General features: G+C 65.1%; 57 protein-coding genes (1 of these 57 cut by a window edge). 27 read left to right on the plus strand and 30 right to left on the minus strand.

The genetic code is table 11. The features are described from left to right. Nucleotides 1-9: 9 nt before the first annotated feature. Complete coding sequence (locus QCE83_RS32575; RefSeq protein ID WP_309820701.1) at nt 10-1,851, plus strand: VWA domain-containing protein; 1,842 nt, start codon at nt 10-12, stop codon at nt 1,849-1,851. A 4-nt stretch (nt 1,852-1,855) separates the two neighbouring features. On the opposite strand, the gene QCE83_RS32580 is transcribed toward QCE83_RS32575, so the two are convergent. Next, a complete protein-coding gene (locus QCE83_RS32580) occupies nt 1,856-2,299 on the minus strand; it encodes a low affinity iron permease family protein (RefSeq protein ID WP_309820703.1) in 444 nt (147 codons plus the stop codon). A 59-nt stretch (nt 2,300-2,358) separates the two neighbouring features. On the opposite strand from QCE83_RS32580, the gene QCE83_RS32585 reads away from it, so the two are divergent. Continuing rightward, on the plus strand, nt 2,359-2,931 hold the full coding sequence (locus QCE83_RS32585; RefSeq protein ID WP_309820705.1) for a DNA-3-methyladenine glycosylase: 573 nt from the start codon (nt 2,359-2,361) through the stop codon (nt 2,929-2,931). 4 nt (nt 2,932-2,935) lie between these two features. Here the strand turns inward: QCE83_RS32585 and QCE83_RS32590 are convergent, their stop codons facing one another. Genes QCE83_RS32590 through QCE83_RS32605 form a run of 4 tightly spaced genes read right to left on the minus strand, consistent with a single transcriptional unit; the run spans nt 2,936 to nt 7,542 of the window. Then, on the minus strand, nt 2,936-4,147 hold the full coding sequence (locus tag QCE83_RS32590; RefSeq protein WP_309820707.1) for an ABC transporter substrate-binding protein: 1,212 nt from the start codon (nt 4,145-4,147) through the stop codon (nt 2,936-2,938). 43 nt (nt 4,148-4,190) lie between these two features. Then, complete coding sequence (locus tag QCE83_RS32595; protein WP_309821204.1) at nt 4,191-4,904, minus strand: ABC transporter ATP-binding protein; 714 nt, start codon at nt 4,902-4,904, stop codon at nt 4,191-4,193. Beyond that, a complete protein-coding gene (locus tag QCE83_RS32600; protein WP_309820709.1) occupies nt 4,895-5,665 on the minus strand; it encodes an ABC transporter ATP-binding protein in 771 nt (256 codons plus the stop codon). The genes QCE83_RS32595 and QCE83_RS32600 overlap by 10 nt, the downstream gene beginning before the upstream one ends. Beyond that, nucleotides 5,662-7,542: an ABC transporter permease gene (locus QCE83_RS32605; protein WP_309820711.1), complete on the minus strand. Its 1,881-nt coding sequence runs from the start codon at nt 7,540-7,542 to the stop codon at nt 5,662-5,664. Before QCE83_RS32605 ends, QCE83_RS32600 begins: the two co-directional genes overlap by 4 nt. 8 nt (nt 7,543-7,550) lie before the next feature. Between QCE83_RS32605 and QCE83_RS32610 the strand changes: the two genes are divergently transcribed. The 4 genes from QCE83_RS32610 to QCE83_RS32625 all read left to right on the plus strand — a co-directional run bounded on the left by QCE83_RS32610 (nt 7,551) and on the right by QCE83_RS32625 (nt 10,825). After that, a complete protein-coding gene (locus QCE83_RS32610) occupies nt 7,551-7,748 on the plus strand; it encodes a hypothetical protein (protein ID WP_309820713.1) in 198 nt (65 codons plus the stop codon). 8 nt (nt 7,749-7,756) lie between these two features. Beyond that, on the plus strand, nt 7,757-7,951 hold the full coding sequence (locus QCE83_RS32615; protein WP_309820716.1) for a hypothetical protein: 195 nt from the start codon (nt 7,757-7,759) through the stop codon (nt 7,949-7,951). A 148-nt stretch (nt 7,952-8,099) separates the two neighbouring features. Then, entirely contained in the window at nt 8,100-9,431 is a 1,332-nt protein-coding gene (locus QCE83_RS32620; protein ID WP_309820717.1) for a glutamine synthetase family protein, read from the plus strand. A gap of 17 nt (nt 9,432-9,448) precedes the next feature. Beyond that, a complete protein-coding gene (locus tag QCE83_RS32625) occupies nt 9,449-10,825 on the plus strand; it encodes an aspartate aminotransferase family protein (RefSeq protein ID WP_309820720.1) in 1,377 nt (458 codons plus the stop codon). Here QCE83_RS32625 and QCE83_RS32630 read toward each other — a convergent pair. Together QCE83_RS32630 and QCE83_RS32635 are read right to left on the minus strand one after the other, a co-directional pair. Continuing rightward, nucleotides 10,809-11,705 carry a LysR substrate-binding domain-containing protein gene (locus QCE83_RS32630; protein ID WP_309820722.1) on the minus strand — a complete coding sequence of 299 codons (897 nt, stop codon included), beginning with the start codon at nt 11,703-11,705 and terminating at the stop codon, nt 10,809-10,811. The genes QCE83_RS32625 and QCE83_RS32630 overlap by 17 nt on opposite strands. Before the next feature lie 65 nt (nt 11,706-11,770). Then, on the minus strand, nt 11,771-12,724 hold the full coding sequence (locus QCE83_RS32635) for a 2-hydroxyacid dehydrogenase (protein WP_309820725.1): 954 nt from the start codon (nt 12,722-12,724) through the stop codon (nt 11,771-11,773). A 318-nt stretch (nt 12,725-13,042) separates the two neighbouring features. On the opposite strand from QCE83_RS32635, the gene QCE83_RS32640 reads away from it, so the two are divergent. Further along, on the plus strand, nt 13,043-14,425 hold the full coding sequence (locus QCE83_RS32640; RefSeq protein ID WP_309820727.1) for an MFS transporter: 1,383 nt from the start codon (nt 13,043-13,045) through the stop codon (nt 14,423-14,425). A gap of 25 nt (nt 14,426-14,450) precedes the next feature. Here QCE83_RS32640 and QCE83_RS32645 read toward each other — a convergent pair whose 3' ends face one another. Further along, complete coding sequence (locus QCE83_RS32645) at nt 14,451-15,086, minus strand: TetR/AcrR family transcriptional regulator (protein WP_309820728.1); 636 nt, start codon at nt 15,084-15,086, stop codon at nt 14,451-14,453. Between the two features lie 137 nt (nt 15,087-15,223). On the opposite strand from QCE83_RS32645, the gene QCE83_RS32650 reads away from it, so the two are divergent. The 4 genes from QCE83_RS32650 to folE all read left to right on the plus strand — a co-directional run bounded on the left by QCE83_RS32650 (nt 15,224) and on the right by folE (nt 17,137). Then, nucleotides 15,224-15,655 (plus strand): nuclear transport factor 2 family protein, encoded by a 432-nt coding sequence (locus QCE83_RS32650; RefSeq protein ID WP_309820730.1) that lies wholly within the window; start codon nt 15,224-15,226, stop codon nt 15,653-15,655. Between the two features lie 14 nt (nt 15,656-15,669). Further along, entirely contained in the window at nt 15,670-16,122 is a 453-nt protein-coding gene (locus QCE83_RS32655) for a VOC family protein (protein ID WP_309820732.1), read from the plus strand. Between the two features lie 62 nt (nt 16,123-16,184). Further along, nucleotides 16,185-16,388 carry a hypothetical protein gene (locus tag QCE83_RS32660; protein WP_309820734.1) on the plus strand — a complete coding sequence of 68 codons (204 nt, stop codon included), beginning with the start codon at nt 16,185-16,187 and terminating at the stop codon, nt 16,386-16,388. A gap of 95 nt (nt 16,389-16,483) precedes the next feature. Further along, entirely contained in the window at nt 16,484-17,137 is a 654-nt protein-coding gene (folE, locus tag QCE83_RS32665) for a GTP cyclohydrolase I FolE (RefSeq protein ID WP_309820737.1), read from the plus strand. A 73-nt stretch (nt 17,138-17,210) separates the two neighbouring features. Here the strand turns inward: folE and epsC are convergent, their stop codons facing one another. Together epsC and QCE83_RS32675 are read right to left on the minus strand one after the other, a co-directional pair. Further along, a complete protein-coding gene (gene epsC, locus QCE83_RS32670; protein ID WP_404986041.1) occupies nt 17,211-18,203 on the minus strand; it encodes a serine O-acetyltransferase EpsC in 993 nt (330 codons plus the stop codon). A 154-nt stretch (nt 18,204-18,357) separates the two neighbouring features. Then, nucleotides 18,358-18,591, minus strand: a complete 234-nt coding sequence (locus QCE83_RS32675; RefSeq protein ID WP_309820740.1) for a hypothetical protein — start codon at nt 18,589-18,591, stop codon at nt 18,358-18,360. A 281-nt stretch (nt 18,592-18,872) separates the two neighbouring features. Between QCE83_RS32675 and QCE83_RS32680 the strand changes: the two genes are divergently transcribed. After that, nucleotides 18,873-19,493: a DUF3005 domain-containing protein gene (locus QCE83_RS32680; protein WP_309820742.1), complete on the plus strand. Its 621-nt coding sequence runs from the start codon at nt 18,873-18,875 to the stop codon at nt 19,491-19,493. 87 nt (nt 19,494-19,580) lie between these two features. Here the strand turns inward: QCE83_RS32680 and QCE83_RS32685 are convergent, their stop codons facing one another. Then, nucleotides 19,581-19,730 (minus strand): hypothetical protein, encoded by a 150-nt coding sequence (locus QCE83_RS32685; RefSeq protein ID WP_309820744.1) that lies wholly within the window; start codon nt 19,728-19,730, stop codon nt 19,581-19,583. 165 nt (nt 19,731-19,895) lie between these two features. Between QCE83_RS32685 and QCE83_RS32690 the strand changes: the two genes are divergently transcribed. From QCE83_RS32690 to QCE83_RS32700, 3 genes are all read left to right on the plus strand, one after another. Continuing rightward, the gene (locus QCE83_RS32690) at nt 19,896-20,360 is read left to right on the plus strand and encodes a hypothetical protein (RefSeq protein WP_309820746.1); all 465 of its coding nucleotides are present in this window, start codon (nt 19,896-19,898) and stop codon (nt 20,358-20,360) included. A 128-nt stretch (nt 20,361-20,488) separates the two neighbouring features. Next, nucleotides 20,489-21,091, plus strand: a complete 603-nt coding sequence (locus QCE83_RS32695; protein WP_309821206.1) for a short chain dehydrogenase — start codon at nt 20,489-20,491, stop codon at nt 21,089-21,091. Between the two features lie 102 nt (nt 21,092-21,193). Further along, nucleotides 21,194-21,619 (plus strand): GNAT family N-acetyltransferase, encoded by a 426-nt coding sequence (locus tag QCE83_RS32700; protein ID WP_309820748.1) that lies wholly within the window; start codon nt 21,194-21,196, stop codon nt 21,617-21,619. A 6-nt stretch (nt 21,620-21,625) separates the two neighbouring features. Here the strand turns inward: QCE83_RS32700 and QCE83_RS32705 are convergent, their stop codons facing one another. The 5 genes from QCE83_RS32705 to QCE83_RS32725 form a co-directional block, all read right to left on the minus strand. Next, nucleotides 21,626-22,564: an SMP-30/gluconolactonase/LRE family protein gene (locus QCE83_RS32705; protein ID WP_309820750.1), complete on the minus strand. Its 939-nt coding sequence runs from the start codon at nt 22,562-22,564 to the stop codon at nt 21,626-21,628. Between the two features lie 38 nt (nt 22,565-22,602). After that, nucleotides 22,603-23,943 (minus strand): type II toxin-antitoxin system HipA family toxin, encoded by a 1,341-nt coding sequence (locus QCE83_RS32710; protein WP_309820752.1) that lies wholly within the window; start codon nt 23,941-23,943, stop codon nt 22,603-22,605. Then, nucleotides 23,943-24,206, minus strand: coding sequence for a helix-turn-helix transcriptional regulator (locus QCE83_RS32715; protein WP_309820755.1), 264 nt, complete (start codon nt 24,204-24,206; stop codon nt 23,943-23,945). The genes QCE83_RS32710 and QCE83_RS32715 overlap by 1 nt, the downstream gene beginning before the upstream one ends. Nucleotides 24,207-24,334: 128 nt before the next feature. Beyond that, nucleotides 24,335-25,909: an aldehyde dehydrogenase (NADP(+)) gene (locus tag QCE83_RS32720; RefSeq protein WP_309820757.1), complete on the minus strand. Its 1,575-nt coding sequence runs from the start codon at nt 25,907-25,909 to the stop codon at nt 24,335-24,337. A gap of 205 nt (nt 25,910-26,114) precedes the next feature. Further along, nucleotides 26,115-27,635, minus strand: a complete 1,521-nt coding sequence (locus QCE83_RS32725) for an MFS transporter (RefSeq protein WP_309821207.1) — start codon at nt 27,633-27,635, stop codon at nt 26,115-26,117. 285 nt (nt 27,636-27,920) lie between these two features. Between QCE83_RS32725 and QCE83_RS32730 the strand changes: the two genes are divergently transcribed. The 3 genes from QCE83_RS32730 (at nt 27,921) to QCE83_RS32740 (ending at nt 30,653) form a co-directional block, all read left to right on the plus strand. Beyond that, nucleotides 27,921-28,406 carry a universal stress protein gene (locus QCE83_RS32730; protein ID WP_309820758.1) on the plus strand — a complete coding sequence of 162 codons (486 nt, stop codon included), beginning with the start codon at nt 27,921-27,923 and terminating at the stop codon, nt 28,404-28,406. Nucleotides 28,407-28,508: 102 nt separating this feature from the next. Beyond that, nucleotides 28,509-29,228: a helix-turn-helix domain-containing protein gene (locus QCE83_RS32735; RefSeq protein WP_309820759.1), complete on the plus strand. Its 720-nt coding sequence runs from the start codon at nt 28,509-28,511 to the stop codon at nt 29,226-29,228. A 138-nt stretch (nt 29,229-29,366) separates the two neighbouring features. Continuing rightward, nucleotides 29,367-30,653: an SUMF1/EgtB/PvdO family nonheme iron enzyme gene (locus tag QCE83_RS32740; RefSeq protein ID WP_309820760.1), complete on the plus strand. Its 1,287-nt coding sequence runs from the start codon at nt 29,367-29,369 to the stop codon at nt 30,651-30,653. A 12-nt stretch (nt 30,654-30,665) separates the two neighbouring features. Here QCE83_RS32740 and QCE83_RS32745 read toward each other — a convergent pair whose 3' ends face one another. Together QCE83_RS32745 and QCE83_RS32750 are read right to left on the minus strand one after the other, a co-directional pair. Further along, the gene (locus tag QCE83_RS32745; protein WP_309820761.1) at nt 30,666-31,349 is read right to left on the minus strand and encodes a response regulator; all 684 of its coding nucleotides are present in this window, start codon (nt 31,347-31,349) and stop codon (nt 30,666-30,668) included. Next, nucleotides 31,346-32,785 carry an ATP-binding protein gene (locus QCE83_RS32750; protein WP_309820762.1) on the minus strand — a complete coding sequence of 480 codons (1,440 nt, stop codon included), beginning with the start codon at nt 32,783-32,785 and terminating at the stop codon, nt 31,346-31,348. The genes QCE83_RS32745 and QCE83_RS32750 overlap by 4 nt, the downstream gene beginning before the upstream one ends. 129 nt (nt 32,786-32,914) lie before the next feature. Here QCE83_RS32750 and QCE83_RS32755 point away from each other — a divergent pair, with 129 nt between their 5' ends. The 3 genes from QCE83_RS32755 to QCE83_RS32765 are packed head-to-tail and all read left to right on the plus strand — an operon-like array spanning nt 32,915 to nt 38,733. Further along, nucleotides 32,915-34,102 (plus strand): efflux RND transporter periplasmic adaptor subunit, encoded by a 1,188-nt coding sequence (locus QCE83_RS32755; RefSeq protein WP_309820763.1) that lies wholly within the window; start codon nt 32,915-32,917, stop codon nt 34,100-34,102. 18 nt (nt 34,103-34,120) lie between these two features. Further along, nucleotides 34,121-37,276 carry an efflux RND transporter permease subunit gene (locus QCE83_RS32760; RefSeq protein WP_404986173.1) on the plus strand — a complete coding sequence of 1,052 codons (3,156 nt, stop codon included), beginning with the start codon at nt 34,121-34,123 and terminating at the stop codon, nt 37,274-37,276. Next, a complete protein-coding gene (locus QCE83_RS32765; RefSeq protein WP_309820765.1) occupies nt 37,273-38,733 on the plus strand; it encodes an efflux transporter outer membrane subunit in 1,461 nt (486 codons plus the stop codon). The genes QCE83_RS32760 and QCE83_RS32765 overlap by 4 nt, the downstream gene beginning before the upstream one ends. 6 nt (nt 38,734-38,739) lie before the next feature. Here the strand turns inward: QCE83_RS32765 and QCE83_RS32770 are convergent, their stop codons facing one another. The 3 genes from QCE83_RS32770 to QCE83_RS32780 all read right to left on the minus strand — a co-directional run bounded on the left by QCE83_RS32770 (nt 38,740) and on the right by QCE83_RS32780 (nt 42,138). After that, nucleotides 38,740-39,684 (minus strand): helix-turn-helix domain-containing protein, encoded by a 945-nt coding sequence (locus tag QCE83_RS32770; RefSeq protein WP_309820766.1) that lies wholly within the window; start codon nt 39,682-39,684, stop codon nt 38,740-38,742. Nucleotides 39,685-39,863: 179 nt separating this feature from the next. Then, complete coding sequence (locus QCE83_RS32775; RefSeq protein WP_309820767.1) at nt 39,864-40,850, minus strand: protocatechuate 3,4-dioxygenase; 987 nt, start codon at nt 40,848-40,850, stop codon at nt 39,864-39,866. Nucleotides 40,851-40,887: 37 nt separating this feature from the next. Continuing rightward, complete coding sequence (locus QCE83_RS32780; protein WP_309820769.1) at nt 40,888-42,138, minus strand: MFS transporter; 1,251 nt, start codon at nt 42,136-42,138, stop codon at nt 40,888-40,890. A gap of 525 nt (nt 42,139-42,663) precedes the next feature. On the opposite strand from QCE83_RS32780, the gene QCE83_RS32785 reads away from it, so the two are divergent. Continuing rightward, nucleotides 42,664-44,100, plus strand: a complete 1,437-nt coding sequence (locus tag QCE83_RS32785) for a methylenetetrahydrofolate reductase C-terminal domain-containing protein (RefSeq protein WP_309820771.1) — start codon at nt 42,664-42,666, stop codon at nt 44,098-44,100. A 3-nt stretch (nt 44,101-44,103) separates the two neighbouring features. Beyond that, nucleotides 44,104-44,514 carry a cupin domain-containing protein gene (locus tag QCE83_RS32790; RefSeq protein WP_309820773.1) on the plus strand — a complete coding sequence of 137 codons (411 nt, stop codon included), beginning with the start codon at nt 44,104-44,106 and terminating at the stop codon, nt 44,512-44,514. 31 nt (nt 44,515-44,545) lie between these two features. Here QCE83_RS32790 and QCE83_RS32795 read toward each other — a convergent pair whose 3' ends face one another. From QCE83_RS32795 to QCE83_RS32820, 6 genes are all read right to left on the minus strand, one after another. After that, the gene (locus QCE83_RS32795) at nt 44,546-45,418 is read right to left on the minus strand and encodes a LysR family transcriptional regulator (protein ID WP_309820775.1); all 873 of its coding nucleotides are present in this window, start codon (nt 45,416-45,418) and stop codon (nt 44,546-44,548) included. A 138-nt stretch (nt 45,419-45,556) separates the two neighbouring features. Continuing rightward, nucleotides 45,557-45,961: a dihydroneopterin aldolase gene (locus QCE83_RS32800; RefSeq protein ID WP_309820777.1), complete on the minus strand. Its 405-nt coding sequence runs from the start codon at nt 45,959-45,961 to the stop codon at nt 45,557-45,559. After that, entirely contained in the window at nt 45,954-46,817 is an 864-nt protein-coding gene (locus QCE83_RS32805; RefSeq protein WP_309820779.1) for a bifunctional methylenetetrahydrofolate dehydrogenase/methenyltetrahydrofolate cyclohydrolase FolD, read from the minus strand. Before QCE83_RS32805 ends, QCE83_RS32800 begins: the two co-directional genes overlap by 8 nt. Nucleotides 46,818-46,824: 7 nt before the next feature. After that, a complete protein-coding gene (gene purU / locus QCE83_RS32810) occupies nt 46,825-47,682 on the minus strand; it encodes a formyltetrahydrofolate deformylase (protein ID WP_309820781.1) in 858 nt (285 codons plus the stop codon). Between the two features lie 78 nt (nt 47,683-47,760). Then, nucleotides 47,761-49,128, minus strand: coding sequence for a hypothetical protein (locus QCE83_RS32815; protein WP_309820783.1), 1,368 nt, complete (start codon nt 49,126-49,128; stop codon nt 47,761-47,763). 209 nt (nt 49,129-49,337) lie between these two features. Continuing rightward, a complete protein-coding gene (locus QCE83_RS32820) occupies nt 49,338-49,610 on the minus strand; it encodes a hypothetical protein (RefSeq protein ID WP_309820785.1) in 273 nt (90 codons plus the stop codon). Nucleotides 49,611-49,905: 295 nt separating this feature from the next. On the opposite strand from QCE83_RS32820, the gene QCE83_RS32825 reads away from it, so the two are divergent. Continuing rightward, a complete protein-coding gene (locus QCE83_RS32825; RefSeq protein ID WP_309820787.1) occupies nt 49,906-50,931 on the plus strand; it encodes a porin in 1,026 nt (341 codons plus the stop codon). Nucleotides 50,932-50,970: 39 nt separating this feature from the next. Here QCE83_RS32825 and QCE83_RS32830 read toward each other — a convergent pair whose 3' ends face one another. Next, nucleotides 50,971-51,825 (minus strand): NAD(P)-dependent oxidoreductase, encoded by an 855-nt coding sequence (locus QCE83_RS32830; protein ID WP_309820790.1) that lies wholly within the window; start codon nt 51,823-51,825, stop codon nt 50,971-50,973. 86 nt (nt 51,826-51,911) lie between these two features. On the opposite strand from QCE83_RS32830, the gene QCE83_RS32835 reads away from it, so the two are divergent. Then, nucleotides 51,912-52,511, plus strand: a complete 600-nt coding sequence (locus QCE83_RS32835; RefSeq protein WP_309820792.1) for a TetR/AcrR family transcriptional regulator — start codon at nt 51,912-51,914, stop codon at nt 52,509-52,511. Nucleotides 52,512-52,528: 17 nt separating this feature from the next. Here the strand turns inward: QCE83_RS32835 and QCE83_RS32840 are convergent, their stop codons facing one another. After that, the gene (locus tag QCE83_RS32840; protein ID WP_309820794.1) at nt 52,529-53,317 is read right to left on the minus strand and encodes an alpha/beta hydrolase; all 789 of its coding nucleotides are present in this window, start codon (nt 53,315-53,317) and stop codon (nt 52,529-52,531) included. A 112-nt stretch (nt 53,318-53,429) separates the two neighbouring features. On the opposite strand from QCE83_RS32840, the gene QCE83_RS32845 reads away from it, so the two are divergent. Then, entirely contained in the window at nt 53,430-54,326 is an 897-nt protein-coding gene (locus tag QCE83_RS32845) for a LysR family transcriptional regulator (RefSeq protein ID WP_309820795.1), read from the plus strand. Between the two features lie 3 nt (nt 54,327-54,329). Here the strand turns inward: QCE83_RS32845 and QCE83_RS32850 are convergent, their stop codons facing one another. After that, nucleotides 54,330-55,238, minus strand: coding sequence for a LysR family transcriptional regulator (locus QCE83_RS32850; RefSeq protein ID WP_309820797.1), 909 nt, complete (start codon nt 55,236-55,238; stop codon nt 54,330-54,332). Between the two features lie 121 nt (nt 55,239-55,359). Here QCE83_RS32850 and QCE83_RS32855 point away from each other — a divergent pair, with 121 nt between their 5' ends. Next, nucleotides 55,360-55,857, plus strand: the 5' end (the start) of a protein-coding gene (locus QCE83_RS32855; protein ID WP_309820800.1) for a M20 family metallopeptidase. It continues 930 nt past the right edge of the window; the window shows 498 of its 1,428 coding nt (coding positions 1-498); it begins with the start codon at nt 55,360-55,362; its stop codon lies beyond the right edge, outside the window.

The raw sequence follows: 55,857 nt of genomic DNA on the forward strand, positions 1-55,857 counted from the left end.
GGTACGCACATGACAAGCCAGCAGCGCACATTCAGCACACGCTCAGTCGCGGCGCGCATCCGCGCGTGGCGGGCACGGCTCCAGGCGGGCGATGCCGGCGCCGTCGCCATGCTCTTCGCAATGTGCGGGAGCATGATGATCGGCTCCATGTGCATGGCGCTCGATGCCATCGACTACGCGATGACGCAGGGCCGCATGCAGATGGCGCTCGACGCGGCCACGCTCTCCTCGGGCGCGAACCTGCAACGCTACGGCTCGCCCACTGGCACGAACCTGCAATCGTGGCAGAAGGATGCGCGCGCGTACTACGACGCCAACAATCCCGCCGGCATGATGGGCTTCAGCATGCCGGATGCGAGCTTCAGCGCGACCCTGACCGGCGCGCCCGCCACGGGACAGACCATTGCGCTGTCCGCGTCCGGATCGCTGCCGCTGCTCGCGCCGAAGTTTCTCAGCACGAAGGCCAATAACTCGACCGGCGGCAGCGGCGGCGGCGGCACGACCACGCCGGACACGTCCACCGTCTCGGCCAGCAATACGGCGCTGCGCATGCCGCAGAGCACCCTCGAACTCGTGATGGTGCTGGACAACACCGGCTCGATGAAGGACCCGGCCAACGGCGTCAGCGGCGCCACCAAGATGAGCGGCCTCCAGACCGCGGCGAACTCGCTGATCGGCGATCTGTTGCCGTCCGGCACGAGCAGCTCGACCAACAAGAACTACATCGGACTGGTGCCGTTCGCGAGCACGGTCAACACGACCGGCGCGCTGCCCGCGACCGGCAGCTGGCTGAGCACGACGCTGCCCACGTACAACACGTCGAACATCTCGACGAGCACGTGGAACGGCTGCGTCATCGAGCCGCGCACCAACAACTACCTCTCGCCCGAAGCCTACTCGCCGACCGACACGCGCAAGTTCCAGCGCTATTACTACAACGTCCCGAGCAGCAAGCTGAAGATGATCACCTACAGTCCGAGCAGCCGCTACCGGACCTGTAACACGAACGGTTCGACCACCACGACCAGTTCGTCCGTGCCGGTAACGCTCGGCTCATCGGGGGCGGCCAATCAATGCTCCTATCCGTCGACGGGACAGGGCACCGGCATCGGCTATCAGTTCGACCAGACCAACAGCAGCGGCCAGACGCTCACCCAGAACTCGGGCTGCCTCGGCACGTCGATGACCTTCCTGACGCAGAGTTCGAGCACGCTGACCGCCGCCGTCAAGAAGATGACGCCTTCCGGCTCGACCATCATTCCGGTGGGCCTGCTGTGGGGCTGGCGCATGCTGGAACCGTCGTGGTCGCAGAACGTGGCCGGCACCAAGAACGGCTGGACTTCCACCGACCCGAGCCTGCCCAAGCCCACCGACGGCACCGTCCAGAACCTCCAGCGCGTGATGATCGTGCTGACGGACGGCCAGAACCAGATCGGCGCGGCGGGGTCGATTCCGAACACGCTGTACTTCAATGGTCTCTCGGGCGTAGGCACCAACAGCCTGGCCGCGCCCACGGTGCTGCGGGCCGACAACACAAAGATGACCAATGCGCTCACTGATTCGTCCGAACTGCACGGCGGTGACCCGGTCGACGACTCCAGCGGCAACGGCGCGGGCTATCCCGACGACGCCAACTCGTACCAGCAGGCCATCTGCACGGCGATCAAGGCGCAAGGCATCACGATCTACGCCATCACCTTCGGCGCGTCGGCGTCGAGTTCGAGCGCGCGGGTCAACATGCAGACGTGCGCGAGTCCGGGCAACTACTATCACGCCCCCGACAACACGACGCTCGACAACATCTTCCAGCAGATCGCCGGCAATCTGGGCGTGCTGCGCCTGACCCAGTGACGCTCTACCGCTCCGGTTCGCCGGAGCGTTTCCGGCCGCGCTCGAACGCCGGCATCTCGATATCACTGCCCGCCGAACGCAGATCCTCCCGCGCTTCCTGCGCAAGCTTCTCGTAACGCTTGCGGAACACCGCGAGTTCCTTCTCGTCGAGTTCCTCCAGATCCAGCAGCGCGTTGTGCGCGCGGTCCATCGCGCGGATCAGCTCGTCGAGCTTGATCTGCATGGCGGCGGTATCGCGGTTCTGCGTGTTCTGGATCAGGAACACCATCAGGAACGTGACGATGGTCGTCGACGTATTGATGACGAGCTGCCAGGTATCGCTGAAATGGAACATCGGGCCCGAGATGGCCCAGACGATCACCAGCACGACCGCAATGACAAAGGTCGATGCGTGGCCCGCCACCTGCGCGAGCGCATTCGAGAATCGCAGAAACCATGAGGTCTTCATTCGGCGTCTCCTGAGTCGTTGGCGGACGCGGTGTCCACGCACGACTTAGAATAGCGCTCGTGAACACCCAGCCCACTCCCATCGATTTCTACGCGCCTTCCGAGATCGTCGCGCAACGCCTGATCGGCGCGATCGTGACGGTGGACGGCGTCGGCGGCCGCATCGTCGAGACGGAAGCCTACGACCGCGAAGATCCCGCGTCACATACCTTCTCCGGCCCGACGCCGCGCAATGCAGCAATGTTCGGGCCGCCCGCGCATGTGTATGTCTATCGCTCGTACGGGATCCACTGGTGCATGAACTTCGTGTGCCGCGAACCGGGCCACGGCGCGGGCGTGCTGATCCGCGCCATCGAACCGCTGACCGGCCTCCATGCCATGCGCCAGCGGCGCGGGCTCGAACCCGTGAAGCTGCTCTGCTCGGGACCGGGACGCCTCGCGCAGGCGCTCGCCATCACGCACCGGAACAACGGCATGTCGCTGTTCGAGCCGCCGTTTCATATCGAGCCGCCCGAGGAAGACTTTCCCATCGTGAGCGGCCCGCGCATCGGCCTGACCAAGGCCGTCGACGTGCCCTGGCGCTTCGGGCTCGCCGGGTCGAAATTCGTCAGCAAGCCCTTTCCGAAGTCCTGACGCGTTACTCCGCCGGACGCAGCTTCTTCACCTCGGCGTCCGAGGGCTGGACGCTCGCGCCATCCACATAGCGGAACGAGGTCATCACGCCCTTGCCGTCCTTCTGCCCCGTCACGCCCACATACGCGCCCATGGTCGACTGGTTGTCCTGCGGACGATACGTGATGGGCCCGAACGGCGTGTTCACCGGCAGGCCCTTGAAGGCAGCGGCGAGCTTGTCGGCATCGGGCGAACCGGCTCTTCTCAGGCCGTTGGCAATCGACATCATCGCCGTGTAGCCGACCACCGAGCCGAGCCGCGGATAGTCGTGATATTTCGCCTCATAGGCCGCGACGAACTTCTTGTTCTCGGGCGTATCGATCGAATACCACGGATAACCCGTCACGATCCAGCCGACCGGCGCTTCCTTGCCCAGCGGATCGAGATAGTCGGGCTCGCCCGTCAGCAGCGACACCACCGCCCGGTCCTTGAACAGACCGCGCGTATTGCCCTCGCGCACGAACTTGCCCAGGTCCGCGCTGAACAGCACGTTGAAGATGGCGTCGGGCTTCGCGTCGGCGAGCGCCTGCGTCACCGCGCCGGCGTCCACGTTGCCGAGCGGCGTCGCCTGTTCCGTGACGAACTCGACGTCCGGCTGCGCGGCCTTCAGCAGCCGCTTGAAGGTCGCCACCGCGGACTGCCCGTACTCGTAGTTCGGGTACACCAGCGCCCAGCGCTTCTTGTGGAGCTTCGCCGCTTCGGGCACCAGCATCGCGACCTGCATGTAGGTGGACGGCCGCAGGCGATACGTGTACTTGTTGCCGTCCTGCCAGACGATCTTGTCCGTCAGCGGTTCCGCCGCCAGGAAGAAGATGCGCCGCTGCTTCGCGTAGTCGGCGAGCGCGAGGCCCGTGTTCGACAGATAGCCGCCGAACAACAGCTTCACTTGCTCGCGCGTAACGAGTTCCTGCGCGACGCGCACCGTGTCGCCCGGGTTGCCGTTGTCGTCGCGCGAAACGACTTCCAGCTTGTTGCCGTTGACGCCGCCCGTCGCGTTGATCTCGTCCAGCGCGAGATTCCAGCCGTTCCTGTAGGGCATGAGAAACGCTGGCTGAGCCTTGTAGCTGTTGATCTCGCCGATCTTGATGGTATCGGCGCGCGCGGCGCCGATACTCGCGGCAAGCACCGCCGTCGCGGCAAGCGTCAGGCGCAGCGGGATGCCCGCACGAATCGTCATGGATGCCTCTCCTCTTTTGAATAAGCGGTTCGGGCGGATGGGGTCATACGCCCAGGAATTCACGGCGCGCGGCGTCGTCGCGCGCGAATGCGTTCATCGCGCCGGTATGGCGCACCTGGCCTCGTTCGAGCACATAGACGCGGTCGCTGACCAGCTCCGCGAAGTGCAGGTTCTGCTCGGACAACAGAATGGCGAGGCCTTCTCGCTTCAACGTCAGGATCATGTCGGCCATCTGTTCGACGATCACCGGCGCCACGCCTTCCGATGGTTCGTCGAGCAGCACCAGACGCGGATTGCCCATCAGCGTGCGCGACACCGTAAGCATCTGCTGTTCGCCGCCGCTCATGCGGCTCGCGCGGCGCTCGCGCATTTCGCCGAGATTCGGAAACACGTGGAACAGCTTCTCAGGTGTCCAGCGCGGGGCGCCTTCGCGCGGCGGCTGACGTCCGGTATCGAGATTCTCCATCACGGTCAGATCGCCGAACACGCGGCGGTCTTCCGGCACGTAGCCCAGCCCTTTGCGCGCGATCCGGTGCGGCGCCATGCCGGCGATGTCCTCGCCCATGAACGAGACCGCCCCCGACACACGCGGCAACAAGCCCATCACGGCCTTCATCGTGGTGGACTTGCCCGCGCCGTTGCGGCCCATCAGCGCGACGACCTCGCCACGCGCCACTTCGAAGCCGACGTCGAAAAGAATCTGCGCGCGGCCGTAGAACGCATTCAGTCCGGCAACTTTCAGCAGACTCATGCCGATTCCCCGCGCGGCGAGAACGATGCCCCTGTGCCGAGATACACTTCGCGCACGCGGGCATCGTTACGGATGGTGGCGGCGTCGCCCTGCGCGATCAGACGGCCGCGCGCCAGCACGATCAGCCGGTCGGCATGCGCAAAGACCACGTCCATGCTGTGCTCCGTGAACAGCACGCCGATCATGCGCTCCTTCGCGAGCCGGGCGGTCAGCGCCATCAGCGCGTTGCGTTCCTGCGGCGCCATGCCGGCGGTGGGCTCGTCCATCAGCAGCAGCTTCGGACCGTGCGCCAGCGCAATCGCCAGTTCCACGCGCTTCACATCGCCATACGCCAGCACCGCGCAGCTGCGCCGCGCATGCCCGGCCATGCCGACGAGATCGAGCAGGTCCAGCGCGTCCTGCTCGCGCCACGACGCCACCCGGCCGAACGGACTGAACAGGCGGCGCTCGTGCGACAGCAGCGCCATCTGCACGTTCTCGAGCACGGTCATCGAGTTGAAGGTCGCGGCGATCTGGAACGTGCGACCCACGCCGCGCCGCCAGATCTCGCGTGGCCGCAGGCCGGCGATGTCGTGGCCGTTGAAACGGATCGCGCCCGAGGTCGGTTTCAGCTGGCCGTTGATCATGTTGAAGCAGGTGGACTTGCCCGCGCCGTTCGGGCCGATCAGCGCAAGAAGCTGGCCTGCTTCAAGGTCGAAGGAGACGTCGTCCACGGCCTTGACGCCGTCGAAGGATTTCGAAAGATGCGCGACGCTCAAGAGGGTCATGATGCATCCCTCGCGAAGCGCTCGCGCACGAAGCCCGCGATGCCCTGCGGAAACGCGATCACCAGCAGCAGGATGGCCGCGCCGAGCAGCGCCTGCCAGTAGTCGGTCTGGCGCGCGACCGTGTCCTGCAGCCACGTGAACACGCTCGCGCCGACGAGCGGTCCGGCGAGCGTCTGGATGCCGCCCAGCAGGACCATCACGAGGCCGTCCACCGAGCGCCCGACGCTGATGACCTCGGGCGAGATATTGCCCTTCGAGAATGCATACAGCGATCCCGCGAAGCCGCACACGAGCGCGGCAGCGACGAACGCCGCCCATTGCACGCGCGCCACGTTCACGCCGATGGCTTCGGCGCGCAACGGCGAATCGCGGCCCGCGCGCATCGCGAAGCCGAGCGGCGCGAACAGCATGCGGCGCAACAGCCACACGCCGAGCACCGCGAAACCGAGCGTCAGGTAATAGAACGCCACCGGCGACGACAGCCACGGCGCCGGCCAGATGCCGAGGATGCCGTTGCTGCCGCCCGTCACCGCATCCCACTGGAACACCACGGACCAGACGATCTGCGCGAACGCGAGCGTGAGCATCGCGAGATAGACGCCCGACAGCCGCACGCAAAACCAGCCGAAGACCAGCGCGCCGATGACCGCGAGCAACGGGCCGAGCACGAGCGCGAGTTCCATCGGCAGCGCGAACAGCTTGAGGACGAGCGCCGCGCCATATGCACCGAGTCCGAAGTACGCCGCGTGCCCGAACGAATGCATGCCGCCCGGGCCCATGATGAAGTGCAGGCTCGCGGCGAACAGCACGGCGATCATGATCTCGACGAAGAGCACCGGCATGTAGGGGAAAGCATCGGCGGCGAGCGGCGCGGCGGCCAGCGCGAGCACCACGGCAGCGGCGGCCAGCTTCATCGCTCGCGTGGCGGGCACGAGCGGCCGCTCGGCGGGCGCGGCCGACCGCGCGACGCTTGAAGGACGTCCGAACAGCCCCCACGGACGCAGCACCAGCACCACCGCCATCACGACGAACTCCGCCACCAGCGTGAACTTCGACAGCGAGAAGTCGATGCCCGCAATCGACACATGGCCGATACCGATGCACAGCGCCTTGATCTCGGCGATCAGCAGCGCCGCGACGAACGCGCCCGGAATCGAACCCATGCCGCCGACCACGACGACCACGAACGCATTGCCGATGGTGTCGAGGTCCAGCGACAGGTTCGCCGACATGCGCGGCGCCTGCAACGCGCCGCCGAGGCCGGCGAGCATCGCGCCGACACAGAACACGCCGGTGAAGAGCCACGCCTGGTTGACGCCGAGCGCGCCGAGCATTTCCCGGTCCGCGCTCGCCGCGCGCACGAGCGTGCCCCAGCGCGTGCGCGTGAGCGCATACCAGAGCGCGAGCAGCACCAGCGGACCGATCACGATCAACGCGAGGTCATAAGTAGGCAGCGCGTGACCCAGCCATTGCACGGCGCCTTCGAGATGCGGCGCACGCGGGCCGAACAGGTCTTCCGGGCCCCAGAGCCACAGTGCGGCGTCGCGGATGATGAGCACCAGCGCGAACGTGGCGAGCAGGTGGAACAGTTCGGGCGCGCGGTAGATGCGCCTCAGCACCGTCACCTCGATCGCCGCGCCCAGCAAGCCGACCGCCAGCGCCGCGCCGGCGAGCGAGGCCCAGAATCCCGCGACGCTCGCGCCGAAGCGGCTCGTGAGGCTGTACGCGAGATACACGCCGAGCATGTACAGCGAGCCATGCGCGAAGTTGACGATGCGTGTGACGCCGAAGATCAGCGAGAGACCCGAGGCGACGAGAAACAGCGCGCAGGCGTCGGCGAGGCCATTGACGAGTTGGACGAGCAGGTTCGAGAGCATCAGGCTCGATGACGAAGGGCGAAGGGCCGATGACGGACAAAAGAGCCGACATTATCGATGAATTGTGCAACGACGCCCGCGCGAAGCAAAAATCCGTCGCCATGGACGAATGGAAAACCGGGGTTGACGGCATGCATGGCTCGTATATGCTCGCTGTAGGGTCATCGTCAGCCTGGCGACGGCGCCTGACTCAACTCGCTCAATGAGTGTCATCGTGAAAGTCCAAAGCCCTCTGGCACGCCGGCCCTCGCGCCGCGCCTGCACCGATCGCTGCGGCATGCTTCCCGACTGCCGCTTCCTGTCGGATCTCACCGCCCTGTCCCGCCGCGGCGTGCGGCGGCGCAATGCCATTGCCGCGCGCGCGTTCATCGCCGTGCATTGCGTCGGCGCGGCCTCGCTGCTGCCGTAGCGCCTCTCTCCTTCCCCTTCTGACTGACCTTGGCTGACTTTAGCTGACCGCACCGCACGCGGAACCCGCGCGCGTCGTTGCCTTGCGCGCTCGCGATGCTTCGCGAGCGCCGGGGACGCGTGCGCCCTGAATCTACGAGAGCACACTCATGGACCGCATCGACGAATTCCTGCGACACCATCACATCACCGAAGTAGAGGCAATCATTCCCGACATGGCGGGCACCGCGCGCGGCAAGATCATTCCGCGCAGCAAGTTCGAGTCGGGCGAGCCGATGCGCCTGCCGCAAGCCGTGATGCTGCAGACCGTGACGGGCGATTACCCCGAGACCGGCATCACCGGCGTCACCGATCCCGACATGATCTGCGTACCCGATCCCGACACGATCCGCCTGATTCCCTGGGCCGCCGATCCGACTGCGCAGGTGATCCACGATTGCGTGCATTTCGACGGCACGCCGGTCGCCATTTCGCCGCGGCGCGTGCTGCGCCAGGTGCTGCAGCAGTTCGCGGCAAAGGGCTGGCGTCCGGTGGTCGCGCCCGAACTGGAGTTCTTTCTCGTCGACATGAACCGCGACCCGGACCTGCCGCTCAAGCCACCGGTCGGCCGGACCGGGCGCGCGGAAACCGGACGCCAGGCGTATTCCATCGATGCCGTCAACGAATTCGATCCGCTCTTCGAGGACATCTACGAGTATTGCGAAGTGCAGGAACTGGAGGTGGACACGCTGATCCACGAAGTCGGCGCGGCGCAGATGGAAATCAACTTCATGCATGGCGACGCATTGAATCTCGCGGACCGCGTGTTCCTCTTCAAGCGCACGGTGCGCGAGGCGGCGCTGCGTCATCAGATGTACGCCACCTTCATGGCCAAGCCGATGGAAAACGAACCCGGCTCGGCCATGCACGTGCATCAGAGCATCGTCGACGCGGACACCGGCCGCAATCTCTTCTCCGGCCGCGACGGCGAACCCACCGGCCTGTTCTATAGCTATATCGCCGGCTTGCAGAAGTACACGCCCGCGCTGATGCCCATTTTTGCGCCCTACATCAATTCGTATCGGCGGCTGTCGCGCTTCATGGCCGCACCGATCAACGTGCAATGGGGCTACGACAACCGCACCGTGGGCTTTCGCGTGCCGCATGCCGCACCGCAGGCGCGGCGCGTCGAGAACCGCATTCCCGGCGTGGACTGCAATCCTTATCTGGCGATGGCCGCCACGCTCGCGGCGGGTTATCTCGGCATGACGCAGCATCTGGAGCCCACCGCGCCGCTCGCGAGCGACGGCTATCGCCAGCCGTATCAGCTGCCGCGCAATCTCGACGAAGGCCTCGCGCTGATGGGCGCATGCCAGCCGCTGGCGGAACTGCTCGGCGAAACCTTCGTGCGCGCGTATCTCGCGCTGAAAGAAACCGAGAACGAAGCGTTTTTCCGTGTCATCAGTTCATGGGAACGCAAGCATCTGTTGCTGCACGTCTGACTCAGGGAGACAACGACATGAACGATCGTATCGACTGGACCGCTCACTATCAGGCGCTCGACGCCGCGCATCACCTGCATCCGTTTTCCGACATGGGCGCGCTCAATCGCACAGGCAGCCGCGTGATCGTGCACGGCGAAGGCGTGTATCTGCGGGATTCGGAAGGCGTGCGCATCATCGACGGCATGGCGGGGCTGTGGTGCGTGAACCTCGGCTATGGACGGCAGGAACTCATCGATGCCGCCTGCCGGCAGATGCACGAACTGCCCTACTACAACACCTTCTTCAAGACGACGCATCCGCCGGTGGCGGAACTGTCGGCGTTGCTCGCGGAACTGCTGCCCACGCGCTTCAATCGCTTCCTGTACTGCAACAGCGGCTCCGAAGCGAACGACACCGCATTGCGTGCCGTGCATCGCTACTGGGCCGTGCAGGGCAAGCCGGAGAAGCGGCATGTGATCGCGCGCCACAACGCGTATCACGGCTCGACCATCGCGGCCGCGACGCTCGGCGGCATGACCGGCATGCACGAGCAGATGCTGTCGAAGCTCGAACATGTTGCGCACATCGGCCAGCCTTACTGGTTCGGCGAAGGCGGCACGATGGACCCGCACGACTTCGGCCTCGAATGCGCGCGCCAGCTCGAAGCGAAGATTCTCGAACTCGGCGCGGACAAGGTCGCGGCGTTCATCGGCGAACCGTTCCAGGGCGCGGGCGGCGTGATCTTTCCGCCCGCGAGCTACTGGCCGGAAATCCAGCGCATCTGCCGCGAACATGACGTGCTGCTGATCGCCGATGAAGTGATCGGCGGCTTCGGGCGCACCGGCGAATGGTTTGCGCATGAGCACTTCGGCTTCGAGCCGGATGTCATCACGATGGCCAAGGGCATCACGAGCGGCTACGTGCCGATGGGCGCCGTCGCGCTCTCCGATGCCATCGCGGACGCGATCATCGAGGGCGGCGAGTTCAATCACGGCTTCACGTATTCTGGCCATCCGCTCGCGGCCGCGGTGGCCGTGACGAATCTGAACCTGTTGCGCGACGAGGGCATCGTGACGCGCGTCAGGCACGATACCGGGCCCTATTTCCAGCGGTGCCTGAGAGAGGCGCTCGCGCATCATCCGATCGTCGGCGAGATTGCGGGAACGGGACTCGTCGCGGGCATTCAGCTCGCGGAAGATCCGGCCACGCGCAAGCGTTTCGACATTACCGATGCCATCGGCACGCTATGCCGCGACTTCTCCTTCGAAGGCAATCTCGTCATGCGCGCGAGCGACGACCGCATGTTGCTCTCGCCGCCGCTGGTGGTCACGCATGCAGAGATCGACGAGATCGTGCAGAAGGCGCGCGCTGCCATCGACGCGACTGCACAAGCCATCAGGCGCGCCGCTTGACGAAGTAGTCCGCCGCCATGTGCCGGAAGGCCGTGACGGCGGGATTGTCCTGATCCGTGCGCCACGCCATGCTCATTTCCGCGTGAACGGTATGGCCCGCGATTTCCCTGAACGCCACGTTGTCGTAGTGAAAGCGCTGCGACGATGCCGGCAGGATCGACACGCCCAGACCCGCGCGCACGAGCGAGAGTATGGTCGGCGTCTGGTCGATGTATTGCGTGAATTGCGGCGCCACGTCCTCGGCCGCGAGGAGGCCCATGATGCGGTCGTGGAAGTATTTGCCATGCGCGGGCGAGTGCATGATGAACGCCTGCTCGTGCAGTTGCCTGAGTTCAAGCTGTGCGAAGGCGCACAGTGCGTGTCCGGCGGGCAACGCGACGATCATCGGCTCGCGCTCGACCAGCATGAACTCCACTTTCTGCCGCGACGGCAGCGGCCGCAGAAAACCCAGGTCGATGGCATTGGCCTCGAAGCCCTCGATCTGCGCCACCGAGATCATCTCCAGCAACACGACATCGATATCCGGCAAGTGCTGCTTCGCCGCGACGAGCAGTCCCGGAATCAGCTCGTAACCCGCTGCGCCGGTGAACGCGATGCGCACCCGCCCCGTCTTGCCGGTGCTGGCGCGCCGCACGGTGCTCTCGGCCTGTTCGGAGAGATTCAGCAGACGCGTGGCGTCGGCGAGGAACACGCGGCCTTCCGTGGTCAGCCTGACTGTGCGGCCGATGCGTTCGAACAGCTGCACGCCCAGGTTCTCTTCGAGCAGATGAATCTGCCGGGAAAGCGGCGGCTGCGTCATGTTGAGCAACGCAGCGGCGCGCCTGAAGTTCAGTTCGGTCGCCGCAGCGACGAAGCAACGTACTTGTCCGAGATCGAGCATTCGTCATCGACGTTGATGGAGGTGCCGATCATTATAGGTTCGTCGCGGCGCAGCTCATGCGCGCATCAGGTCGTCAGGCTGCCTTCCGGGCGCTGGCCCGCCAGTGCCTGCGCGAGACTCGCAAGCACCATCTCGCCCATCGCCGTGCGCGATTCCACCGTTGCACTCGCGCGATGCGCCTGCAATACGACGCGCTCGCTCGCCAGCAAGGCGGCCGGCACGTTGGGCTCGTCGACGAACACATCGAGGCCCGCGCCTGCAATCGCGCCGCTTGCCAGCGCGTCGCACAGGTCGCTCTCCACCACGAGCTTGCCGCGCGCGATGTTGATCAGATAACCGTCCTTGCCCAGCGCATCGAGCACGGCGGCGTTCACGATGCCCTGCGCCTTGTCCGCAGCCGCGGCGAGCACCAGGATGTCGCTGGTCCGCGCCAGCGACAGCAAGTCCGGCACATAGGCATACGCGACGTCGTTCATCTCTCGCACGTCGGTATAGGCAATCGGACAGCCGAAGGCTTCGGCGCGTTGCGCGATCGCGCGGCCGACCTTGCCGAGGCCCACGATGCCCACGCGCTTGCCGCTGAAACGGCGCGACAGCGGAATCGCCGCGGGGCTCGGATTGGCGGGCCACTTGCCGGTCTTGACGAAGTCGTGGCCGGAGCAGATCTCGCGCAGCACCGTGAGGATCAGTCCGATGGCGAGATCGGCGACGTCTTCGGTCAGCGCGCCGAAGGTGCCCGTCACCGGCAGGCCGCGCGAACGCGCGAAGGCGAGATCGACGGCATCGGTGCCGACACCGTTCACCGCGATCACCTGCAAACCCGGCAGGCGTTCGATCATGTCGTTCGAAATGCCCGTATGACCGCCGGTAATCACGCCGCGAATCGCTGCGCCGTGCTCACGGATATAGGCTTCCTTGTCGTCCTGCTCGTAGAGCCGGTGCATGACGTAGAGCGCATCGAGCTTCTGGTTGATCGCGGGAACGAGGATGGGATTGAGTTGCAGAATATGCGGCTTCATGTGATGCGCTTCCTCTCATTCGATGACCGATGTGGAGCGCATCATGCGTGCTTTGCGCGCACGCGTCCAATCCCAAAACGCTATCAGTTGATCCACTCCTGGATGCAGCGCCCATCGATTCAATCCGGGAATCAGGTAATAGCAATAAAAGATTGGACGCTCTTGCGGGGCGTCTCCACAATTTGAAGCATCGGAAGGCATATCAATAAAAAAGCCTCCATAACGATCCGGAGACAACAGCGTGAGCCTGCGCCCTGACTGCCCTTCATTTCCCCCGTTCCTGAATGTCGCTGCGCCGTCCGGCAAGGAGGCAGCACGATGAGCAACGCCGACGGCATCGTCGCTTCGTCGCATGCGGACGCCACCAGCGAGAAGCGCACGAAACATCGCTGGGTCGTGATGGGCCTGATCTTCTGCATCTGGGCCATCGCCTGCGCGGATCGCGCGAACTTCGGCATCGCCTTGCCGTATCTGAAGAAGGAATATCACATCAGCAACACCGAGGCCGGCCTGATCGTCAGCCTGTTTTCGTTCGCCTACGGCTTCGTACAGCTTCCGGTCGGCCTGCTCTACAAGCGGCTCAGCGAACGCACCGCCGGGCTGCTGTTCTCGGTCTTCATGATCCTGACGTCGGTGTTCACGGGACTGATGGGCACGACCTCGTCAGTGTTGTTGCTGATGACCTACCGCGTGGGGCTGGGCCTCTCGGAAGGACCGCTCGGCATCGGCTGCACCAACGTCATCAACCGCTGGTTTCCCAAACGCGAGAAAGGCACGGCCGCCGGCCTGTGGATCGCCGCGTCCAAGCTCGGTCCGTTGATCGTGCCTTCGGTCTGCATCATCGTGATCAATCTGTGGGGCTGGCGTGAGATCTTCTACGTCTTCGCCATTCCGGGCATCGTGCTGGCGCTCGTGTGGCTCGTGCTGGTGACCAACTCGCCCGATGAGAACCGCTTCTGCTCGCCCGCCGAGCGCCGCTATATCGCCGACGAATCGAACGACGGCCAGCACGGTGGACGCGCGCCCATCCGCACGCAAATGACGCCGATGCCCCGGCTCGACGCTATCAACCGCACCAAGCGCGTGCCGCAACTCGAGACGATCCGCCAGGTGTTCGGTTCATGGAACATCTTCGGCATTGCGCTGGGCTATGGCTGCATGATCGGCATCAGCAACATCTTCATCTCGTGGATCCCGACCTATCTGGTCACGGTAAAGGGCTTCGCCTCGGTGAAGATGGGCTTTCTCGCGTCGGCGCCGTTCATCGGCGCGGTCACGGGCAACGTGCTCGGCGGCATCATCTCCGACCGCCTGCTCGGCGGCCGCCGCAAGCCGATGATGATGCTCGGCGCGCTCGGCACGATGATCATGACCTTCCTGCTGATCGACGCACCCGACAGCGTCGCGTATCTCGGCGGTGCGCTGATGCTCGCGGGCCTCATGCTGGGCATCGGCTTCGCAGGCTATTCCGCCTATCCGATGGGGCTCGCGACCAAGGCCACCTACCCCACCGCGTTCGGCATCGTGAATTCGCTCGGACAGATTGGCGGCGCGTGCGCACCGCTCGCTGTCGGCCTGCTGCTCGACCGCTACAGCTGGACCGCCGTGTTCCTGTACATGGTCGGCACTGCGCTGCTGTGCCTGCTGTTGCTCATCAGCGTGGTCGAGCCGGTGGCGGGCGAGGAATCGTCAGCGAAGTAGAGTCGTGCAGCGGGTCGTCTGCGTTTCAAAGACCGTGCTCGACCATCGCGAGCAGGCGCTCCGCCAGCGGCCCGATCTGCGCGTCGTCCATCCCCTTCAGCGGGCCTTCGATCAGCAGCAGCGCGAAGCCATGCACCGCGCTCCACGCCAGGTATTCCGCGCCGTCGCGCCTCGTTGCATCGAGGGCGCCGGTCGTCACCATGTCGTCGAGCGCGCGGCTCAGCAACTGGAAGGGATCGAGTCCGCCCGGCCCGGCGCCGTACGCTTCCGCATGCTCGCCCCATTCCGTGCGCGACGCCGCAAAGGCCGTGCGGAACAGTCCCGTTTCTGACTGCGCGAAGCGCAGATATCCGGCGCCGACCGCCCGCAATCCGGCGCGCGCCGCATCCGCGCGGCTGCGCTTCCTGGGCCGCGCCGCCAGCTCCTCCTCCATCGCCTGCGCGACGTACGACAACGCCGCCGAGCGCACCGCCGACAACAACTCCTGACGGCTGTCGAAGTGCCGATACGCCGCGTTCGGCGCGACGCCTGCGCGGCGCGTGGCCTCGCGCAGGACGATGGCATCCGGCCCGCCTTCGCGAGCGAGTTCGATACCCGCATCGATCAGCGCACGTCGCAAGTCGCCGTGGCGATACGTGCTGCGCTGCATTCCGTTCGTCATGGGCGGCATGTTATTTCAGATTATTCAGGTGTTTGCCGATGTGGACACTGTCCATTATCTCTGCTACTTTTTGTGGACGGTGTACACAAGCAAAAATAAATCCGCGTCGCAGGCAAACGCAACGGAAGGAGACGCTCATGAACCCGTCGAACGATCGTGCGCAGGAAACGGAAGATGTCCGGCGCATTCGTGCGTTGATCGAAGCATGGCGGCAGGCGGTGCTCGCCAAGGATGTCGACGCGCTCGTGCGTCATTACGCAGCGGATGTCTTCGTGTTCGACGTCGTGCCGCCTGCATCGGTGAGAGGCGTCGAGCCGTATCGCGAGCACTGGCAGCGCTGGTTCGACAGCATGAAAGCTCCGCTTGCATTCGAGATGCGGGACGTGGAGGTCGCGGCAAGCGGTGACCTGGCCTTCGCGCACACCGTCAACCGCGTCGCCGTGGGCGAGCAGGAAGACATCGTGCGCGCCACCGTATGTTTCAGGAAGATCGGCGGCGAATGGCGTGTCGTGCACGAACACGCCTCCGTGCCGCTGATGATGGATATGGACCCGGACGAGAAGTCATAACCCAAGGAGCGGACATGCAAGTGCAACCCTATCTGTTTTTCGAAGGCCGCTGTGAAGAAGCGATCACGTTCTATCGCGAGAAGCTCGGCGCGCAGGTCGTCATGATGATGCGCTACAGCGAGAATCCCGAAGCCGGAAAAGATCAGGGCAGCGACGGCGGCTGCAACATGCCGCCCGGATCGGAGAACAAGATCATGCACGCGGCACTGACCATCGGCGACTCCGTCGTCATGGCGTCCGACGGCTGGTGCAACGGCAAGCCGGAATTCAAGGGCATCTCGCTCTCGCTGACCGCCAACGACGAACAGCAGGCCGAGCAGTATTTCAACGCGCTGTCCGATGGCGGCCAGGTGCAGATGGCCATGGCGTCCACCTTCTTCGCCAAGCGCTTCGGCATCGTCGCGGACAAGTTCGGCGTGTCGTGGATGGTGCTCGGCGGTCTCGAACATCCGTCCGCTCAACGCTAGCCGCACACGGCGGGAACACGGCTTGCGCGCTTTTCATCGCCTAAACCGAAAGGAGAAGCGACATGAGCAACTACGCCGGACGTTCGCAGGAAGACCGCATCGCGCAACGCAAGGGCAAGCAGCAAACGTCGCAGGAGCAGACAGGCGGCCCCATGGCGCAGCCCGGAACCGAGCCCGACCGCGACCGCAGTTGCGGCGAACTGACCGAGGAAGGCAAGCAGGTATGGCGCACGGGCTCGGGCATCGACGGAGGCGGAAAGACCTGACCCGCATAGCGGCCATCGAAAACGTGGAACAATGGCGGCGTGCCGGTCTCCTTCCATGACCGGCGCGTCTCGCATTCGACCGACAGGAGTTTTCGATGAGCGCCCCGCGCAAGAACCATCTTTCAGGCTCGGACATCCCCGCTGACAAAGCCGGTGATCGTCCAAGCCGCGAGGAAGCCGAAGCCGCCGTGCGTGTGCTGTTGCGCTGGGCCGGCGACGACCCCGCTCGGGAGGGCCTGCTCGACACCCCGGGCCGTGTCGTACGCGCCTACGAAGAATTCTTCGCGGGCTATACGCAGAATCCGCATGAGATCCTGGCGCGCACGTTTTCCGAAGTGCAGGGCTATGACGAGATGATCGTCCTGAAGGACATTCGTTTCGAAAGCTACTGCGAACATCATATGGTGCCGATCATCGGCCGCGCGCACGTGGCGTATCTGCCGAACGAACGCGTCGTCGGCATTTCGAAGCTGGCGCGGCTCGTCGATGCCTTCGCCAAGCGTCTGCAGATTCAGGAGAAAATGACCGCACAGATCGCCGACACGCTGAACGAAGTCTTGCAGCCGCTCGGCGTCGGCGTGATTCTCGAGGCCGCGCATCAGTGCATGTCCACGCGCGGCGTGCACAAGGCCGGCGTTTCGATGGTCACCTCGCGCATGCTTGGCTCGTTCCGCGACGACCCGTCCACGCGGCGCGAATTTTTGTCCATCGTCGGCAATCAGAACGCGTTCAGCGTCTCCAACACCTGATCGGCCGATCCTGCATGTAAAAGGGCCTCGCTCGCTGCGAGGCCCTTTTCGTTTCATCGCGCACGCGACGGGTTCATGCGCCGTAGCCGTTGCCCGGCGCATCGGCGCCCGACCCTTCGCGCACCTTGCCTTGCGATACGTTGCTTCCCGGCGGCACGCTATGCGTGAGCCACACATTGCCGCCGATGACCGAACCCCGGCCGATCGTCACGCGGCCCAGAATGGTCGCGCCGGCATAGATCACCACATCGTCTTCCACGATTGGATGCCGCGCATTGCCCTTGACGAGCGAGCCGTCGCTGCTCGACGGGAAGCTCTTCGCGCCGAGCGTCACGGCCTGGTACACGCGCACGTGCTGGCCGATGATCGCCGTCTCGCCGATCACGACGCCCGTCCCGTGGTCGATGAAGAAACTCGGCCCGATGGTCGCGCCCGGATGGATGTCGATGCCCGTCAGCGAATGCGCGATCTCGTTGATAAAGCGCGCCAGCAAGGGCACGCCGAGCTTGTGCAGCGCGTGGGCCAGACGATGATGCGTCATGGCCCAGATGCCCGGATAACACAACAGGATTTCGGTGATGTGCTGTGCCGCCGGGTCGCCGCTGAAAGCCGCCTGAATGTCGCTGACGAGCAGCGCGCGGATGGCCGGCAACTGTTCGCCGAACTCGCGTGCGATCGCGAAGGCGCGCGCGCTGACTTCGGCGTCGGCAGAGTCGCGATGCTCGGGCAGAAACCGCAGCGCGCGGCGAATCTGCTCGTGCAGCAGACGCAAGGTGCTCTCCAGCGTCTGGCCGACGTAATAGTCGACGCTTTCGTCGGTCAGATCGGGCGCGCCGTAATGCGTGGGGAAAAGCGCGGAGCGCAGGCCGTTGACGATCCTGACGATCGCCTCGCGCGACGGCAGTTCGCGTATGCCCAGCGGATGACGCGTGCGATGCAGTTCCTCGCGCGACTGGCGCAGGTCAGCGACGATTCGCGCGAGGCCCCATTCCTGTGCGGCGTCGCGGGAGATCTCGTGAGAAGGTTCGAGCGGCGATACGGCGCCGAACTTGGGCGTGTTCTGCATGGGCGGGCATGGATCGAGGGAAAACCGCCGCCGTGACACGCGATACGTAACGCGCACGGCGGATGAAAGATCAAGCGTAACCGGTTTTGCCCCGCCTTGCCGCACGGCGCCTGATGTGTCGCGTGCCGTGTACCGCGGCGTTACGTGAACACCGTCACACCGTTACGTTACTGGCGTCGATCCAGCGCACGGCCCAGTCGCGCGCGTGCGCGATGGCCTCGTGTTCGTCGCGGAAGCGCAGGTCGGTGGGAAAGAAGCGGTTCGCGACGAGTTCACCGTCACTCGATCGCGAGATCACCACGTAGGGCTGGTAGCTGCCATCTCCGGCCCGGGCGGGCGCGCAGTTTAGAAGGTAGCCTCGATGTGAAAAGGCTGCATCGTGTTGCATGAGTCACCTGTGTGAAAGTGCCCTGCTCGTTCGAATGGCAATGCGCTTCGTAGACGGCGTGTGGGATGCGTCCTCCTGATTGCCCGCATCCCGTCTTGCAGTTTGCCGCCGACAGGTTCCAAATGATACTTGCTGGAAATCGGCTTGGGGTTGAAAAAAAATCCCGAAAATTTTCGTTTGCCTGCAAGGCGCGCTATGACAGGGGCCGCGGCTCCGTCGCCAGAAAGCCGGAACGAACCTTGCGAGCCAACCGGATGGTTCAGATCCAACGGAGCAATGCGATGAACAACGCTGAAGCAAACGAGCCGCAGGACAAGCAGACGAAGCGCGCCGCCGATAGTCCGATCAAGACGCCCGGCTCCGAAACCGCGCATGTGCGGATGGAAGATGCGCAGAAGGCCGCCGCGGGCGGCGAGGCGCATGCGGGCGCGGGTGCCCGGAGCGGCGTGCGCGCGGAGACGACGCGCGATGGCATGCACGTCGGACCGCAAGGCACCTATGAAAGACCGCCGCGCGGCGTTGATATTGCCAACGACGAGGGCCCTGACGACACCGTCGATGCCGACGGCAAGAATCGCGAGGCAAAGCGCGACATGGAAATGCGCGCGCATGAGCCGGACGCGGTGATCAATTCGAACGCGACGCCGGTGAATCATGTGCCCGAAGCCGGCGACGGCCTCGGCGGCTTCGACAGCCGTCCGGCGCGCAACGGCCTGCTGCTCGCACTGGAGCGGGGTTATCGGATGATCGATCGCGGCATGGTCGCGCCGACGGTTCCGGAAGTGGAAGATCGCGTGCGCTTCGAAGGGCGCGACGCCCACGGCCATACCTTGCGCGGGCGCAAGCACTACGCGCTCAATCACTTGCGCCCGTCCCGGCTGTTCGAGATCGATCGCGGCTGAGGTGGGTTTCGGCTCGCGAGAAGAGTAAAGCCGCATCTATGATGCGGCTTTATTCATTCGATAGCAGTATCGGCCGAAGCCGAAGCCTCACTTCTTTTCCTTCGGCTCGTCATCGGACTCGATGCGGGTCACGCCGCCCGTCGCGGGAGGATCGCTCGCCGGGAAAGTATCCTCGACGGCCTTGTCGAGATCCTCTTCGTCACGTTCGGAATGCGGGTGTTGTTCCTTGGTGGTCATTGCTGGCTCCTTAAGTTGTGGTGGACGCACGGATACCTGCAACGCGCGTGCCTCGGCTTTAAATTGAACTAATGCAGCAGGCACGATGGTTGCGCATGCTTAATCGCGACCATGCGCCGCACAAAAACAACGCGACTGACCGTAGATCGATAAAGGGGAAGGCCAATGACCACGATCCATGCGTACGACGGCTATCAGAACAACACGGACGACACGGAAGACCTGCAGGCACTTCCCGCAACGCAGCAGCCGCTGACCGCACCGGAACAACGCTTCACCTCCGCGATGGCGTGTCTCGGCGCCGCTTACGCGCTCTCATGGGCCGAATTCGCGCTGGCGCTCGCTATCGGCCTGCCGGGCGATGCGTCGAGCCATCCGGTGGCGGCGTCGATCGTTTCGCGCGTGCTGATCGGCATGCTGTATGTGTGCGTCGCGTCGCGGCTGCAATGGGCGCGCTGGCTCACGGTCGCCATCGGCGTTATTTCGGTGGCGCTGGTGGCGCCGACCATCGGCATGCAATGGCATGCGTTCCCTGCCGCCGCACTGGTCTGCGGCGCCGGTCTGGTCTGCAAGCTGGCAGCGTCGCTGTATCTCGTCTCGCCGATGCCGCCGCGCATTGCAAAGCGCTGAAACGGTGGCGCATTCGAAACCCCACGTTTGTAATCCATGAAGCGGGCGCGGCTGTTTCGCGCGTCCGCCGGCTCGCACAATGCAAGGCGGTTTATCGTTATTACTCACGCCCTAGCTTGCGAGCCCACATCATGAAAATTGCCGTCATTGGCGCGACCGGCACGGTTGGCCAGGCTGTCGCTACCGAACTCAAAGCCCGCCACGAAATCATCGAGATCGGCGCGACGCGCGGCGCGCATCGCGTCGACTTGATGGACCTGAACAGCATCAAGCGCCTCTTCGAATCCATCGGCCGGGTCGATGCCATCGTCGCCGCCGCCGGTCATGTGCACTTCGGCGAACTCGTGAAGATGACGCCCGAGCAATTCCGCCTCGGCCTCGACGACAAGCTGATGGGTCAGGTCAATCTCGTCCTCACCGCGCGCGATCATCTCAACGACGGCGGCTCATTCACGCTGACGAGCGGCATCGTCGGCGCGGAACCGATCCTGCAAGGCGCGAGCGCGGCCGCCGTCAATGGCGCAATTGAAGGCTTCGTGCGCGGCGCCGCGATCGAACTGCCGCGCGGCCTGCGCATCAACGCCGTCAGCCCGACGATGCTCGAAGAAGCACGCGAAAGCTTCGGCCCTTACTTCCGCGGCTTCGAGGCCGCCAGCGGCGCGCGCGTGGCGCTGGCCTACAGCCGCAGCGTCGAGGGCGCCGAAACGGGCCGCGTGTATTGCGTGCATTGAGCTGCGTGCATTGAGTGACGCCGCTGTTCGCTGCGAAGTGTGCATGGAGCATGACAAGACGATCGTCTAAGCTCGGCGCTTCATGACGAATGGAGCGGCGCCATGCAGTGGACCCGGGACGACTATCGCGTGAGCACGGACATCGAGTCCTTCGACTTCGACGTCATTCATCGCTACCTGAGCGAAGAGGCTTACTGGTCGCCCGGCATTGCGCGCGAGAAGGTGGAGCGCGCGGCGCGCCATTCGCTTGCGTTCGGACTGTTCCTGCGCGACGAGCAGATCGGTTACGCGCGCATGGTCACCGATACCGCCACCTTCGCCTATCTCGCCGACGTCTTCGTGCTGTCCGCGCATCGCGGCGCGGGCCTGGGCGTGTGGCTGATCGACTGCGTGATGGCGCATCCCGACCTGCAAGGGCTGCGCCGCATGATGCTGGTCACCTCCGATGCCCACCGTCTCTACGCGCGCCACGGCTTCGTGGCCAGCGCGCATCCGGAGCGCATCATGGAGAAGGTCGGCCGCCCGTGAGCGCTTTCAGCCGCCCTGCACACCTTGAGTGTTGACGTAGAGCGCATAGAGGCCATGGCTCGCCGCCATGAACAGACGGTTGCGATGCCGTCCGCCGAAACACACGTTCGCGCAGCGCTCGGGCAAGTCGATATGGCCCAGCGCTTCGCCTTCCGGCGAGAACACGCGCACGCCGTCGAGTTCCGCGTCGCCCATGCCCCAGCCGCACCACAGGTTGCCGTGGATATCGACACGAAAGCCATCCGGCGTGCCCGGTCCCGCATCGATGACCAAGCGCGGTTTGCCGAGCCGGCGGCCGCCGTCGAGCACGTCGAACGCGAAGATCTTGCGCGGCGCCGAACGCGATTCGACCACATACAGCACGGATTCATCCGGCGAGAACGCCAGGCCGTTCGGTCCGATGAAGTCGTCGATCATCATCGTGATCTCGCCGCTCTGGCCATCCACGCGATAGACGCATGGCTTCAGCTCCGCCGCGGCCTTCTCGCCTTCATAGAAGCCGTCGATGCCGAATGCGGGATCGGTGAACCAGATCGAACCGTCCGACTTCACGACGACATCGTTCGGCGAGTTCAGCGGCTTGCCCGCGTAACGGTCCGCGAGCACGGTGATGGAGCCGTCGTATTCCGTGCGCGTCACGCGCCGCGTCAGATGCTCGCAGGTCACGAGGCGTCCGGCGCGGTCGCGCGTGTTGCCGTTGGCGTTGTTCGACGGCTTGCGGAACACGCTCACCTGGCCGCTCTCTTCGTCCCAGCGCAGGATGCGGTTGTTCGGAATGTCGCTCCACAGCAGCGCGCGCGCGTCGCCGAACCAGACCGGTCCCTCGGACCAGCGCGTTCCCTGATAAAGACATTCGACCGATGCCGCCGCCACGCGCAACGCGTTGAAGCGCGGATCCAGCACACGGATGGCGGGGTCGGGATAGCGGCGCGAATCACTTGACATGGTTGTTCGTCTCCTTGAATGCGGTTATGAACGCGGCATCATGCGGGCGGCATGGCGTCGAGCGCGGCCACGGACCGGCGCAGTCCGTCGAAGATGCGCTGCGCGACCCGCGCCGGGAAGTCGCCGGGCAACTGCGCCGTGACTTCCTCGATGACCGCCGGCGTGCGCTCGATGATCCTCTGGATGACCGGCTCGGCGTTCTCGCCGAAACCGCACTTGAGCGCCAGCGCATTGAAATGCCGGCGCCGGATGTCGCGAAAGGCGTAATGCCGGCTCTTGCCCGGCAGCGCCATTGCGAGCCTGGCCTTGTGCCACGACCACTGGTTCGCGCCATCGCCTTCCACCGGCCAGATCGACATGACGTCGTACAGCGGCGTGAGCCGATACAGCCCGCCGCGCAGCAGATGCAGGCTGAAGTTCTTCGCGTGTCCGTCCGGCGCGGCGAGCAGCCAGAAGAGCAGTTGCGTGGTCAGCAAGGTTTCGAGGTCGCGCCGCGCCGCACTCGACTGTTGCAGCACGCGCGCCAGATCCAGCACGCCGGGACCGCCGTCGTGCTCGTACTTGAGGTGCGGCGGCAGGCCGGTTGCCTGGCAGAAATCCTCCTGCGGCAGGCGCAGGATCCAGGTGCCGTCGGGATGCGTGCGGCGGTCGAAACGCTCCACCACCAGCACGCGCCGCGCGCCGAAGGTCGCAATCTCCACGTGCGCCGCCGGCAAACCGAACGCGCGCAGCAGGCGCATGCAAAGCCATTCGTTTTCGACCGACGTGGTCAGGTCCGCGCGCCGATTGCCCACCAGGCCGAGCGGCAGTTTCAGGATGTGCGTGGTCGGCGTCGCGCCGTGCGGCCTGAGCCAGCGCCCGTCGTGACGCAGCAGCGCGGTCTTTTCCTGCGCGCCGGCGAGCGAGATGCGGAAGTCGTCTTCATCGTCGACGCCGAACGACAGGCCGCCCGCCACCTGGTTCAGCAGCCGCTCGATGTCGTCCTCGCCGAGCGTCTCGCCCTCGATGCGCTCGACGCCCTCGGGCACCTCGTCTTCACCGAGCAACTGCACCGCGCCCACGCAATCGCGGCCGATGGCCTGCAGGAGATCGAAGGCATCGAGACTGCCGGTCTGGAAGCGCTGGGCAATGCGCCGGCGGATCGCTTCGCTGTCGGGCAGCAGGTTGTCGAAGTAATTCAGCACGGCCTCGCCGCGCAACGGTGCGCCGTCCAGCGGCACCGGCAGCGAGAGCGACAGCGCGCGCGCCTCGTCGGAGCGCAGCCACGCATCGTCGTACAGCAGTTCGGCCGGGCCGCGCGCGGGCAGACGCCAGGTCGCCACGCGCAGACCGTTGGCCCAGACGGACAAGGCCCGGGAATGAGGCCGCCGTCCGGCCATTACCAGTTCGCTCCGTCCGGCTCGCGCAACTCGAGCAAGCCCGTTTCGGGCCGGTCCTGAACCAGCAATTGCAGGCCGTAGACGCCGAACATGGCCAGCATCTGATCCAGCGTCAGCGCGCGAGCGTCCCGTTCGAGCGTCGATACGCGGCTCTGGCTGATGCCCAGGCGCGCCGCCGCCTGCGCCTGCGTCAGGCCGGCGCGCCTGCGGCCGGCAGCGAGCACATGGCCCATGTGTCCCACGGTTGCGATGACTTGATGCATGGCGGGCATATCTGCGAGAAGAATAAACGCATTTTATGCGTCACGCAGATATGCGTCAAACCATGCGGCTTATCTGTGTCGCACATAAACGCCTTTTATTCTTGACACAGATAATTGCCTGCCTCGCTTCAGTTCGGTCCCAGTTCGCCGTCCCTGAGTCGCCACAAAGCCAACGGATTGTCATCCGCGAGCGCGGCCGGCAGCAGCGCGGCCGGCAGATCCTGATAGCACACCGGACGCAGGAAACGCTCGATCGCCATCGCGCCGACCGACGTCGAACGGCTGTCCGAGGTCGCCGGAAATGGGCCGCCGTGCACCATCGCGTACGACACCTCGACGCCGGTCGGGAAGCCGTTCGCCAGGATGCGCCCGGCCTTGCGTTCGAGTACCGGCAACAACCGCCGCGCGACGTCGATGTCCTCCTTGTCCATCAGCAGCGTCACGGTCAGCTGGCCTTCGAGATGGCGCGCAACGGCGCTCATCTCCGCTTCGTCGCGGCACACGACGATCACCGAAGTCGGCCCGAAGATCTCCTCGGCCAGTTGCGGCCGCGCGAGAAACTCGTCGGCGCTCACGCGATACAGCGCCGGAAGCGCGCCGCTGTGCGCCTCGTTCTCCGTGCCCGTGGCAATGCGCGTGGCGCTTTCGTCGCGCTTGCCGACGCCGTCCGCATAAGCCGCCGCAATGCCCGCGGTGAGCATGGTCTGCGTGCCCTTCTTCTCCAGCGCGGCCGAGGCGCTGTCGATGAAGTCGTCGAGACCGGGGCTATCGAGGCCGATCACGAGGCCCGGATTGGTGCAGAACTGGCCGACGCCGAGCGTGACCGAATCGATGAAGGCAGCCGCCAGCGTGGTGCCGCGCGCGTCGAGCGCGGCGGGCAGCGCGAACAGCGGATTGACGCTGCTCATCTCGGCGAAGACGGGGATGGGCACGGGACGCTTCGCCGCGATGTCGACTAGCGCAAGCCCGCCGCGCCGCGAACCGGTGAAGCCGACCGCCTGAATGGCCGGATGCGCGACGAGCGCCTCGCCGATCGCATTGCCTTCGCCGACCACCAGCGAAAACACGCCTTCGGGCAGGCCGCTGTCGGCGACGGCCTTCTGCACCGCGCGCCCGACGAGTTCGGCGGTGCCCAGATGCGCCGGATGCGACTTCACGACGACGGGACAGCCCGCCGCGAACGCCGATGCGGTGTCGCCGCCCGCCACCGAGAACGCCAGCGGAAAATTGCTGGCGCCGAACACGGCAACCGGTCCGACGGGAATCTTTTGCAAACGCAGGTCGGAACGGGGCAAGGGCTTGCGATCGGGCTGCGAGGAATCGAGCGTCGCGCAGAGCCAGCGGCCCTCGCGCACGAGCGATGCAAACAGGCGTAACTGCCCGACCGTGCGGGCCCGTTCGCCTTCGAGACGCGCCTTCGGCAGCGCGGATTCGGCCATGGCGCGCTCGATCAGCGGATCGCCGAGCGCGATGATGTTGTCCGCGATCGCCTCCAGGAACTGCGCACGCGTTTCGAACGGGGCGTTGCGGTAGGCGTCGAAGGCGGCGTCCGCGAGTTCGCAGGCGCGCGCGACTTCGGCCGCGCCGCCGCCGCCGAAGGTCGGCTCCAGGTCTACGTTGCGCGCGGGGTCGAACGCGCGGAGCGTGGCGTCGGTGCCCCGCACGGCCGATGCGCCGATCAGCATCTCTCCGGTGATCTTCATGTCAGCTCCTCATGGTGATGGCAGGGGAGCGGCCAGCCTGCGCTCGCGCCGCCCGCTAATGCGAAGACTCGCGGCCTGCACAAGCGTTCCATGCAATCCGCGATGGAAAGGCGTGAAGCAAATGCGATGCACGGTCGCGGCGGGCAGGCGTGCACTTGCACCAGACAGAAGCTACAGGCCCTGAGAACGGCGCGTCAAATCAGACTCAGGACTTCGTCGCGGGCTTGCGGAACGTGATGTGCGCGATGCGCCGCACCAGCAGCACCGCGACCAGCGCGGCGACGGCCGTCAGCATCACGCCGATGTGAATCGACTGCACGAGGGCATCGCGGGCGGCGTCGAACAGCGCGGGCGCGTCCAGGCCGGCCGCGTTGAGTTCGCCGAGCAGATGCTCGCGCAGCGCTTCGTCGACGAGAATGCGCGGATCCGCCATGCGCGGCAGCCACTGCGCCGAGACCTGCGGACCGAGCACGCTGACCGTGCGCTCGACGACGCTCGCGTAATGATGCGCGACGATCGTCCCGACAATGCTCGTGCCCATCATGCCGCCGACCATGCGGGTCGATTGCAGCAGCGCCGTGGTGATGCCGAAGCGCTCGCGGCCCGCGATCTCCTGCCCGAAGATGTTCATGTTGTTGAGGATGAAGCCCAGGCCGATGCCGATGGCGGCCATCGGCAGTTCGATCCAGACATGCGGCGTCGCGATGCGCGCGAACGCCAGCGCCACGGACGCGACCAGCAGCAGCGTAAAGCCGATCGACAGAATGTTTACCGGCTTCTTCATGTGAATCACGATGCGCGTGTTGATGAAGCTGCCGAGCGCGATACATGCAGCGATGGGCGTCGCGAGCAGGCCCGCCTGCTGCGGCGACAGGCCGAAACCGCCCTGCAGCAGCAACGGCGCGAAGAAGATCAGCGAGAACATCACGAAGCCCGCCAGGAACGACAGCGTGAACAAGGTGTTGAGCTGGCTGTCGCGGAAGATGTCGAGCGGGATGATCGGATGCGTTGCGCGCCGTTCGCAGATCAGCAGCGCCACCGCACAGACCGCCACGCCCACGCCCAGCGCGATGTTGCCGGTCGTGAAGCCGTCTTTCGGCAGCGCCTCGATCAGCGCCTGGAAGCCGCCGAGCACGAGTCCGACGAGCGCCGCGCCGGTCCAGTCGATCTTCACGCCGCCCGCGCGCGGCCGGTGCAGGTTCGGCAGGTGCGACCAGATGAAGTACAGCGCCGCGATGCCGACCGGCAGATTGACGAGGAAGGTCGAGCGCCAGCCCCAGTGCTCGCTCATCCAGCCGCCCAGCGAAGGCCCGGCCGCCGTGCCGATGCCGTACGCCGCCGCGAGCACCACCTGCCAGCGCACGCGGGTGCGCGGATCGGGGAACAAGTCGGGAATCGAGGCGAACGCGGTGCCCACCATCATCCCGCCGCCCACGCCCTGCAGGCCGCGCGCGAGCACGAGGAACAGCATGTTCGGCGCGAGTCCGCACAAGACCGAGGCCAGCGTGAACACGATCACCGCCGCCACCACGAAGCGCTTGCGCCCGAAGTAGTCGCCGAGCCGCCCGAACACCGGCACCGTCACCACCGACGCCAGCAGATAGGCGCTCGCGATCCACGCATAGAACTCGAAGCCGTGCAGCTCGGCCACGATCGACGGCAAGGCCGTGCTGACCACGGTCTGGTCGAGCGCGACCAGCATGTTGACGAGACCGATGCCGAGCATCGCGTAGAGGGCGGTTCTGAAAGCGAGGGCGGGTGCGGCGGGCGGCGTCTGGGTCACGGTGAGTCGGGCAGGCAGGCTGAAGAAATGCTACAAGGAGATCGCGGCCACCGAATTAAGCGGCCGCTGATGCCGAGAAGGACGAATTGTACGGCCTGCCTTGCGCGGGATCGACCTTTCGCCAAAAAGCCGCACGGCACGGCAAGACGCGCGCCTTATCATCCGGGGCACGGCGGGACACGCACCGCTCGCCGTTCGCCACTCGATCGTCTTCAGGGGGAAATCGTCATGTTCCAACGCATTCTCGTCGCCATCGACGGCAGCCGCACCTCGAAACACGCGTTCGACGCCGCGCTCGATCTCGCCGCCACGCATCACGCGGTCATGCAGCCGTATTACGTCGTCGAGACGGGCCCGATGTACATGGACGTGCCCGGCTACGATCCGACCTCGCTGCAAAAGAGCCTGATGGAACAAAGCGCGGAACTGGCGCGCGACACCACCGCCGCCATGCAGGCGCGCGGGATTGCCGGCGATGTGGTGACCGTCGAGGCCACCGCGAGCGACGACGTCGCGACGCTCATCATCCAGGCAGCTGCGGCCTTCAACGCCGACCTGCTGATCATGGGCACGCACGGCCGCAAGGGCTTTCGGCGTCTGATCCTCGGCAGCGTGGCCGAACGCTGCCTGCGCCAGGCGACGCTGCCGGTCTTGCTGATTCCATCCGCCGCGGGAGCCGACGAGAAAGCCGACGAAGAAGCCGCGGACGCCTGATGTAAAAAATGCTGTACGGGTTTCAGCCTGCGTCAATTTTCCACGCTGGGGGCGCAAAACAGCGTGGGAAAATCGTTTGTCTTTCATCAACAAACGAAGCCCATGAGCGCACTGTCCGACACCCACCGCGCGCGGCGCAACGCAGCGAATTGCTCCACCTGCGCCATGCGTCATCTCTGCATGCCCGAAGGACTCTGCGCCAGCGACGTCGCCAAGCTGGAAAACATCATCTCCGTCACGCGCAAGGTCAAACGGGGCGAAGCGCTGTTTCGCACCGGCGACCGTTTCGACGCCCTGTTCGCGCTGCGCGCCGGTTCGCTCAAGAAGGTCGTCACGCAGGACGGCGGCCGCGAACAGGTCACCGGCCTGCTGCTGGCCGGTGACGCGCTCGGCTTCGAGAGCATCGAGGAAGGCGTGCATACCTGCGACGCCGTCGCGCTGGAGGACAGCACCGTGTGCGTGGTGCCCTACACGCTGTTCGAGCGCATGTGCCGCGAGACCGACGCCTTGCAGAAGCGCCTCCACCGCATGATGAGTCACGCGCTGAACCGGGAAGTGAATCACGTCGTCAGGCTCGGCATGCTGCGCGCCGACGAACGCGTCGCGCGCCTGCTGCTCGACATTTCCTCGCGGCTCTCGCGGCGCGGTTATGCGGCGTCCGAGTTCACGCTGCGCATGACGCGCGACGACATGGGCAGCTATCTCGGCATGACGCTCGAAACCGTGAGCCGCACGCTGTCGCGCTTCGACCGCTCCGGGCTGATCGAAACGCAGGGCAAATTCATCCGCATCCGCGACTTCGACGGTCTGCGCGCCGTCTGAGCTCCGCCCCGCCCGGCGCGGACCTGCAGCCGATTATTTCCCGAGTGAGAATAATCGGCGCTCATTTTTCAGTTGGCACGCTGCTCGCTACGCATTAGGCTCTTTAGCCTAGCTGGCCTGCCAAGGAGAATGAGCGAGATGAATCGCGAACCTTCACTGCGTCACCCTCTGCTCGAACGCCTCGCCGAGGCCCGACGCGTCACCGACGAACTCTTCGGCGTCGTCAAGCCTGAACATCTGTACGACAGGCCGATTGCCGAGCGGCACCGGATTGTGTTCTACATCGGGCATCTGGAAGCCTTCGACCGCAATCTGTTCGACCAGCGCCTGTTCGACCTGCCGAGCCCGAATCCCGCTTACGACCAGCTGTTCGCGTTCGGCATCGATCCGGTGGACGGCGGCCTGCCCAGCGACCAGCCCGCCGACTGGCCCACGCTCGACGAAGTGCGCGCCTATCGCGACACGCTACGCGCGGCGATCGATGCGTGTTTCGATCCGGTCGAACTCGCGACGGCCCCGCTTTCTCCCGACGATTCGCCCGCGCAACTGCTCGAAGTCGCCATCGAGCATCGTCTGATGCATGCGGAAACGCTCGCGTACATGCTGCATCAATTGCCGGTCGATAGAAAAATTGCCCCGTCCGATGCCTTGTCCGACCGCCGCTCGGAGCGTCCGCTCGCGCATGAAACCGTGCGCGTGCCGGCCGGTTCGGTGACGCTGGGTCTGGCGCGCGACAGCGGCCTGTTCGGCTGGGACAACGAATTCGGTGAACAGCGCGTCGACGTGCCCGCGTTCGAGATCGACCGCCACATGGTCACGAACGGCGACTGGCTGCGTTTCATGGAGGCCGGCGGTTATGCGAACCGCGCCGTCTGGGACGACGCCGACTGGACATGGAAGGAGGAACAGCGCATTGCGCATCCGGCCTTCTGGATTCCGTCGGGCGGCGCGTGGACCCTTCGCACGATGTTCGACGAGATCGCGCTGCCGCTCGACTGGCCGGTCTTCGTGAGTCATGCGGAAGCAAAGGCGTACGCCCGCTGGGCCGGCAAGAAGCTGCCGAGCGAGGCGCAATGGCAGCGCGCGGCCCTGGGTGCGCCGCATGTCGCGGAAGGCAACTTCGATTTCCGCCGCTGGGATCCGTCGCCGGTACAGGCGCATCCGGACAATCGCAGCGAGTTCGGCGTGGAAGGCCAGTTCGGCAACGGGTGGGAATGGACCTCGACGGAGTTCGCGCCGCTGGACGGCTTCGAGCCGTTCCCGTTCTACCTGGGCTATTCGGCCAACTTCTTCGACGGCAAGCACTTCGTCATCAAGGGCGGTTCGCCGCGCACGGCTGCCTGCATGCTGCGGCCGAGCTTCCGCAACTGGTTCCAGGGGCATTACCAGTACGTGTATGCCGGGTTCAGGTGCGTCAGCGCGTGATCAGTGGCTCGTCTACAGGACGAGCTTGAACCCCGCCCCGTACACCGACTGCACCACGTCCTCCTCCGGCGCAATCGCTTCGAGCTTGCGCCGGAGCTTGCGCACGTGGCTGTCGATCGTGCGGTCTTCCACGATGCGCCCGTCCGTATACAGCCGGTCCATCAGCTTGTTGCGCGAGAAGACCTGCGCCGGCCGGCTCGCGAGCGTGGCGAGCAGGCGGAATTCGATCGGCGTCAGGTCGAGCGGCGCGCCGCGATACGTGGCCTGCAAACGCGCCTCGTCGAGTTGCAGCGGGCTCGTTTCCGGATGCGCATGAATGCGCGCGCGCCGCAGGATGGCCTTGACGCGCGCCACCAGTTCCAGCGGGCTGAAGGGCTTGCAGACGTAGTCGTCGGCGCCGAGTTCCAGTCCCAGCAGACGATCCACCTCCTCCGCCTGCGCCGTGACCATGATGATCGGCACGTCGCTGACGCTGCGCAGGTCGCGGCAGATATCGCGGCCGTCCCGGCCCGGCAACATCAGATCGAGAATGATCAGGTGCGGCATGTGCCCGGCCACGGCCGCGGCAACCTGCGATCCGTTCGCGACCCAGCGCGGCGCATACCCGGCGGCGCGAATGAAATCGACCATGACGGACGCCAGCTTGGGTTCGTCCTCGACGATCAGCACGTCGATATCAACACTTGTGTCGCTCACGAATCCTCGCTCTGGCGTGGAAGAACAATGGCGATCCACAGACCGCCCTGCGGCGCCTTCGAGGCCGAGATGCGGCCGTCGTGCGCCTGGATGATGCTGCGGCAGATCGGCAGGCCGAGACCCGCGCCGCCGGTCGCGCGGCTGCGCGAACTCTCGACGCGATAGAAGCGCTCGAACAGCGCGGCCAGCGATGCCTCCGGCACGCCCGGCCCGCTGTCCTGAAAGTCGATGTGCACCCTGCCGCCCTCCGCCCGCACGCCGACGCTCACCGTCGCGCCCGCGGGCACGTAGCGCACGACGTTCTGCAGGATGTTGGAGAACACCTGTTGCAGACGGCGTTCGTCGCCGTACACGAGCGGCGCGGCGTCGGGCAGCCGCGTCTCCAGCGTGATGCCCGCGTCCGCGAGGCGTCGGCCGAACAGGCGCAGGATTTCGTCGAGCGCGTCGCTCACATCGACATCGCCGAAGTGATACTGCAAGGCGCCGACATCCGACAGCGAGAGGTGATACAGATCGTCCGTGAGCCGGCTGAGCCGCTCCAGTTCCAGCGACAGCGACCGCATCGCCTCGACGTTCATCTCGCGCACGCCCACTTCCAGCGCCTCGACTTCCGCGCGCATCACGGCAAGCGGCGTGCGCAGTTCGTGCGAGACATCGGCAACCAGCGCGGCGCGCATCTGTTCATTGCGCTCGAGTGTTTCAGCAAGATTGTTGAAGTCCGCTTCGAGTTGTCCCAGTTCTCCGCCCGAGACCACGGGCACGCGCTCATTGAACTCGCCGCGCGCCAGCACATGCGTCGCGCGTGCGATGCGCTGCAAGGGCAGGCCCAGGCTGCGCGCGATCCATAGCGAGATCAGCACGGCGATCAGCGTGGCCGCCACGGCCAGCACCCAGCTCGCCTCGCGCTGCGTTTCCTGAAGGCGCAGATCGCCCGGCTCCATGACGTCCTGCACCGGCGCGATGAGCAGCCAGCCTACCGTCTTGCCCTCGACGACGACCGGCCTGCGTGGCGCGCCGTCGAACATGCGGCGATTGCCGGCCAGATAGACGTTGTTTGCATCGACCAGCGTGAAGCGCAGGTTCGCGCCGATCAGGTCCGCGAGCGGCGGCACCGGAAACGGCGCGTTGTCCGGCGACGGCGTGAAGGACCGGCCGCTCGGCAGCATCAGCATGTGCCACAGATGCCGGTCCTGGCGAATGAAGTCCCAGTTACCGTGTTGTTGATAGGCGTTGGCGAGCGGCGCCACGCTGTCGTCGAGGCGCTTCTGGTCCTGCTGCGTCAGATAGCCGAGAAAGCCGCGCTGGAAGCTGATGCGCGCACCAATCGACATGGCCCCGATCAGCACGATGTTCACCGCCAGCATGGCAACGAACAGCTTGGCCGTGAGGCCAAACGTCTTCTTTGCCGCCTTCGTGTGCGTGGTGGGGGTCGTCATGCAGCGGATTCTACTGCCTGGGTTGGCGTCGCCAACATGCCGGACCGAACTTCCTAATTTCTTGCGAAATTGCTTTGGATAATCGGCTCATCTGGCAAATGCCGCGCTTGTCGCATCGAGGTCGACCCCATGAGAGTTCCGCGTTCCGTGCTGTACGGCATGGCTGTGCTGTCGTTCACAGGTTCATTGACGGCCTGCTCGCCCGCTTCGAAGCAAGAGCCAAAGAAGGTGCAGAGCGTCAACGTGATGACGGTCCACACGACGCGTTACGCGCAGTCGGTTTCGCTGCCGGGACGCACGACCGCTTTCCTGACCTCGCAGGTTACGCCGCAGGTCAGCGGCATCATCCAGAAGCGGCTGTTCGAGGAAGGCGGCGAGGTCCGCGCGGGTCAGGTGCTGTATCAGATCGATCCCGCGCCCTATCAGGCCACCTACGACGCCGACAAGGCCGACCTGGAGAAGGCGCAGGCGGCCTTGCTGTCGGCGCGGCCGATTGCCGAGCGCGACAAGTCGCTCGCCGCCATCGATGCGATCAGCAAGGAAACGCTCGAACAAGCCGAGGCCACGCTCAAGCAGGATGAAGCGACCATCGACGCCGACCGCGCCGCGCTCGAAAGCGCGCGCATCAACCTGGGCTATACGCGCCTGACCGCGCCCATCAGCGGAACGATCAGCGCGTCGACGTACACGCCGGGCGCGCTGGTGACGGCCGATCAGAGCACCGCGCTCGCCACCATCTACGCCTACGATCCGATGTATCTCGACGTGACGCAGTCGAGCACGGCGGTTCTCGCGTTGCGCAAGAAACTGGCGGACGGCAGCCTGAAAACCGATGCAGCCGGCAACGCGAAAGTGAGGATCACGCTGGAAGACGGCACGACCTACAAGCACGAGGGCACGCTCAAGTTCGCAGGCGTGGGCGTCGATCAGACCACCGGCACGATCACGCTGCGCATCGTGGTGCCGAATCCGGAGAAGATGCTGCTGCCCGGCGAATATCTGCATGCGGTGGTGGATCAGGGCATCGACGAGAACGCGATCCTGGTGCCGCAGCAAGCGGTCACGCACGACCAGCGCGGCGACGCGAGCGCACTGGTGGTCGGCGCGAAGAACAAGATCGAACAGCGCACGCTGACGCTGTCCGGCACCGCCGACGGCAATCAATGGGTCGTGACGGGCGGGCTCGCGGCAGGCGACCGCATCGTCGTGGAAGGCTCGCAGTATGTCGATGCCGGCGACACCGTGAAAGCGGTCGAGATGCCGGCATCGGCCGTGGCGGCAACGCAGCCGCCGACTTCCACCGCCTCGGCTGACTGAAGGAGCCGACGCATGCGCATTGCTCACTTTTTCATCGACCGTCCTGTCTTCGCCTGGGTGCTGGCGATCATCGTCACGCTGACCGGCGCGTTCACCATCACGCAGTTGCCGCTGGACCAGTATCCCGACATCGCGCCGCCGACCATCCAGATCGCCGCTACCTACGACGGCGCTTCGGCGCAGACCAATCAGGACGCGGTGGTGCAGGTGATCGAGCAGCAGATGGTCGGGCTCGACAACCTGATGTACATGTCGTCGAGCGCGAACTCGCAGGGCAGCATCTCGATCAAGCTTACCTTCGCGGCGGGCACCAATCCGGATACGGCGCAGGTCCAGGTACAGGACCAGTTGCAGTCCGCGAACGCGCTGCTGCCCACGGAAGTGCAGCAAAGCGGCGTGACCGTGAGGAAGGCCTCGCCAGATACGTTCCTGGTCTTCAACCTCGTGTCCGAAGACGGCAAGATGAGCAAGTCGGCCATCGCCGATTATCTCTACAGCAAGCTCGAAGAACCGATCGAACGTCTTCCGGGCGTCGGCCAGGCGCAGCAGTTCGGCTACCAGTACGCGATGCACATCTGGCTCGATCCGAACAAGCTGCAGAAGTATGCGCTGATGCCGGCGGATATCGTCAGCGCGATCAATACGCAGAACGTCGATATCGCCGCGGGCGAAGTCGGCAAGACGCCGTCGGTCAAGGGCCAGGAACTCGACGCCACGATCACCGCGCGCAGCCGCCTCACCACGGCCGAGCAGTTCCGCAACATCGTGCTCAAGACGCAGACCAACGGTTCGCAGGTGCTGTTGAGCGACGTCGCGCGCGTGGCGCTCGGGCCGCAGGAATACACGGTCGAATCGAACTTCAACAACAAGCCTGCCGCGGGGCTCGGGCTGCAACTCGCGATCGGCGCCAACGAAGTGCAGGTGGACAAGGAAGTGCACGACTTCCTCGAAAAACGCGCCTCCACCTTCCCTGCCGGTCTGAAGGTGGAATATCCGTACGAGATGGTGCCCTTCATCAAGACGTCCATCGAGGAAGTGGTCAAGACGCTGCTCGAAGCGATCGTGCTCGTGGTCGCGATCATGTTCCTGTTCCTGCAAAACTGGCGAACCACGCTGATCCCGGCCATTGCGGTGCCGGTGGTGCTGCTCGGCACGTTCGGCATCCTCGACCTGTTCGGCTACTCCATCAACATGATGACGATGTTCGGGCTCGTGCTCGCCATCGGCCTGCTGGTGGACGATGCAATCGTCGTGGTCGAGAACGTCGAGCGGCTGATGTCGGAGGAACATCTGTCGCCGCGCGAAGCCACGCGCAAATCGATGACCGAGATCAGCAGCGCGCTCGTGGCGATCGCCATGGTGCTGTCCGCCGTGCTGTTGCCGATGGCCTTCTTCGGTGGCTCCACCGGCATCATCTATCGGCAGTTCTCGGTGTCGGTGGTGTCGGCGATGGCCTTGTCCGTGCTCGTGGCGCTGACCTTCACGCCCGCGTTGTGTGCCACCTTGCTCAAGGAAGGCCACGTCAAGCCGAAGGGCGGGTTCTTCACGCGCTTCAACCGCGGCTTCGACAAGACCGACAACGCCTACCGCCGCGCGGTGGACAAGCTGCTGCATCATCGCAAGCCCGCGATCATCGTGTATGCGCTGCTGGTGATCGGCGGGGGCCTGCTGTTCATGCATCTGCCCACCTCGTTCCTGCCGCTCGAGGACCAGGGCAGACTGATGGTCACCGTCAAGGCGCCGGTGGGCGCGACGCGCGAACGCACCGAAGCGATCATGCAGAAGGTGGAAGACTATCTTCTGAAGCAGCCGGACATCACCGAAGTGTTCAACGTGGCCGGTTATGCCACCGGCAGCAACGGCCAGAACGTCGGCATGATGTGGGTGAAGCTCAAGGACTGGGACCAGCGCAGCAGCGCGGCCGACTCGGCGGAAAGCCTCGTCACGAAAGCATCGCGCGACCTGTCGCGGACCATTCGCGATGCCAAGGTCTTCATCTTCCAGCCGCCGACGGTGCGCGGCATGGGCGTCAGCTCCGGCTTCGACATGGAGCTCGTGGATCAGGACAATGTCGGGCACGCGGCGCTCGCGGCCGCGCGCGACAAGCTGATCGCGCAGGCAAACCAGAGCGGTCTCGTGCGTCAGGTGCGCTTCAACGGCCTGAGCGACACGCCGCAACTGTCGCTCGCCATCGACGACCGCAAGGCCAGCGCGATGGGCCTGAACATCAGCGACGTCAACGCGACCATCGAGGATGCGCTCGGCAGCCAGTACGTGGACGAGTTCCTCGACCAGGAGCGCATCAAGAAGGTCTACGTGCAGGGCGATGCGCCGTTTCGCATGACGCCCGAATCACTGCTGCAATGGTATGTGCGCAACGCCTCGGGAACGATGGTGCCGTTCTCCGCGTTCGCCACGTCGCACTGGACCTACGGCCCGCCTGAACTCGACCGCTATAACGCGCAGTCGTCGTTCGAGATCGTCGGCGATCCGGCGACGGGCGTCAGTTCCGGACAGGCGATGCAGACGATGCAACAACTCGTCGCCCAGCTGCCGAAGGGCATTACCTCCGCGTGGACCGGGCTGTCGTATCAGGAACAGCTCTCGGGCGGACAGGCGCCGTATCTCTATGCCGTGTCGGTGCTGTTCGTGTTCCTGTGTCTCGCCGCGCTCTACGAGAGCTGGTCGGTGCCGTTGTCGGTGCTGCTGATCGTGCCGCTGGGCGTGCTCGGCGCGTCGCTTGCCACGAGCTTGCGGGCGCTCTCCAACGACGTGTACTTCCAGGTCGGCCTGCTCGTCACCGTCGGGCTAGCGTCGAAGAACGCGATTCTCATCGTCGAGTTCGCCGTGATGCTCGAACGCGAAGGCAAGTCCACGATGAAGGCCATCGAACAAGCGGTCGCGCTGCGGATCCGTCCCATCATCATGACGTCGCTCGCCTTCCTGCTCGGCGTCGCGCCGCTCGTGGTCGCCACCGGCGCGGGCGCGGCGGCGCGGCATTCCATCGGCACCGGCGTGTTCGGCGGGACGCTCGTCGGCACCCTGCTCGGCATCTTCTTCACGCCGCTCGCTTATTTCATGGTGCGCAAGTTCTCGAGCAAGCGCTCGCATCCGGGCGGCCGGGGCGGCGACTGGAGCGCGCGGGACACGGATTCGACTGGAGGTGAAGCATGAAGGCGGCATGGCGTTGGCTGCCCGTCGCGGCGGCGGTCGGCGGGCTTGGCATGCTCGGCGGCTGTATCAATCTGGCGCCGGACTATCAGCGGCCCGCCGCGCCGGTGCCCGCTTCATGGCCCGGCCAGACCGCTGCGGCCGCCCCGGACACGCTGGCCGCCGACATCGGCTGGCGCACGTTCTTCGTCGATCCACGGCTGCAACGAACCATTGCACTCGCGCTCACGAACAACCGGGATCTGCGCATCGCGATCCTGAACATCGAGAAGGAGCGCGCGCAGTACCGGATCCAGCGCGCGTCGCTGCTGCCGGAGATCGACGTGGGCGCGAGCCAGGACGCGGGCCGCACGCCGAACTCCGTGCGCCGCGCCGAGTCCGGCTCAGGCACCACGACGGGCAACGGCAGCGGCACCACGTCGCATATCTACAGCGCGGACCTGGGCTTCACGTCTTATGAGATCGACCTGTTCGGCCGGGTGCGCAATCTGAGCGATGCCGCGCTGGAAACTTTCTTCGCCACGCAGGAAACGCGCCGCAGCACGCAGATCAGCCTCGTATCGGACGTGGCGAGCGACTGGCTGACGCTTGCCACCGACAAGCGCCTGCTGGCGATCGCGCGCGACATGCTCGACAGCCAGCAACGCACCTTCAACCTTGTGCAACGCGAACATGCGCTGGGCGCGACCAGCGGCCTCGATTACGAACAGGCGCGCAGCAGCGTGCAATCGGCGCGCAATGCCGTCGCGCAGGCCATGACGACGGTGGCGCAGGCGCGCAATGCGCTCGACCTCGTCGCGGGCGCGCCGGTGCCGGAGGCCGATCTGCCCGATGCGAGCATCGACCCGGTCACGAGCCTCACGGCCATTCCCGCCGGCGTCCCTTCCTCCGTGCTCCAGCAACGCCCCGACGTGCTCGCGGCGGAACATGCGCTGAAGGCGGACGATGCCGACATCGGCGCGGCGCGCGCCAATTTCTTCCCGACGATCAGCCTCACGGCCGCGCTCGGCTTCGAGAGCCCGGCGCTAGCGTCGCTCTTCAGGGGCGGCAACCGCAGCTGGTCGTTCGAGCCGTCGGCGTCGCTGCCCATCTTCAATGCGGGCGCGAACCGGGCGACGCTCGACGCCGCGAAGGTGACCTATCGCATCGATGTCGCGACCTACGAGAAGACCATTCAGACGGCGTTCGAGGAAGTGGCGAATGCGCTCGCGACACGCGCGACCATCGGCGAGCAGCTCGATGCCCAGACCCAGACCGTCGATGCAGACCAGCATGCGTACGATCTGTCGATGGCGTTATACCGGCAAGGCAGCGCCAGTCTGCTCGATGCGCTGACGGAGCAGCGGCTGCTGTATGCCGCGCAACAATCGCTCGCGACGACGCAGCTTTTCGCGCAGACGAGTCTCGTCACGCTCTACGCGGCACTGGGCGGCGGCCTGGACGAAGCCGCGAAGCGATGAGGCAGTTCAGGACGTGACCGACTTCGGCGCGTGCTGCAAGCGCGCGGCCGCGCGGAACTGACTGGGCGCCTGTCCGGTTTCGCGGCGGAAGAAACGGGTGAAATACGCGGCATCGGCGAAACCGAGTCCGAACGCGATCTGTTCCACCGAGAGATCGCCGAAGATCAGATTGCGCTTGGCTTCGGTGATGATGCGCGCGTGGATGAGCTTGGTCGGACTCTGCTCCGCCGCCGATGCGCACGCCGTGCGCAGTTGCACGAGCGAGATCGCCATCATCGACACATAGTCCTGCAGCGAGAAGTTCTCGCGGAAATGCTCGTCGATGAGCTTCCTGAAGCGCTCCACCACGCGGACGTCGTTGCGTGTGCCCGACTCGGCGCCGCTTTCGTCGAGACGGGCTTCGCGCACGAGTTCGAGCAGCAGCAAGGTCAGGCGCGCCTCGGTGCCGACGCTATGCCCCAGGGCGTCGGATTCCGCTTCTTCCTTGAGACGCCGCACGAGGCTGTGAAACTCGGCGCCGCCGTCGCGCGTGCCGGCAAAAGAAATGACGCGGGGCGCCGACCATAGCGCGATGAAATCATCGAGCCGCGCATTGACCTGGGCGAGGTAGGACACCTCGATGGTCACGACCCAGCGGTCGGCGTCGTGCTGATAGTCCAGACCGTGTACGCATTCGGTGGGCAGCAGCAACGCGCAAGGGCCTTCGAACGGCACGTTGCGGCCTTCGAGATTCATCACGCCGCAACCGCTGCGCACGAAGATCAGTTGCCCATACTCGGGATGCGCGTGCGGCTCCGTGCGCCAGCGGCCGCGGTCGGTGACGTGGCCCACATGGACGAACCACTGCTTTTCTTCAGGCCGCTCCACGTAGAGCCGCACCTTCGGGACGGTCTTGAGCGTTGCGTCGGCGAAGGTCCTGGCGGGAGGTTTCCCCGAGGCGCCCTGCTTCATCGATGTCTCCTTGCAGGCCGGCGGCGCCCTGGCCGGCCTCGTGTTCCAGATCCGCGCGCAAGGGTTGCGGCGGTGGCCATGCCTTCCGTCCGACTGGATCAGACGGAGAAGGTTCGCGCATCGCGGAAGTGTCGCATGGATCGCCTCGCCGGGCGCTTGCTGCTTACCCGGCCCGCGCGTTATTCCGCGCCCTTCCAGTACATGAAGCCCATGCCTTCGCCGGTGCCCGCCGCCGTGCGCCAGCAGGGCACGTAATCGACCAGCGTCATTGCCGCGCCGGTTTCCTCGACCGCCTTCATCACGCTCACGTAGAGCTTGATTTCCGAGGTGCCCGACTGATACGAGCGGTCGTCCACGGCGGCGAGACCGTCGTAGTCGTAGGCGGCCAGCATCTTCATGATGCGCTGGTCGAATTCCTCGTCGTTCACGAAGTGCGACAGGCCGCCCGACGCGAAGATGCCCACGCGCACGTCTTCCGGCCAGGCGGCGATCGCATCGCGCAGCACGCGGCCGAACTCGATGCAGCGCGACATCGAAGGTTGCGTCGGCGGATAGAAGCAGTTCATGATGACGGGCACGTGCGGCGGCGGCGCGTCGCCCATGATCTGGTGATAGACGAAGCTGTAGGCATGCGGCGCGACGGGATAGTCGGGCAGCGGCTTCATCCAGACGTTGTCGGGCCACGCGAACAGATCGGTCAGATCGAAGTTCTCGCGCTGGAAGTATTCGATCAGGTAAGTCGCCAGCTGCGGATGACACTGATGCACGACATGATGATCCGGCGCATACACGGAGCGCTGCGGCGGACCGTTATGCACTTCCGCGCCGCTGTAGATGGCGATGGAAGGCGAGAAATCCGTGAAGATCTCCTTCTGGTCCTTGCCGAGGATGATGGCTACGTCGATGTTCGCTTCGCGGTAGGCCGCCGCCATCTTGTCGAGCGCGACGCGGCAGCGTGCTGCGCGTGCGGTGCGTTCCTCGAGCGTCAGGAACGGCTCGAAGGCCGCTTCGCGATGTGCTTCGAGCTCGGGATAGGTCCACGTGCGGTTGCGGAACCAGAGCTCCGGATTGTTGCGGTCACGCTCGCCGTTCTTGAGCCAGTCTTCCGGCGCCTGCCCGAGCATGCCGCTGTGCGGCACGGCCATTCCGAATACGATTTTCGCCATGAATGCCCTTTCTGTGATTTGACGGTCTTGTGTGTGTTCAAGCCTGGTGCAGCTCGCCCTGGGGTTCGCTCACCTTGGGCGCCCATTCGGGGCGATAGAGGAACGCTGTGGCCAGCGCGCCGACGACGAGGAAGACGAGGATGATGAGCATCGGCAGGTGATAGCTTCCGCTGACCTGGAGGAGCCAGCCGGACAGACTCGCGGTGACGCCGCCGGCCAGGCTCGTCGCCACGCCCTGGATGCCCGTGACGAGGCCGATGGCCTGCTTCGGAATCAGCGTGAGCCGCGACAGCACGAGATTGTTGGCGGTGACGAGGCCGAGCAGCGACAGCGACAGCACGTTCCAGAACAACGCCATCTGCACGGTGTTCGCATAGGCGCCGAGCAGCACCGTGCAGCCGCCGAGGAAGCCGGTCACCGTGAAGACCTTGCGGACGAGAATCGGATTGCGGCCGCCCGCGATCACCCGGTCCGCGACCCAGCCCGCCACCGCCGCGACAATCGCGATGCCCGCGAAGCTGAAGAACGTGAACACGCCGGAACGGGAGATCGACAGATGGCGCTGTTCGACCAGATAGGCGGGCATCCACGTCATGCAATAGAACGTGAAATAGCCGTAGCAGAAGTTGGTGATGATGCCGCCCCACACCACCGGGCTGCTGAGAATATTGCCGAGCGTGACGGTGCGCGCGCTGATGTGCGAGCGGATGACTTCGGGTTTGCCCGGATAGTCGCTGCGCACCATCGTGAGCCACGGCAGCAGCCACATCAGCCCGACCAGCCCGGTGCCGATGAACATCGCCTGCCACGAATAGTTGACGATGATCCACGCGCCCAGCGGCGCGCCGAATGCGGGGCCGAACTTGTTACCCATCGCCAGCAGGCCGACGGCGAGGCCGTTCTGGCTCTCGTCGAAGTTGTTGCGGATCCAGCGATAGCTGGCCGGAATCACGATGGCTTCGGCCGCGCCGATGACGAGCCGCATCACCACCAGACTGGCCAGTGCGGTCACGGCGCCCATCAGCGCGGTCGCGATGCACCACAACGCGAAGCTGATTGCGTACGGCCATTTGACGCCGTAGCGGTCGGCGACCCAGCCCATCGGCACCTGGAACACGCCGTAGGACCAGAAGAACGCGGCGTTGATCCAGCCGCGATCGACGTCGTCGAGCGCGAAGTGGCGGATGAAGCCCGGATGCGCCAGCGTGGCCGAGATGCTCGTGCGGTCGATATAGGCGATCAGCACGCCCAGCGCCAGCAGCGCGAGCACGCTGAAGCGGTAGGTCATGCCTGATCGGGCGGGGTCGGTTGTCTCCATATGCTTTGTCTCTTATGTTTGATTGAAACTTCGCGCGTGACTGTCGCGGGGACATTTCACGCCTGAATCGCGGGCCTGGGCGGGATTGGGGCCCGGCATCACGGAAAGCGTCAGGATAGATGACGTCGAATGTGCCCAGCATAGGGAAGGCCACGGCGGCTGTCCCTACACAAAAGTGAGTTTCGATGGCACTTTTGCGCCGCGTCGCGGTTTCACGGGCGGTGATCCCTGTGCTCAACGGTGGAGCGTGTCCAGAGAGTCAGTGTTCTGAAGCGGCTCCAATTCAGCCGATTTACGCAAGCTAAGTGTGCGGCTCACGTGCTTTTTCCCCATGCGGCCGAGGCATAAGATCATCGATGACTCCTTCGAACGCGATGCCATTCGCGACCATGGAGCAAGACGATCCGAAGACTCGTATGGGAGACCTGCAATGACCGTTTCACCCCGTGAACAGCGCGCCAACTACGCTCGCTGGCTTCCCTCGACGAGTGCGCGATGAAGACCTTGCGTCGCTGGTCGTTGAAGCACGCGCGCAGCATGCGCGGACTGTATGGCTTGTTCGAACGGATGGCGCCGCGGCTCGCACCCGTCGCGGAGAAGATCGGCGTTCAGAGACTCGAAGCGGTCGTCCTGCCGATCGAACGCGCCGCGAAGCGCGCATTCTTCGACTGCCAGATGTGCGGTCAATGCGGCCTCTCGGTGACGGGCATGGCGTGTCCGACCGGCTGCGCCAAGGGCATGCGCAACGGGCCGTGCGGCGGCGTGCGCCTGGACGGTCAATGCGAAGTCCGCCCTGACCGCCGCTGCACCTGGGTCGATGCAACCGAAGGCGATGCGCGCATTCTTCCGGGGCACACGAGCACATGGACCCGGCGCGCGGCGCCGCGCGACTATCAGCTGACCGGCAGATCGACCTGGATGCCGATGATCGCGCCGCCCAAGGCCGCTCTAATTCCGCCCGCAGCAACGGCAACCCAAGCGCCGCGCGTTGATGACGATCCGGTCGACAACCCGTTCGCGACGCTGTGCCGCGAGCGCAACCGGTTCATCGTCACGGTCGAGATTTCGCCGCCGGACTCCGCCGATCCGCGCGCGCTGCTGGACCGCGCTGCCGTGTTCCGCGGCCTGACCGATGCCATCAACATCACGGACGGCGCGGGCGCGAACTGCCACATGTCCAGCGCGGCGGCCAGCGCGTTGCTGCACGCCGCCGGCTATACGCCCGTCAGTCAGGTCAGCTGCCGTGACCGCAACCGCATCGCGCTGCAGGGCGATGTGCTCGGCGCAGCGGCGCTCGGCATCCGCAACGTGCTGTGCCTCACCGGCGACGACGTCTCCAAGGGCGATCATGCCGGCGCGAAACCCGTCTTCGATCTCGATTCGGTCAACCTGCTGCACACGCTGAAAGGCATGACCGAGCGCGGCGAATATGCGTCGGGCCGCAAGCTGCAACACGCGCCGCGCCTGTTCCTCGGCGCCACCGCGAACCCCTTCGTGCCGCCGTATGCCGAACGCATCGCCAATCTTGAACGCAAGGTCGACGCCGGCGCGCAGTTCATCCAGACGCAGTTCTGCTTCGATGTCGAACGGCTCGAGCAGTTCATGCACGCCGTGCGCGCACGCGGGCTGCATCGGCGTGCGGCGATCATCGTCGGCGTGGGCGTGCTGTCCACGGCGAAGGCGCTGCGCTGGATGGCGGATCACGTGCCCGGCGTGAACGTGCCGCTGTCAGTGACGGAGCGCATCGGCGCCGCTGCGGATCAGCGGCTCGAAGGGAAACGCTTCTGCATCGAGACGATCCAGCGCATACGCGGCATCGAGGGCGTGGCCGGCGTGCATCTGATGGGCTACCGGAATGAAGATGTGCTGGCGCAGATCATCGTCGAAGCGGGACTGCGCACGCCGGCGCGCGATGTCGAAGCGGTGTCGTAAGGGATGAGCAGCCTGCGCGACATCATCCGCTTGTTCGGCATGGAGCGGCATCATCTGGCGGGCTGGTACGCCCCGCACTATGCCGACGGCGAAGCATGGGGACCGCCCCGGCTGTCCTCGATGTACGTCCTGCTGGCCGGCGACGAGCCGGTGCCGTTGCACAAGCTGGAAGGCATCGAAGTCTGGCATTACTACCTGGGCGCGCCCGCCGAGATGATCGTGACGAACGGCAGCCGCATGCACGAAGTCAGTCTGCTCGGCTGCGATCTGACGGCGGGTCAACGGCCGCAGCTCGCGGTGCCCGCGCATTTCTGGCACGCGTGCCGCAGTCTTGGCGACTGGACCCTGTTCGGCTGCACGCTTTCGCCGGGGTATTCGCCGCACAGTCCTTTCGTGCTCAACACGAGCGATTGAGCGCAGGCTTCGGCTACAGTTACGGTTACGGTTAAAGCGGATGCTTGCCGAACCATTCGACGACGAAGTTCATCAGCAGCGTCACCTTCGCGGGCACGCCGCTGCCCGGCGCGATCGCCACATACAAGGTCTGCCCGAACGGCGTCCATTCGGGCAGCACGGCGCGCAGCCGGCCTTGCGCGAGATCGTCACGCACCAGCGGCACCGGCAGCAAGGACAGCCCGAGACTGTCGAGCGCGGCGTCGCGCAACGCGGAGAACGTGTTGGTGGAGAATGCGGGAGTCGGCTGGAAACGTTCCTCGCGTCCATCCTGCTCGAATTGCCAGGTGTGATAGGCGAAATGCACCAGCGCGGGATGCTTCGCGAGATCAGCCGGATGCATCAGCGGTGCGGCAGTCGCGAGATAGTCAGCGGAGCCGCACAGGCAGTACGGAATGTCCGCGATGCGTCGCGCAATGATGCGGCTGTCCGGGATGGGCCGCGTATGCAGCGCGATATCGCAGCCCTGCTCCAGAAAGCCGTATGCCGTTTGCGCGACCCCGCCGAGCACGAGACGCGGCCGGATCTCCGTATGGCGTTTGGCGAACGCGGTGAGCAGATGGGTGATGGGCGCTTGCAGCCACTTCGGCGCGAGTACGGAAATTTCACCGCGCGCTTCCGCCGCTTCCGACGATACCTGCCGGTCCATTTCCTCGACGCGCGTGAGGATGTCGTCGCAGAAGTGGTAGTAGCTCTGCCCTGCTTCCGTCAGGGACAGGGAGCGCGTGGTCCTGTTCATCAGACGCACGCCGAGTTCGTCTTCGAGTGCCTGGATGTGACGGCTGACGAGCGTTCGCGAGATGCCGAGGTGCTGGGCCGCGCCGCCGAGGCTGCGCTGCTTGACCGCCTCGACGAAAGCCTGCATTGCATTCATCCGATCCAAATTCATTCTCCTGAAGCCGGCCTGGATGCGGCAGGCTCCGTGAACCGGGATCGCTTGAATCGATCGGATCGAAAGGCCGCGGGCTGCTGCCTTGCCTCCAGCCAGGCGCCTTGCATGATACTAAAAGCGGCGCCCGCCCTTGCGCAGCGTCACGCAGGTGCTCGCAAGGCAACCGGGCACGGCGCGTGGCTTGCCGATGCGCACCTCGGCCTGAAGCACGCCGTCGTCGGACAGGCACATGCGCGCGAGCCGCAACGCGAAGGTCTCGATGAGCGCAATGCGCTGTCCCGCGAGTTCGAGCGCATAGGCGCGTACACGTGTGTAGTCGAAGGTGTGGGACAGCTCGTCCCGCGAAGGCGGCAGCATCGTGACGGCCACGTCGATCAGCAGCGGCTGCGGCATGCCCTGCTCGCTTTCATAAACGCCGATGTCGGCCATGACTTCCAACTCGTTGAGCCGGACCTGACACGACGCCTCGGCTTCGTCCACATACGACGCGCACGGCGCGCACACGAGTTCATCCATGAGCGAGCCTCCGTGCCGCCTTCAGGGTGTTGCTCAACAGACAGGCGATGGTCATGGGACCGACGCCTCCGGGCACCGGCGTCACCGCAGCCGCATGATCCATCTCGTCCGCGGCGCAGTCGCCGACGAGCCGCGTCCTGCCATCCGGTCCTTGCTGGCGCGTGATGCCCACGTCGATGACCACGGCGCCCGGCTTGATCCAGTCGCCGCGCACGAGCCGGGGCGCGCCCGCCGCCGCGACGACGATATCCGCGCCGCGCACGATCTCGGACAAGCCCTGCGTGGCGATATGCGTGACGGTCACCGTGCATTCGCGTTCGAGCAGCATCAGCGCCACCGGCTTGCCGACGATGTTCGACTTGCCGATGACCACCGCGTGCCTGCCGCGCAGTTCGTCGATCACGGTATCGAGCAGCATCATGCAGCCCAGCGGCGTACACGGAACGAGTCCATCGCTGCCGGTCGAGAGCCGCCCCACGTTGACCGGATGAAAACCGTCCACGTCCTTGTCGGGCGCAATGGCGTCGAGCACGCGGACGGCGTCGATAGGGTCCGGCAACGGCAGCTGAACGAGGATCCCATGCACCTTGTCGTCCCGGTTCAACCGCCCGATGAGTTCGAGCAACTCGGCCTGCGGCGTTGAACCCGGCAGCCGATACTCCTCGGAACGAATCCCGGCCTTCCCGCATTCGATCACCTTCTGCCGGACATAGACTTCACTCGCCGGATGATCGCCCACCAGCACGACGGCCAGTGCAGGCGGAAGATCGTGTGCGAGGCGAAAGGCCTCGGCCTCGCGCGCGATCCTGTCGCACAGCTCCCGCGCGATCTGTTTTCCCTGGATGATGACGGCCACGTTCGCCTCAGTCCCGGAACACGACGGTCTTGCTTCCGGACAACAGCACGCGGTCCTCGACATGCAGCCGCACGGCCTCCGACAGCACCCGCCGCTCGATGTCGCGGCCCTTGCGCACGAGGTCATCGGGTTCGTCGGCATGCGTGATGGGCTCGACATCCTGATGAATGATCGGGCCTTCGTCGAGATCGGCGGTCACGTAGTGGGCCGTGGCGCCGATCATCTTGACGCCGCGCTCGTGCGCCTGATGATAGGGCTTGGCGCCCTTGAAGCCCGGCAGGAACGAGTGATGGATATTGATGCAGCGGCCCGCGAGAAAGCCCGCCATCCGGTCCGAGAGCACCTGCATGTAGCGCGCGAGCACGACGAGCTCGGCGCCGGTTTCCTCGACGATCCCGCGAATCTGCGCTTCCTGTTGCGGCTTCGTGTCCCGTGTGACCGGCAGATGGTGATACGGCACGCCGCTGCTCAGCGAAATCGTGACTGCCTCGCGCGGATGGTTCCCCACGATGCCGACGACATCCATCGCCAGTTCGCCGATGCGGCGCCGGTACAGAAGATCGCCCAGGCAATGATCGAGCTTGCTCACGAGGAACAGCACCTTCACAGGCGCGGCCTTGCGCCGGAGCTTCCACTGCATGCCGGCAGGACGCGCGATGCCGCCGATATCGCGCTCGATCGCACTGAGCGTGGCCACGTCCTGAACGTCGAATTCGGTGCGCATGAAGAACCGGTTCGACGCGCGGTCGTTGAATTGCGCAGCGGCCACGATGTTGCCGCCATGCGAGGCCAGGCACGCGCTGACCGCCGCGACGAGTCCCGGACGGTCAGCGCATTGAAGGGTAAGGATGCAGGTTTCAGTCACATCAGACTCGCTCAGGTTCAAGGAGGATCGTCGCGATGACGGCCCGGACACGCCGGGCCGTCATGCCGCCCGTCGCGCTTACTTGCGGTACGTGTTGCGCGCATGCGCGCCGTACGGCGCGGGTGCGACGATCGCCTTGATCGACGTCTGCTCGTGCGGTTCGACCTGCGGCTTGGTGGAGACAGGGTTCTCGCCCCACAGCACGGTGACTTCGGTGCCTGTTTCGGCATACGCCTCGTCGATCACGGCCAGCGACACGATCTTGCGTTCGTTCGCGATATAGCCGCAGTCCATCGAGATGCCCACACGCTGGCCGCCCACCCGCACTTCGTCCATCTGATAGAGGCCGTAGCGCGCCTTCGGCATGTTGAAGTGCTTGTGCTTCGGACCATCCGTCCATGCCGACGACACCACGCGCGCCATGTCCTCTGCATCCCATACCAGCGTGACCTTCTTCCTGCGCTTGCCCTTCGCGCGCTCCTTCAGCGCCTCGGCGCCGACGAAGTCGTGATCGAACGCCACCATGCGCTCATAGCCGAGATCGAGCGGCGTCACGTAGTAATCGGCGATGTCCTTCGAATCGAGACTGCCCGCGAGACTTCCTGCCGACTTGGCAGGCAACCACTCGCGATAGGCCTTCAGTTCGTCCTGGCTGAAGATCGCGGGCAGCGGGCCGGGAATCCAGCCGGATTCGAGATTGGCCGTGGAGTAGGCAATCGAGCCCACGCGCAGCAGGCCGAACTCTTCGCCGGCCGCGAGAATCGCGTCGCGAATCGCATCGCCTTCGGTCCACGGGCCGAAGATCTCGAAGCCCACCGCGCCCGCCATGCCGTGACGCAGCGCGCGCACACGGTGCCCCGCGATCTGGAAGTCCGTCATGCCGAAGAACTTGACGTCGGGAAGCGGCTGACCCGTCAGCTTCTCGACCAGCGGGCCTGCAAGCGGTCCCTGCAACTCGTAGCGGTACACGACGGGCGGGCGTCCGCCGCGATCCATCGACTGCGGATCGCGCTCCGTCGTGACGTCCCACTTGCCGGTCTCGACGTGATACTGAACCCAGTCGAGCGCCGTCGGACGGCCCACGAGATTGAACAAGTCTTCTTCGAGATAGAACAGCACGCAGTCGCCGAGATAATGACCGTCCGGCGTGGTGGCGATGAACTGCTTCGCCATGCCGGGCTTGAAGTTCTTGAAGCTGTTGACCGCGAGACGGGACAGCAGATCGAACGCGCCCGGTCCTTTGACATAGTGATCCACCATGTGATGCGACTGGTCCATGAAGCCGACGCCGTCACGCCATGCATTCACTTCGCTCTGCCAGTTGGTGAACTGGCCGGACACGGTGCCGTGCGAAAACGCGCGGCGCTGGCTGTTGCGCAACAGTTCGACGGCGCTGCCGGCACGCTGGATCGCGGTTTCCAAGCTCTCGGTCTTCGATTCGGTCATGTGATGATTCCTTGGTCGTGGAGGGATTTCGTCTCGCCTTTCATGCGTTGCCACGCCTCTGGCAGCGAGTCGACGCCGTAGCACAGCGCTTGACGAGATCTTACGAACAAGGGAATCGCGGAAAAAGCGTGCGGGACGCACACTTAGCTTGCGGAAATCGATCGAATCGATCCGCGTGGGGCCGGTGACGGGTTGAAAGAGGCGCTGCGTCACATCCGGCAGCGTTGATTGATGCGCTGCTGCGCTGCCTGATAGGACTCGGGATAGGTATCCATCTCGGACACCGGGTCGTAGCCGACATCGGCGAGCGCCGCGAGCTCGCTCTTCAGGCGCGCTCGATCAGGCGCCTCGTTTTCGCCGATGGCGGCAAGGTCCTGACACTGCACGGCGCTCAACTGCGTACCCGGCAGCGAGGCGGTAGACGGCCCGGCGCACGCCGCCAGCCATCCTGAAAGAGTCAACAGCACAATGGTCGCCCTCATCTTTCTTCTCCTTATTTCGAGAGGCCAGACGCCTTATACAGCTTAGGCTCCGCCTGCTTGCGTCAGGCTGACGGAGGTCTGTCAATGCGGCCATGCCGCACCGCGCAACGTCTATCCCCGTGTATTCCCTAAGTCAAAACAAAAGTACCAGCGAATCCATGCTTTGTGCAGGGACCGGAGCAGGCGCACCGAATAACCTCCTTACATGTGCATCGCTGCCGAAGCGGCAAGGCACCCGACAGAACCGCATCGAACGGTTCCGCTTCTTCAGTGACGATAAAAACTCCGGAGACAAATGAAAAAGGCTCTTCTCGCGGCTTCTGCGCTCGTTTCTCTCGGCGCGCTGCATGACGCCCACGCGCAAACCTCGGTGACGCTCTATGGCGTCGTCGACAACGGCATCGAGTATCAGGACGGCGGCGCGGGACACGTCGTGCGCGCGTCGTCGGGCGGCCTGTTCGCGACGGTGTACGGGATGCTCGGGCACGAGGACATCGGCGGCGGAGTCCATGTCAACTTTCAGCTGGAGCAAGGCTTCTCGAGCTTCACCGGGGCGCCGCAGGTCGCGGGCGAAGCCTTCAACCGGCTGGCGTGGGTCGGCATGTCGGGCAACTTCGGGGAATTCCGCGTCGGACGGCAGAAGAAGCCGCAATACCTGTTTCTCGATGGCGAACTCGACCCGATCGCCGGCAAGTCGATCGCTTCCTCATTCAGCGACCTCGCCGACGTCTCAGTGCGCGCCAGCAATGCGCTCACCTACTTCACGCCGAAGTACCGGGGTTTCGAAGCGCAGTTCATGGTGGCCATGCGGGACTCGACCACCAAGCCATCCAACGGACTCCAGCTGTATAACGCCGTGTTCAAGTACATCAACGGTCCGCTGCATCTCGCCGCCGGCTACGAGCAGCAGTCCAACGCGGCGGGTACCTCCATTCAGCGGAATTTCACGCTGGCCTCGTCGCTGCGCTTCGACGCCGCGCGCTTCCACCTCGTCTACACGACCGAGAAGCAGTCCGATCACAGTCTGGACGTCGCCATCTATACGGCTTCGGCGTCCGTGCTGCTGAATCCGGCGAACGAAGTCGCGCTGATGTACGGCTATCTGCATGACCGCAGCGGCAACGGCAACAACGCGCAGCAGGTCGGCCTTGGCTATATGTATTTTCTGTCGAAGCGCTCGACCCTCTACGCGCTGGCGGGTCTCGTCGATAACCGCAACCAGGCGACGCATGGCCTCGAAGGCACGGAGTACTCGGGCATTCCGGTGACGCCCGGCGCGACGGCACGCGGCATCATCATCGGCATGACGCACAAGTTCTGATGGCGCATCGCGGGCTTCGAAACAAGCCGCCCGCTTCGATCACTTCCCCGCCGCGGCAATCGTGAACGCCGCCATGGCCGACCAGTCACGTTCGCCGAAGCCCGCCTCGACGGTCTCGCGCATGCGGCCATGCACGGCGGACAGCATCGGCAGGATGCGGCCGGCATCGTCTGCTGCTTCCGATGCCAACCGCAAGTCCTTCAGCCCGAGCGTCGCCTTGAAGCCGGGCTCGTAGTTTTCGTTCGCGATGTTCGCCGAATAGACCTGATACGAACGGCTGCCGAACAGCGTGTTCAGGATCACGTCGAAGAAGCGTTCGCGCGGCAGTCCGTTCGCCTCGGTCAGCACCACGGCTTCGGCCATCGCTTCGATGGCCATCGTGATCATCATGTTGCAGGCGATCTTCGCGGCATTCGCGGTCGGCGCATGATCGCCCATGTCCCAGATGCGTCCGCCGATCACTTCAAGCAACGGACGCACCTTCGCCAATGCATCCGGCGGTCCGCCTGCCAGCACGTTGAGCTCGCCTTTCGCCGCGACGTCCGGGCGTCCGAGCACCGGCGCGGAAACATAAGCGATGCCCGCCGCCTCGTGCGCCGCGACCAGCTCGCGCGCGAACGCTACCGAGATCGTCGATGAAAGCACGTGCACCAGTCCAGGCCTTGCGTGAGCAAGCACGTTCGGGACGAGCAGCGTCGAGCGGATGGCGTCGTCGTCGGCGAGCATGGTGAAGACCGCGTCGCTCTGGAAAGCTTCAGCGGGCGATGCCACCATCGTGACGCCTTCAACCGATCCGCCCGAACGGTTCCATGCCTTTACCGTATGTCCCGCGCGCGCCAGATTGCGCGCCATGGCGCGTCCCATCGCACCCAGTCCGATCATACCGATTTCCATGGAATCGCTCCTGTTTCTCAAGCAGATTGAATTAAACTAGTGGCCACTATATATTTCTGGAAACCGGGCCGCAAGGAGTTTTGATAGTGACCACTATTTTAAAAAGAGAAGCAAAACCGGGGCGCGGGCGTCCACGCGCCGTCGATCCCGACGCGGCGCTCGAGATCGGTCAGCGCATGTTTCATGCGGCGGGCTATGATGCCGTCGGCCTGAGCGCGCTCACGGATGCGCTCGGCGTCACGCCGCCGAGTTTTTATACGGCGTTCGGCAGCAAGGCGGCGTTTTTCGAGCACGTGCTGGCGCGCTATGCGGGCAGCGAACTCGCCCTGACGGAGATCCTGCGCGAAGACCGGCCGCCTGTCGAAGCCCTTGCGGATCTGCTCGAACGCGCGGCCCGGCGTTATGCACGCGATCCCGAATGCACCGGCTGCCTCGTGCTGGAAAGCGCGCGCGGCAACGGCGACAGTGAAAGCGCCGCGCTTGCGCGACAGGCCGCCGAACGTCGCCGCGCGCAGATCCGCAAATTCGTCGCGAAGACGCATCCGCGACAGGCGAATGCCGCGACGGACTATGTGTCGGTGGTGATGTCCGGCCTCTCGGGCTGCGCGCGCGAGGGCATGAGCGCGGCGCGGCTCGTGAAGGTCGCGAAGGCGGCTGCGGCGGGACTGCGCGAGTTGCTCGCGTAACCACGCCTGCGCGTGTGCTAACGGCCGTCCCCGATCGCTTCGGCAAAGCGCGCGATGATGGCCGCCAGTTCGCCGGGCGCTTCGAGCGGAGAAAGATGTCCCGTGCCCGGGAGGATGTGCATCGTCGCCTGCGGGATGCGGGGCAGCAGTTCCGCGCGCAGCGTGTCGGGCGGGTCCACCTGATCGCGCTCGCCGGAAACGACGATCACCGGCACGTCGATCGCGCCCGCCGTCACACCGATGTCTTCGCGCATCGCCACGTTCGGCCACGCCAGCTTCGCCTGCGGCGCGCCCTTCAGACTGTCCTCGATGACCTGCTCGCGCCGCGCGGCATCGAGCGGTCTTCCGGTCAGCACGTGATCGATGACGAACTCCACCGCTTCGCGCGACTGATACGCGCCGGCCAGTGTTTCGCGCGGTTCAACGGGAAGGAGGGTCGGCGTCGGCGGAGAAGGCGCGACGAGCACCAGACCTGCGAGTCCGCGCGGCCTGCGCGATGCGATCAATTGCGCGACCTTGCCGCCCATCGAATGGCCGACGATCACATAGCGTTGCAGGCGCAGCGCGTCGATGACGCCTTCGGCGTCGGCGGCGAGATCGGCGATGCGATAACCATCGGCGGGCGCGCCCGAAGCGCCCCAGCCGCAATGATCGGTTGCCACGGTCCGGAAGCGCTTGCTCAGTTCGCCGGCAACCGCATCCCAGGTGCGCGACGAGCCGCCGTAGTAGTGCAGGAACACCAGTGCGAGCGCGCCGCTACCCTGTTCCTCGACGTGAATCCGCACGCCGTTCGTATCGATGTCCATGATCCGATCCTTGTCCAGAGGTTGAGCTTGCATTCTGGAATCAATCGCGTCGCTTGATAATTGCCGCTTCCCTATTGACAGTCGATAATCACGTTATCGAATGGGAGCGCATATGGACCGGCTCATGAGCCTCGGCGTGTTCGTCGCCGCAGTGGAGGAAGGCAGCTTCGCAGCGGCTGCGCGCCGTTTCGGCTTGTCGGCTGCGATGGCAGGCAAGCACGTCAGCGCCATCGAAGCCGAACTGAACGCGCGCCTGCTGCAACGGACCACCCGGCGCCTGAGCCTGACCGACATCGGCCAGACCTACTATGAGCGTGCCCGGCGCATTCTCGAGGCCTATGACGAGGCGAATCGCGAGGCCAGCGACGCTCAAGGCGCCGCGCGCGGTGTGTTGCGCGTGGCCGCGCCCGTGAGCTTCGGCGCGCTGCATCTGGGCGGCGTGCTGGCGCGATTTCTGGAGACGCATCCGCACGTCAGCGTGGAAGTGCAGCTGGCGGATCGCTACATCGATCTGATCGAGGCGGGCGTGGACGTCGCGATCCGCATCGGACGCCTGCAAGACCCGCAGCTCGTGACGCGCAAGCTTGCGCCATGCCGGATGGTGGTGTGTGCATCGCCGGCCTGGCTCGAGCAACACGGCACACCGCGCCATCCTGATGATCTCCGGCAAGCGCCGCGCCTTGCCTTCAGCGAAGCCGTGTCGGCAAACGACTGGACCTTGCTCGACGCGGACCAGCGCGCGCATGTCATCGACGGTCCGTGCCGCGTAGCCGCTAACGACATGCAGATACTGCTGGCCGCCGCGCTGGCCGGTGCGGGCATCGCGTATGGTCCGGCCTTCGTGTTCGGCGACGCGATTGCGCACGGCGATCTGATTGCGCTGCTGCCGGACTATCGCGCGGCCGACCTCACGATCCAGGCGGTCTATCCAAGTGCGCGGCGCATACCGGTCAAGGTCAGGCGTTTTGTCGACTGTCTTGCTGAAACGCCGTGGGAACAGTGGGCGTGACAATCACGCGCCAACCACTTCCGGTTTATCGATCGCCTCCTTCAACAACTCGACGAACGCCTGCACCGGCTGTGGCAGAAGCCGCCCCGCCATCGTCTGCACTTGCAGGCTGCGCTGATGCAGTTCGGGATTGCTCAACGCAATCGCCGCGAGCCCGTCGGTATCCAGCCGGCCGCGCACCGTGACATAGCCGGTCAGCGTGATCGCATCGGTACGCCGCACGAAACTCTGTAGCGCGACGTGGTAGTTGCTGGTGAACACCGGCTCGAACACCAGTCCTTCGAGACTGCATGCAATGTCGAACAGTTGCCGCAGCGTCACGCCCTGACTGTGCATCGCGAGCGGCCACTTCAGCAGATCGGCGAGCGACAGCATCGACTGCGAAGCCAGCGGATGACCTCGCCGCATCAACGCATGGACCGGCGCGCGCTGCGCATAGTGAACCTGCACGTTTTCTTCGGGCGCCATGCTGAAGCACACGGCAATGTCGTGTGTGCCGTCGCGTACGCGCTGGGTCGCGATGGACGGCGCCGAGACATCGAGCGCGAAATGCGCGCGCGGATGCGTGGTGCGGAAATGCGCGAAAAGCTGCGGCAGGAAGTCCGGCGCGACGCCTTCCGAAGCCGCGATCCGGATGGTCGCGCGGCCGCTGGCGCTGAGTCCCATGATCTCTTCGACGACGCGCTCTTCCTCCAGCTGGCTGCGCCTTGCGTGATTCGCGAGCAAACGTCCCGCGTCGGTGAGCACCATGCCGCGCGGACGCCGCTCGAACAGCGGCGTGCCCACCTGTTCCTCCAGCTTGCCGATTTGCCGGCTCAACGCCGAGGTCGCCACGAACAGGCGCTCGGACGCCTTGCTCAGCGAACCGCTTTTGACGACTTCGAGGAAATAGCGCAAAGCGGTCTGATCCATGAGCTTTCAGAACGTAATCACCTTGCCGAAATGGCAACGGTCGCAGTGAAATATTGTAATTGTTCAGAAATATCGGCGAGGTCAGCATGGGTCGTCATCGAACCTACTGGACAGAGACGACGTGAGCCGCGATACCGCCATTCAGCTTGCCGCCCGCCATTTCGACTCGGGCGCGTTCCTCGAAGACCTGCAGCGCCGCGTCGCGCATCGCACGGACAGTCAGGAGACCGACAGCGGCGCGCGTCTGCGCGCCTATCTCACCGACGACCTGATGCCGACGCTCGACGCATGGGGCTTCACCTGCCGCATCGCCGAGAATCCGCACGAGGGCGCCGGGCCGTTCCTGATCGCGCACCGGCACGAGAGCGACGAGCTGCCGACCGTGCTGAGCTACGGTCACGGCGACGTCGTGCGCGGCTACGATGCGCAATGGCGCACGGGCCTCTCGCCGTGGGAGGTCAAGGTTGAAGGCGAGCGCTGGTACGGCCGCGGCACCGCCGACAACAAAGGCCAGCACAGCATCAATCTCGCCGCGTTGAAGGCCGTGCTCGACGCGCGCGGCGGCAAGCTCGGCTTCAATCTGAAGCTCTTGTTCGAGACCGGCGAGGAAGTCGGTTCG

It is taken from the genome of Caballeronia sp. LZ034LL, from assembly GCF_031451215.1.
In the GTDB taxonomy this organism is placed as follows: Bacteria; Pseudomonadota; Gammaproteobacteria; order Burkholderiales; family Burkholderiaceae; genus Caballeronia.

Coding starts and splice junctions, on each gene's coding strand:
- QCE83_RS32575 (WP_309820701.1), top strand. CDS start 10: ATGACAAGCCAGCAGCGCACATTCAGCACACGCTCAGTCGCGGCGCGC.
- QCE83_RS32580 (WP_309820703.1), bottom strand. CDS start 2,299: ATGAAGACCTCATGGTTTCTGCGATTCTCGAATGCGCTCGCGCAGGTG.
- QCE83_RS32590 (WP_309820707.1), bottom strand. CDS start 4,147: ATGACGATTCGTGCGGGCATCCCGCTGCGCCTGACGCTTGCCGCGACG.
- QCE83_RS32600 (WP_309820709.1), bottom strand. CDS start 5,665: ATGACCCTCTTGAGCGTCGCGCATCTTTCGAAATCCTTCGACGGCGTC.
- QCE83_RS32605 (WP_309820711.1), bottom strand. CDS start 7,542: ATGCTCTCGAACCTGCTCGTCCAACTCGTCAATGGCCTCGCCGACGCC.
- QCE83_RS32610 (WP_309820713.1), top strand. CDS start 7,551: ATGACGAAGGGCGAAGGGCCGATGACGGACAAAAGAGCCGACATTATC.
- QCE83_RS32620 (WP_309820717.1), top strand. CDS start 8,100: ATGGACCGCATCGACGAATTCCTGCGACACCATCACATCACCGAAGTA.
- QCE83_RS32625 (WP_309820720.1), top strand. CDS start 9,449: ATGAACGATCGTATCGACTGGACCGCTCACTATCAGGCGCTCGACGCC.
- QCE83_RS32630 (WP_309820722.1), bottom strand. CDS start 11,705: ATGCTCGATCTCGGACAAGTACGTTGCTTCGTCGCTGCGGCGACCGAA.
- QCE83_RS32635 (WP_309820725.1), bottom strand. CDS start 12,724: ATGAAGCCGCATATTCTGCAACTCAATCCCATCCTCGTTCCCGCGATC.
- QCE83_RS32640 (WP_309820727.1), top strand. CDS start 13,043: ATGAGCAACGCCGACGGCATCGTCGCTTCGTCGCATGCGGACGCCACC.
- QCE83_RS32645 (WP_309820728.1), bottom strand. CDS start 15,086: ATGACGAACGGAATGCAGCGCAGCACGTATCGCCACGGCGACTTGCGA.
- QCE83_RS32650 (WP_309820730.1), top strand. CDS start 15,224: ATGAACCCGTCGAACGATCGTGCGCAGGAAACGGAAGATGTCCGGCGC.
- QCE83_RS32655 (WP_309820732.1), top strand. CDS start 15,670: ATGCAAGTGCAACCCTATCTGTTTTTCGAAGGCCGCTGTGAAGAAGCG.
- QCE83_RS32660 (WP_309820734.1), top strand. CDS start 16,185: ATGAGCAACTACGCCGGACGTTCGCAGGAAGACCGCATCGCGCAACGC.
- folE (WP_309820737.1), top strand. CDS start 16,484: ATGAGCGCCCCGCGCAAGAACCATCTTTCAGGCTCGGACATCCCCGCT.
- epsC (WP_404986041.1), bottom strand. CDS start 18,203: ATGCAGAACACGCCCAAGTTCGGCGCCGTATCGCCGCTCGAACCTTCT.
- QCE83_RS32675 (WP_309820740.1), bottom strand. CDS start 18,591: ATGCAACACGATGCAGCCTTTTCACATCGAGGCTACCTTCTAAACTGC.
- QCE83_RS32680 (WP_309820742.1), top strand. CDS start 18,873: ATGAACAACGCTGAAGCAAACGAGCCGCAGGACAAGCAGACGAAGCGC.
- QCE83_RS32685 (WP_309820744.1), bottom strand. CDS start 19,730: ATGACCACCAAGGAACAACACCCGCATTCCGAACGTGACGAAGAGGAT.
- QCE83_RS32690 (WP_309820746.1), top strand. CDS start 19,896: ATGACCACGATCCATGCGTACGACGGCTATCAGAACAACACGGACGAC.
- QCE83_RS32700 (WP_309820748.1), top strand. CDS start 21,194: ATGCAGTGGACCCGGGACGACTATCGCGTGAGCACGGACATCGAGTCC.
- QCE83_RS32705 (WP_309820750.1), bottom strand. CDS start 22,564: ATGTCAAGTGATTCGCGCCGCTATCCCGACCCCGCCATCCGTGTGCTG.
- QCE83_RS32710 (WP_309820752.1), bottom strand. CDS start 23,943: ATGGCCGGACGGCGGCCTCATTCCCGGGCCTTGTCCGTCTGGGCCAAC.
- QCE83_RS32715 (WP_309820755.1), bottom strand. CDS start 24,206: ATGCATCAAGTCATCGCAACCGTGGGACACATGGGCCATGTGCTCGCT.
- QCE83_RS32720 (WP_309820757.1), bottom strand. CDS start 25,909: ATGAAGATCACCGGAGAGATGCTGATCGGCGCATCGGCCGTGCGGGGC.
- QCE83_RS32725 (WP_309821207.1), bottom strand. CDS start 27,635: ATGCTCGGCATCGGTCTCGTCAACATGCTGGTCGCGCTCGACCAGACC.
- QCE83_RS32730 (WP_309820758.1), top strand. CDS start 27,921: ATGTTCCAACGCATTCTCGTCGCCATCGACGGCAGCCGCACCTCGAAA.
- QCE83_RS32735 (WP_309820759.1), top strand. CDS start 28,509: ATGAGCGCACTGTCCGACACCCACCGCGCGCGGCGCAACGCAGCGAAT.
- QCE83_RS32740 (WP_309820760.1), top strand. CDS start 29,367: ATGAATCGCGAACCTTCACTGCGTCACCCTCTGCTCGAACGCCTCGCC.
- QCE83_RS32750 (WP_309820762.1), bottom strand. CDS start 32,785: ATGACGACCCCCACCACGCACACGAAGGCGGCAAAGAAGACGTTTGGC.
- QCE83_RS32755 (WP_309820763.1), top strand. CDS start 32,915: ATGAGAGTTCCGCGTTCCGTGCTGTACGGCATGGCTGTGCTGTCGTTC.
- QCE83_RS32765 (WP_309820765.1), top strand. CDS start 37,273: ATGAAGGCGGCATGGCGTTGGCTGCCCGTCGCGGCGGCGGTCGGCGGG.
- QCE83_RS32770 (WP_309820766.1), bottom strand. CDS start 39,684: ATGAAGCAGGGCGCCTCGGGGAAACCTCCCGCCAGGACCTTCGCCGAC.
- QCE83_RS32775 (WP_309820767.1), bottom strand. CDS start 40,850: ATGGCGAAAATCGTATTCGGAATGGCCGTGCCGCACAGCGGCATGCTC.
- QCE83_RS32780 (WP_309820769.1), bottom strand. CDS start 42,138: ATGACCTACCGCTTCAGCGTGCTCGCGCTGCTGGCGCTGGGCGTGCTG.
- QCE83_RS32785 (WP_309820771.1), top strand. CDS start 42,664: ATGAAGACCTTGCGTCGCTGGTCGTTGAAGCACGCGCGCAGCATGCGC.
- QCE83_RS32790 (WP_309820773.1), top strand. CDS start 44,104: ATGAGCAGCCTGCGCGACATCATCCGCTTGTTCGGCATGGAGCGGCAT.
- QCE83_RS32795 (WP_309820775.1), bottom strand. CDS start 45,418: ATGCAGGCTTTCGTCGAGGCGGTCAAGCAGCGCAGCCTCGGCGGCGCG.
- QCE83_RS32800 (WP_309820777.1), bottom strand. CDS start 45,961: ATGGATGAACTCGTGTGCGCGCCGTGCGCGTCGTATGTGGACGAAGCC.
- QCE83_RS32815 (WP_309820783.1), bottom strand. CDS start 49,128: ATGACCGAATCGAAGACCGAGAGCTTGGAAACCGCGATCCAGCGTGCC.
- QCE83_RS32820 (WP_309820785.1), bottom strand. CDS start 49,610: ATGAGGGCGACCATTGTGCTGTTGACTCTTTCAGGATGGCTGGCGGCG.
- QCE83_RS32825 (WP_309820787.1), top strand. CDS start 49,906: ATGAAAAAGGCTCTTCTCGCGGCTTCTGCGCTCGTTTCTCTCGGCGCG.
- QCE83_RS32830 (WP_309820790.1), bottom strand. CDS start 51,825: ATGGAAATCGGTATGATCGGACTGGGTGCGATGGGACGCGCCATGGCG.
- QCE83_RS32840 (WP_309820794.1), bottom strand. CDS start 53,317: ATGGACATCGATACGAACGGCGTGCGGATTCACGTCGAGGAACAGGGT.
- QCE83_RS32845 (WP_309820795.1), top strand. CDS start 53,430: ATGGACCGGCTCATGAGCCTCGGCGTGTTCGTCGCCGCAGTGGAGGAA.
- QCE83_RS32850 (WP_309820797.1), bottom strand. CDS start 55,238: ATGGATCAGACCGCTTTGCGCTATTTCCTCGAAGTCGTCAAAAGCGGT.